Source organism: Curtobacterium sp. GD1, from assembly GCF_020882855.1.
Taxonomy (GTDB): Bacteria; Actinomycetota; Actinomycetes; order Actinomycetales; family Microbacteriaceae; genus Curtobacterium.
Genome location: NZ_JAFEVQ010000011.1, coordinates 1 through 57487, shown reverse-complemented (window position 1 = coordinate 57487; position 57487 = coordinate 1). Strand labels below are relative to the sequence as shown.

Annotated in this window: 51 protein-coding genes, 1 tRNA gene and 1 pseudogene (1 of these 53 cut by a window edge); 25 read left to right on the top strand and 28 right to left on the bottom strand. The window is 68.4% G+C overall.

Annotated features, from left to right (window positions below; genetic code table 11):
- Positions 1-1026 carry the 5' portion of an MDR family MFS transporter gene (locus tag JSX79_RS07940; protein WP_229085739.1) on the bottom strand. 1035 nt of this gene lie to the left of the window's left edge, so only the first 1026 of its 2061 coding nucleotides appear in the window; its start codon is at positions 1024-1026; its stop codon lies beyond the left edge, outside the window.
- Between the two features lie 184 nt (positions 1027-1210).
- On the opposite strand from JSX79_RS07940, the gene JSX79_RS07935 reads away from it, so the two are divergent.
- Together JSX79_RS07935 and JSX79_RS07930 are read left to right on the top strand one after the other, a co-directional pair.
- On the top strand, positions 1211-2191 hold the full coding sequence (locus JSX79_RS07935) for a phosphotransferase (protein ID WP_229085737.1): 981 nt from the start codon (positions 1211-1213) through the stop codon (positions 2189-2191).
- 25 nt (positions 2192-2216) lie between these two features.
- Positions 2217-2636, top strand: coding sequence for a hypothetical protein (locus JSX79_RS07930; RefSeq protein WP_092385095.1), 420 nt, complete (start codon positions 2217-2219; stop codon positions 2634-2636).
- 33 nt (positions 2637-2669) lie between these two features.
- Here the strand turns inward: JSX79_RS07930 and JSX79_RS07925 are convergent, their stop codons facing one another.
- Positions 2670-4118 carry a flotillin family protein gene (locus JSX79_RS07925; RefSeq protein WP_070417837.1) on the bottom strand — a complete coding sequence of 483 codons (1449 nt, stop codon included), beginning with the start codon at positions 4116-4118 and terminating at the stop codon, positions 2670-2672.
- A gap of 166 nt (positions 4119-4284) precedes the next feature.
- Between JSX79_RS07925 and JSX79_RS07920 the strand changes: the two genes are divergently transcribed.
- Positions 4285-4581 (top strand): helix-turn-helix domain-containing protein, encoded by a 297-nt coding sequence (locus tag JSX79_RS07920; protein WP_229085735.1) that lies wholly within the window; start codon positions 4285-4287, stop codon positions 4579-4581.
- A 50-nt stretch (positions 4582-4631) separates the two neighbouring features.
- Positions 4632-5837, top strand: a complete 1206-nt coding sequence (locus tag JSX79_RS07915; protein ID WP_229085734.1) for a type II toxin-antitoxin system HipA family toxin — start codon at positions 4632-4634, stop codon at positions 5835-5837.
- Between the two features lie 105 nt (positions 5838-5942).
- On the opposite strand, the gene nadE is transcribed toward JSX79_RS07915, so the two are convergent.
- The 3 genes from nadE to JSX79_RS07900 form a co-directional block, all read right to left on the bottom strand.
- On the bottom strand, positions 5943-6770 hold the full coding sequence (gene nadE, locus JSX79_RS07910) for an ammonia-dependent NAD(+) synthetase (RefSeq protein ID WP_308061364.1): 828 nt from the start codon (positions 6768-6770) through the stop codon (positions 5943-5945).
- Positions 6771-6809: 39 nt separating this feature from the next.
- Complete coding sequence (locus JSX79_RS07905) at positions 6810-6989, bottom strand: hypothetical protein (protein ID WP_070417835.1); 180 nt, start codon at positions 6987-6989, stop codon at positions 6810-6812.
- Positions 6990-7201: 212 nt separating this feature from the next.
- Positions 7202-9298 (bottom strand): choice-of-anchor G family protein, encoded by a 2097-nt coding sequence (locus JSX79_RS07900; RefSeq protein WP_229085729.1) that lies wholly within the window; start codon positions 9296-9298, stop codon positions 7202-7204.
- 417 nt (positions 9299-9715) lie between these two features.
- Between JSX79_RS07900 and JSX79_RS07895 the strand changes: the two genes are divergently transcribed.
- A complete protein-coding gene (locus tag JSX79_RS07895) occupies positions 9716-10159 on the top strand; it encodes a MarR family winged helix-turn-helix transcriptional regulator (protein ID WP_070417833.1) in 444 nt (147 codons plus the stop codon).
- A 141-nt stretch (positions 10160-10300) separates the two neighbouring features.
- Positions 10301-11734 (top strand): MATE family efflux transporter, encoded by a 1434-nt coding sequence (locus JSX79_RS07890; RefSeq protein WP_229085728.1) that lies wholly within the window; start codon positions 10301-10303, stop codon positions 11732-11734.
- Positions 11735-11843: 109 nt separating this feature from the next.
- Here JSX79_RS07890 and JSX79_RS07885 read toward each other — a convergent pair whose 3' ends face one another.
- Positions 11844-12011, bottom strand: a complete 168-nt coding sequence (locus JSX79_RS07885; protein ID WP_156794831.1) for a hypothetical protein — start codon at positions 12009-12011, stop codon at positions 11844-11846.
- A gap of 406 nt (positions 12012-12417) precedes the next feature.
- Between JSX79_RS07885 and JSX79_RS07880 the strand changes: the two genes are divergently transcribed.
- On the top strand, positions 12418-13557 hold the full coding sequence (locus JSX79_RS07880; RefSeq protein ID WP_092385101.1) for an AI-2E family transporter: 1140 nt from the start codon (positions 12418-12420) through the stop codon (positions 13555-13557).
- A gap of 198 nt (positions 13558-13755) precedes the next feature.
- On the opposite strand, the gene argG is transcribed toward JSX79_RS07880, so the two are convergent.
- Positions 13756-15198 carry an argininosuccinate synthase gene (argG, locus tag JSX79_RS07875; RefSeq protein ID WP_070417830.1) on the bottom strand — a complete coding sequence of 481 codons (1443 nt, stop codon included), beginning with the start codon at positions 15196-15198 and terminating at the stop codon, positions 13756-13758.
- 102 nt (positions 15199-15300) lie between these two features.
- Here argG and JSX79_RS07870 point away from each other — a divergent pair, with 102 nt between their 5' ends.
- Together JSX79_RS07870 and JSX79_RS07865 are read left to right on the top strand one after the other, a co-directional pair.
- A complete protein-coding gene (locus JSX79_RS07870) occupies positions 15301-15672 on the top strand; it encodes a helix-turn-helix domain-containing protein (RefSeq protein WP_229085726.1) in 372 nt (123 codons plus the stop codon).
- A gap of 578 nt (positions 15673-16250) precedes the next feature.
- Complete coding sequence (locus tag JSX79_RS07865) at positions 16251-17333, top strand: hypothetical protein (RefSeq protein ID WP_229085724.1); 1083 nt, start codon at positions 16251-16253, stop codon at positions 17331-17333.
- Positions 17334-17422: 89 nt separating this feature from the next.
- Here the strand turns inward: JSX79_RS07865 and JSX79_RS07860 are convergent, their stop codons facing one another.
- The 4 genes from JSX79_RS07860 to JSX79_RS07845 form a co-directional block, all read right to left on the bottom strand.
- Positions 17423-18877 carry a UvrD-helicase domain-containing protein gene (locus JSX79_RS07860; RefSeq protein WP_229085722.1) on the bottom strand — a complete coding sequence of 485 codons (1455 nt, stop codon included), beginning with the start codon at positions 18875-18877 and terminating at the stop codon, positions 17423-17425.
- Positions 18864-20633, bottom strand: a complete 1770-nt coding sequence (locus JSX79_RS07855; RefSeq protein WP_229085721.1) for an ATP-dependent endonuclease — start codon at positions 20631-20633, stop codon at positions 18864-18866. The genes JSX79_RS07860 and JSX79_RS07855 overlap by 14 nt, the downstream gene beginning before the upstream one ends.
- A gap of 64 nt (positions 20634-20697) precedes the next feature.
- The gene (locus tag JSX79_RS18645; protein WP_229085720.1) at positions 20698-23484 is read right to left on the bottom strand and encodes a DEAD/DEAH box helicase family protein; all 2787 of its coding nucleotides are present in this window, start codon (positions 23482-23484) and stop codon (positions 20698-20700) included.
- Positions 23468-25423, bottom strand: a complete 1956-nt coding sequence (locus tag JSX79_RS07845; protein WP_229085718.1) for a site-specific DNA-methyltransferase — start codon at positions 25421-25423, stop codon at positions 23468-23470. The genes JSX79_RS18645 and JSX79_RS07845 overlap by 17 nt, the downstream gene beginning before the upstream one ends.
- Positions 25424-26710: 1287 nt before the next feature.
- Between JSX79_RS07845 and JSX79_RS18640 the strand changes: the two genes are divergently transcribed.
- A complete protein-coding gene (locus JSX79_RS18640) occupies positions 26711-27511 on the top strand; it encodes a DUF3846 domain-containing protein (RefSeq protein ID WP_308061363.1) in 801 nt (266 codons plus the stop codon).
- 225 nt (positions 27512-27736) lie between these two features.
- Here JSX79_RS18640 and JSX79_RS07835 read toward each other — a convergent pair whose 3' ends face one another.
- Together JSX79_RS07835 and JSX79_RS07830 are read right to left on the bottom strand one after the other, a co-directional pair.
- Positions 27737-27976 (bottom strand): hypothetical protein, encoded by a 240-nt coding sequence (locus JSX79_RS07835; RefSeq protein ID WP_229085714.1) that lies wholly within the window; start codon positions 27974-27976, stop codon positions 27737-27739.
- 109 nt (positions 27977-28085) lie between these two features.
- Positions 28086-28397 (bottom strand): site-specific integrase, encoded by a 312-nt coding sequence (locus tag JSX79_RS07830; protein ID WP_229085712.1) that lies wholly within the window; start codon positions 28395-28397, stop codon positions 28086-28088.
- 146 nt (positions 28398-28543) lie between these two features.
- On the opposite strand from JSX79_RS07830, the gene JSX79_RS07825 reads away from it, so the two are divergent.
- The 8 genes and pseudogenes from JSX79_RS07825 to JSX79_RS18860 all read left to right on the top strand — a co-directional run.
- The gene (locus tag JSX79_RS07825) at positions 28544-28846 is read left to right on the top strand and encodes a hypothetical protein (RefSeq protein WP_229085710.1); all 303 of its coding nucleotides are present in this window, start codon (positions 28544-28546) and stop codon (positions 28844-28846) included.
- Positions 28846-29088: a hypothetical protein gene (locus JSX79_RS07820; protein WP_229085708.1), complete on the top strand. Its 243-nt coding sequence runs from the start codon at positions 28846-28848 to the stop codon at positions 29086-29088. Before JSX79_RS07825 ends, JSX79_RS07820 begins: the two co-directional genes overlap by 1 nt.
- Positions 29089-29278: 190 nt before the next feature.
- Entirely contained in the window at positions 29279-29830 is a 552-nt protein-coding gene (locus JSX79_RS07815; protein WP_229085706.1) for an MT-A70 family methyltransferase, read from the top strand.
- Between the two features lie 60 nt (positions 29831-29890).
- Positions 29891-30028, top strand: coding sequence for a hypothetical protein (locus tag JSX79_RS07810; protein WP_229085704.1), 138 nt, complete (start codon positions 29891-29893; stop codon positions 30026-30028).
- 163 nt (positions 30029-30191) lie between these two features.
- Positions 30192-30416 carry a hypothetical protein gene (locus JSX79_RS07805; RefSeq protein ID WP_229085703.1) on the top strand — a complete coding sequence of 75 codons (225 nt, stop codon included), beginning with the start codon at positions 30192-30194 and terminating at the stop codon, positions 30414-30416.
- On the top strand, positions 30406-32547 hold the full coding sequence (locus JSX79_RS07800) for a type IV secretory system conjugative DNA transfer family protein (protein ID WP_229085701.1): 2142 nt from the start codon (positions 30406-30408) through the stop codon (positions 32545-32547). Before JSX79_RS07805 ends, JSX79_RS07800 begins: the two co-directional genes overlap by 11 nt.
- A 157-nt stretch (positions 32548-32704) precedes the next feature.
- On the top strand, positions 32705-33556 hold the full coding sequence (locus tag JSX79_RS07795; protein ID WP_229085699.1) for a replication-relaxation family protein: 852 nt from the start codon (positions 32705-32707) through the stop codon (positions 33554-33556).
- A 119-nt stretch (positions 33557-33675) separates the two neighbouring features.
- Positions 33676-34704, top strand: a pseudogene (locus JSX79_RS18860) (recombinase family protein); the annotation flags it as partial.
- Positions 34705-35326: 622 nt separating this feature from the next.
- Here JSX79_RS18860 and JSX79_RS07785 read toward each other — a convergent pair.
- From JSX79_RS07785 to JSX79_RS07745, 9 genes are all read right to left on the bottom strand, one after another.
- Positions 35327-35401 (bottom strand) — tRNA-Arg (locus tag JSX79_RS07785).
- 13 nt (positions 35402-35414) lie between these two features.
- Complete coding sequence (locus JSX79_RS07780) at positions 35415-36518, bottom strand: epoxide hydrolase family protein (protein WP_229085696.1); 1104 nt, start codon at positions 36516-36518, stop codon at positions 35415-35417.
- 83 nt (positions 36519-36601) lie between these two features.
- The gene (locus tag JSX79_RS07775) at positions 36602-38092 is read right to left on the bottom strand and encodes an alkaline phosphatase family protein (RefSeq protein WP_229085695.1); all 1491 of its coding nucleotides are present in this window, start codon (positions 38090-38092) and stop codon (positions 36602-36604) included.
- Positions 38092-38814, bottom strand: coding sequence for a phosphonatase-like hydrolase (locus JSX79_RS07770; protein ID WP_229085693.1), 723 nt, complete (start codon positions 38812-38814; stop codon positions 38092-38094). Before JSX79_RS07770 ends, JSX79_RS07775 begins: the two co-directional genes overlap by 1 nt.
- Positions 38814-39893 carry a 2-aminoethylphosphonate ABC transporter substrate-binding protein gene (locus JSX79_RS07765; RefSeq protein ID WP_229085691.1) on the bottom strand — a complete coding sequence of 360 codons (1080 nt, stop codon included), beginning with the start codon at positions 39891-39893 and terminating at the stop codon, positions 38814-38816. Before JSX79_RS07765 ends, JSX79_RS07770 begins: the two co-directional genes overlap by 1 nt.
- 32 nt (positions 39894-39925) lie before the next feature.
- The gene (locus JSX79_RS07760; RefSeq protein ID WP_229085689.1) at positions 39926-40726 is read right to left on the bottom strand and encodes an ABC transporter permease; all 801 of its coding nucleotides are present in this window, start codon (positions 40724-40726) and stop codon (positions 39926-39928) included.
- Entirely contained in the window at positions 40716-41621 is a 906-nt protein-coding gene (locus JSX79_RS07755; protein ID WP_229085688.1) for a 2-aminoethylphosphonate ABC transporter permease subunit, read from the bottom strand. Before JSX79_RS07755 ends, JSX79_RS07760 begins: the two co-directional genes overlap by 11 nt.
- The gene (locus tag JSX79_RS07750) at positions 41618-42784 is read right to left on the bottom strand and encodes an ABC transporter ATP-binding protein (RefSeq protein WP_229085687.1); all 1167 of its coding nucleotides are present in this window, start codon (positions 42782-42784) and stop codon (positions 41618-41620) included. Before JSX79_RS07750 ends, JSX79_RS07755 begins: the two co-directional genes overlap by 4 nt.
- Positions 42785-42810: 26 nt before the next feature.
- Positions 42811-43983, bottom strand: a complete 1173-nt coding sequence (locus JSX79_RS07745) for a TIGR03364 family FAD-dependent oxidoreductase (protein ID WP_229085685.1) — start codon at positions 43981-43983, stop codon at positions 42811-42813.
- Positions 43984-44138: 155 nt separating this feature from the next.
- Here JSX79_RS07745 and JSX79_RS07740 point away from each other — a divergent pair, with 155 nt between their 5' ends.
- Entirely contained in the window at positions 44139-44906 is a 768-nt protein-coding gene (locus JSX79_RS07740) for a GntR family transcriptional regulator (protein WP_229085683.1), read from the top strand.
- A gap of 52 nt (positions 44907-44958) precedes the next feature.
- Here the strand turns inward: JSX79_RS07740 and JSX79_RS07735 are convergent, their stop codons facing one another.
- The 4 genes from JSX79_RS07735 to JSX79_RS07720 all read right to left on the bottom strand — a co-directional run bounded on the left by JSX79_RS07735 (position 44959) and on the right by JSX79_RS07720 (position 48588).
- Positions 44959-45744 carry a CPBP family intramembrane glutamic endopeptidase gene (locus JSX79_RS07735; RefSeq protein WP_229085681.1) on the bottom strand — a complete coding sequence of 262 codons (786 nt, stop codon included), beginning with the start codon at positions 45742-45744 and terminating at the stop codon, positions 44959-44961.
- A 90-nt stretch (positions 45745-45834) separates the two neighbouring features.
- Positions 45835-46329 carry an HNH endonuclease gene (locus JSX79_RS07730; RefSeq protein ID WP_070417828.1) on the bottom strand — a complete coding sequence of 165 codons (495 nt, stop codon included), beginning with the start codon at positions 46327-46329 and terminating at the stop codon, positions 45835-45837.
- Positions 46330-46684: 355 nt separating this feature from the next.
- The gene (locus JSX79_RS18495; protein ID WP_275951222.1) at positions 46685-47620 is read right to left on the bottom strand and encodes a C40 family peptidase; all 936 of its coding nucleotides are present in this window, start codon (positions 47618-47620) and stop codon (positions 46685-46687) included.
- Between the two features lie 272 nt (positions 47621-47892).
- Positions 47893-48588, bottom strand: a complete 696-nt coding sequence (locus tag JSX79_RS07720; RefSeq protein ID WP_229085680.1) for a metal-dependent transcriptional regulator — start codon at positions 48586-48588, stop codon at positions 47893-47895.
- 186 nt (positions 48589-48774) lie between these two features.
- Here JSX79_RS07720 and serC point away from each other — a divergent pair, with 186 nt between their 5' ends.
- The gene (serC, locus tag JSX79_RS07715; RefSeq protein ID WP_229085678.1) at positions 48775-49890 is read left to right on the top strand and encodes a phosphoserine transaminase; all 1116 of its coding nucleotides are present in this window, start codon (positions 48775-48777) and stop codon (positions 49888-49890) included.
- Between the two features lie 81 nt (positions 49891-49971).
- Here the strand turns inward: serC and JSX79_RS07710 are convergent, their stop codons facing one another.
- Both JSX79_RS07710 and JSX79_RS07705 read right to left on the bottom strand, forming a co-directional pair.
- On the bottom strand, positions 49972-50727 hold the full coding sequence (locus JSX79_RS07710) for a DUF3027 domain-containing protein (protein WP_083295182.1): 756 nt from the start codon (positions 50725-50727) through the stop codon (positions 49972-49974).
- Positions 50727-51104, bottom strand: a complete 378-nt coding sequence (locus JSX79_RS07705; protein ID WP_022906598.1) for a cold-shock protein — start codon at positions 51102-51104, stop codon at positions 50727-50729. The genes JSX79_RS07710 and JSX79_RS07705 overlap by 1 nt, the downstream gene beginning before the upstream one ends.
- A 56-nt stretch (positions 51105-51160) precedes the next feature.
- Between JSX79_RS07705 and JSX79_RS07700 the strand changes: the two genes are divergently transcribed.
- The 5 genes from JSX79_RS07700 to JSX79_RS07680 form a co-directional block, all read left to right on the top strand.
- Positions 51161-51460, top strand: a complete 300-nt coding sequence (locus JSX79_RS07700; RefSeq protein ID WP_070417823.1) for a hypothetical protein — start codon at positions 51161-51163, stop codon at positions 51458-51460.
- 28 nt (positions 51461-51488) lie between these two features.
- Positions 51489-53249 (top strand): helicase-associated domain-containing protein, encoded by a 1761-nt coding sequence (locus JSX79_RS07695; RefSeq protein ID WP_229085676.1) that lies wholly within the window; start codon positions 51489-51491, stop codon positions 53247-53249.
- Between the two features lie 57 nt (positions 53250-53306).
- On the top strand, positions 53307-55004 hold the full coding sequence (locus JSX79_RS07690; protein ID WP_092385117.1) for a DNA repair helicase XPB: 1698 nt from the start codon (positions 53307-53309) through the stop codon (positions 55002-55004).
- A 51-nt stretch (positions 55005-55055) separates the two neighbouring features.
- Positions 55056-55751 carry a response regulator transcription factor gene (locus JSX79_RS07685; RefSeq protein ID WP_017888045.1) on the top strand — a complete coding sequence of 232 codons (696 nt, stop codon included), beginning with the start codon at positions 55056-55058 and terminating at the stop codon, positions 55749-55751.
- Between the two features lie 80 nt (positions 55752-55831).
- On the top strand, positions 55832-57487 hold a 1656-nt coding region (locus JSX79_RS07680; RefSeq protein WP_229085675.1), incomplete at its 3' end, for a cell wall metabolism sensor histidine kinase WalK.

Below are 57487 nucleotides of genomic sequence, written 5' to 3'. Positions count from 1 at the left end.
ACCGATCATCGGCAGGGTCGCGAAGCCCGACTCGGTCGGGGTGAGACCCGTGACGATCTGCAGGTACAGCGGGATGGTCAGCATGGCGCCGAACATCGCGAAGCCCACGAGGAAGCCGAGGATCGTGGCCATCGAGAAGACGCCCGAGCGGAAGAGCTTCAGCGGGATGATCGCGTCGTCCTTCATGAGCGTCTCGATGACGAGGAAGGCGACCAGGCCGAGGGCACCGATGACGTAGCAGGCGATCGCGGCGGCCGAGCCCCAGCCCCAGGTGCGGCCCTGTTCGGCCACGAGCAGGAGCGGGACGAGGGTCACGATGACCGAGGTCGCGCCCCACCAGTCGATGCGCGGCTTCGCCTTGGCGTCGCCGAACTTCGGCAGGTGCAGGAACGCGATGACCATGAGGAGCGCCGCGATGCCGATCGGGACGTTGATCAGGAAGACCCAGCGCCAGCCGGTGACGCCGAGGATGGTCGACGCGCCGGAGAAGAGCCCGCCGATGAGCGGACCGATGACCGAGGAGATGCCGAAGACGGCCAGGAAGTACCCCTGGTACTTCGCGCGCTCGCGGGGAGCGAGGATGTCGCCCATGATCGCGAGCGGCAGGGACATCAGCGCACCGGCACCGATGCCCTGGAAGGCACGGAACGCAGCGAGCATGATCATCGAGGTCGACATGGTCGAGAGCAGCGAGCCGATGATGAAGACCGCGATGCCGAAGATGTAGAGGGGACGACGACCGAAGACGTCGGAGAGCTTGCCGTAGATCGGCGTGGTGATCGTCGACGCGATCAGGTAGGCCGTGGTGACCCAGGCCTGCTGGTCGAGACCGTGCAGGTCGTCGCCGATGGTGCGGATGGCCGTGCCGACGATCGTCTGGTCGAGCGACGAGAGGAACATGCCGGCCATGAGGCCGTAGATGACGAGGAGGATCTGGCGGTGCGACATGATCGGCTTCCCCGGCTGGCCGGCCGGGGAGCTCTGTCGTCCGCGCGACACCTCGACGGGTGCGGTGGCAGTAGACATGGGGGTCCTTCAGGGGTGCGTGTGGTGGTCGTGGTCGCGAGGGACGCCGGGGCGTCGTGGCGGGCCGATGACGGCGGGTCAACCTTGCAGACGCTGCAACTTTACACCATGAGCACCTTTGCTACATACGCAATCTTTCCCATTGTGCATGTTTGTGAACGCCTCCTCAGGTACCGTGGGCCGCATGGGGCGGACGACGTGGACCGATGTGCCGGCAGTCCTGCGGGAGCGCATCGAGACGGTGCTCGGGGGCGCGGTGGCGCGAGCCGAGTCACAGGCGGGTGGGTACTCCCCCGGTGGCGCCGACCGGGTGGTCACCGCGGACGGTCGACGAGCGTTCGTGAAGACGCTCTCGCGGTCGCGGAACCCGGACGGCTTCGGGATGCACGAGCGTGAGGCCGAGGTCATGGGCCACCTGCCCGGTTCCGTGCAGGCGCCTCGGCTGGTCGACACTGTGCGCGGGACCGTCGACGGGGACGACTGGATCGCCCTCGTCATCGAGGACGTGGACGGACACCACCCCGGCGCGGCGGGCGACGGGTCCGACGTCACCGCCGTGCTCGACGCACTCGACACGCTGCCGACCGCCACCGGGACGCTCGCACAGCTCCCGCGCGTCGCGGACGACCTCGTCGAGGACTTCGGCGCCTGGGACCGGATGGCCGCCGCAGGCTTCCCCGACGTCGTCCCGGCGCACGTGGTCGCCGCTGCCCCCGCGATGGCGCGGGCGGCACGCGACGCCGCGGCGGCCGTCGACGGAGGATCCCTGGCGCACGTCGACTGCCGCGCCGACAACCTGCTCGTCGACGCGGACGGTGTCGTCTGGGTCATCGATTGGCCGTGGGCGGCCGTCGGCGCGCACTGGCTCGACCCGCTCACCTACCTGCTCGACGTGCTGGTGCGCGGCGAGGACACCGACGTCGAGCACCACCTCGCCACCCACCGGGTGTTCGCCGGGGTGCCGGCGTCGAGCGTGGACGCGGTCCTCGCCGGGCTCGCCGGGACGTTCTTCGAGAAGGCGTCCCGCCCGGCGATCCCGCACATGCCGACGCTCCGGGACTTCCAACGACGCGAGGGGCTGGCGGCCGCCGAGTGGCTGCTGCGACGGTGGGGAGGACTGCCGCCGGGGGAAGCGCCCACGTACCCCGCTGTCCAGGAAGCGTGATCCGGTCGAGCGTACCGTCCCGCACATGACTGACGAGCACGAAGGCCAGCGTCCGGAAGACGATGCTGCGCGGCTCGGACTCGTCGTCGTCGGCGAGGCAGCAGCGCTGCACTCGGGCGACGAGGCGGCCCTGGACGCGAGCGAACAGAACATCCGCGACACCATCGACGAGATGATCGACGAACCGTTGACCGAGCGGCAGGAGCAGGTGGTCGAACGACTGGCGTCGGCCGGGGGCACGCTCACCGCGGGTCTCAGCGGTGCCCTCGCCGCGCAGACCGGCCGGAGCGTCGACGACATCCTCGAGGGAGCCGCCCGCAGCGTCGTCTGGCAGCAGCGCCTGGCGGACCAGCGCCGGGACGGACACGACGGTTCCGGTGAGCGCGAGGACGCCGGCGGCCAGCAGCGCGACCGCCGCGACGACGACGGGCGCGACGAGGACTGACCCCCGCCGCGCCCGCACCGGACGACGGATCGGCTACTCGGCCGCCGCGGACTCCTGCTCACGCACGACGGCGCGGGCTGCGGCCTGCCCCGTCGTGGTGCTCTTGACGATGTCGCTCAGCGTGAAGCCGGCCGTCGTCCCGAGCAAGGCGTCGACCTCGCTGAACTGACTGACCACGCTCTTCGAGAGTGCTCCGGCGCCGTCGGAGGACACCACGGTCAGCTTGTCGATGTTGCCCATCGGCGCCGCGAGCTCGCGGGCGATGCTCGGCAGCGTCTCGATCGCCTTCACCCGGAGGACGGCCTCGGAGTGCTGGGCGAGCGCGTCCGCCTGTGCCTTCGTGGCGTCGGCCTCGGCCTGGCCCTTGGCGCGGATCGCGTCGGCGGCGGCTTCACCCTCGGCGCGGGAGGCGTCGGCCGCGAGCTTGCGCGCCTCGGACTCGGCCTGGGCCTCGGCGGCGATCGCCTCGGCCGAGATGCGTCGGGCCTCTGCCTGGGCACGGGCGGTCTCGACCTGGGCAGCGGCGGCCGCCTCGGCCTCGACGCGGGTCTTGCGCGCCTGCGCCTCGGCCACCGCGGAGACCTCGGACTCGAGCTCGGCACGGCGGAGTTCGGCACGCTTCTGCGCGGTCAGCTGCTCCTGCTCGACGACGCCCTGCGCCGCGCGGGCCTGGGCGAGCGGGCCAGCGGCGGCGGCTTCGGCGGAGGCACGGTCGGCGTCGAGCTGCAGGGCGGCCCGACGGATCGCGAGGGTGTTCTCCGCCTCGGCGATGGCTTGGTCGGCCGTGGCACGGGCCTCACGCGCTTCGCGGTCGGCCTGGGCCTCGGCGTTCTCGGCCTCGAGCCGGACCCGCGCGCGCTCGGCACGTCCGAGGTCGCTGATGTAGTCGTTGCGGTCCGAGATGCCCTTGATCTCGAACGAGTCGACGTCGAGTCCCTGGCTGTGCAGGGCGTCCTTCGCGACGTCGAGCACGGCGACGGTGAGCTGGTCGCGGTTGCGGATGATGGTCGACACGTCGGTCGCACCGATCGACGCACGGAGCGAACCCGACAGGACCTCGCGCGCGAAGTCGTCGATCTTCTTCTCCTGGCCGAGGAACCGCTGCGCGGCGGCCCGGATCGACGCGTCGGCCTCGCCCACCTTGACGAGCGCCACGGCCTCGACGTCGATGGTCACGCCGCGGGAGTCCTGCGCGTTCACGTTGATGTCGATCGCGCGCGAGCTCAGCGAGATCTTGGCGACGCGCTCGAAGAACGGCCGGACCAGGACCCCCGCGCCGAGGACGACCTTGATCCCGGACTCGACCGTCTCGGTTCCGTCGGGGTTCTTCACCTTGCGGGAGCGCTTGCCGGTGATGATGAGCGCTTCGTCGGCGCCGGCGTTGCGGTAGACGAGCTTCGCGTAGATCAGCACGATGACCGCCAGGACGACGACCCCCACGACGATCAGCGGGACGGCTCCGAGCGCGAACAGGACTTCCATGACTCCCCCTCGTGGAACAGGCCGCAGCCTGGATTCCGCATCTGTTGTTCCGTTGGTCCCATCCTAGGAGTCCTGCCGCCCGGCGGGGAGCGGTTAGGCGTACAATTGGCATGATTCACTGCCAGAAACGGCGGTTGTGCAAGCTTTTCCTACCAGGAGGTCTGCGATGGTCCAACGGACGTCGCCCCGGCGGCGCCAGCAGCTCGCGGCCTTCGGTGAGAACATCCGCCGCTGGCGTTCGGTGAACGGGATGTCCGCCGCCGAACTGGCCGACCGTGCCGCGGTGACGCGGGAGACCCTGCGCGCGATCGAGAACGGCACGGGCGGTCGTGTCGACTCGTTGTTCGCGGTGCTCGGTGCACTCGGCATTGCCGACACCGCGGTCGAGGCGATCGACCCCTTCCGGAGCGACACCGCGCGCGCTCGGATCGACGACATCCTGCGGCGCGGGGGGACCCTGTGACACAGGACGTGGTCGAGGTCTGGTCCGGCGAAGCGGCAGAACCCCGACGCGTGGGGACCTTGCGTCCGTCGTTCCAGGGACTCCGGACCCTGGCCTCGTCGTCCTTCGAGTACGACCCGGCGTTCCTCCGGGACGGCTGGCAGGTCTCCCCGGACCTCCCCCTCCGGCCAGGTCGGACCTACACGGCCGAGAGCCAGACCCTGCCGGGGGCGTTCAGCGATGCGGCCCCGGACGACTGGGGCCAGAAGCTGATCCGCGCCGACCACGCACTCCGTCGACAGCAGGACACGACGCTGCCCGGTCGGCTCGGCGAGTTCGACTACCTGCTCGGCGTCTCCGACCACACCCGGACCGGCTCGCTGCGGTTCCGCTCCGGTGGTACCTGGCTGTCATCGGAGACCGGGGTCGCGAACGTGCACGACCTCGACCGGATCCTCGCCGCGGCCGCCCGGTACGAGGACGACGAGGCGACCGACGAGGACATCGCCTACCTCGGCGACGTCGCGACGTCTCCCGGGGGCGCGCGCCCGAAGGCCAACATCACCACCGACCGCGGCACGCTGGCCATCGCGAAGCTCCCGCACTCGAAGGACGGCCGGTTCGACGTCGAGCGATGGGAGGCCGTCGCGCTCGCACTGGCCGCCGACGCCGGGCTCCGTGTCCCGCGGTGGTCCCTCGTCCCGCCTGGTGCGGGGCGAGCGGTGCTGGTCTCCGAGCGCTTCGACCGCGACGCGACCGGGAGCCGCATCGGCTACATGTCGGCACGGACCGCCCTCGAGCTCGGCGCGCACGACGACGGGTCCCGGCTGACCTACGAAGACCTCTCGGATGCGATCGACCACTGGAGCGCGGCGCCGGCCGCGGACCTGCGGGAGATGTTCGGCCGGATCGCGCTCTCCGTGCTCGTGAACAACGTCGACGACCACTGGCGGAACCACGCGTTCCTGCACACGGTGGACGGGTGGCGACTGTCCCCGGTGTTCGACGTCAACCCCAGCCGCCAGCGCGGCGTGATCGACTCCCGTGCGATCTCCTCGTCGGACGACCCGCGGGCACGCGACCTCCGGAACCTGCTCACGATCGCCGGGGCGTTCCGACTCCGGAACCCCGACGCAGAACGTGTGCTCCAGCGCGTGGCAGGGGCGGTCGCCGGCTGGGACCGCGTCGCAGCCGCGCTCGGCGTCCCGTCGGACGAGCGCGACGCGATGCGCGTCGCCTTCGACTCCCCGCAACTCGACTGGGCGCTCGGCCTGTAGCCGTGGGGACAGAGGGGAGGTTCCCACGGGGCACGGCCGGACAGACAGGAGGCGCGGTGCGGGACGGACCCGCACCGCGCCTCCTGGACGGGGTCGCGTCAGCGCCTACGCGCCCGCACGCCACCAGTCGTCGAAGGGCGTCGCCGGGACCTGGCGCTTGTGCTCCGTCGCCCGGTAGCGCGACTCGATCGCCTCGGCGACCTCGATCGGGACGTCGCGGCCCTGCAGGTACGCGTCGATCTCGGCGTACGACAGCCCGAGGTTCGCCTCGTCCGTCTGGCCGGGCGTCTCGTCGAGCAGGTCGGCGGTGGGGGCCTTCTCGTACAGGCGGGCCGGGGCGCCGAGGTGCTCGAGCAGCTGCCGGCCCTGGCTCTTCGACAGCCCGGTGAGCGGGGTGAGGTCGACACCGCCGTCGCCGTACTTCGTGAAGAAGCCGGTCACGGCCTCGGCGGCGTGGTCGGTCCCGACGACGAGGAGCCCCCGCTGCCCGGCGACGGCGTACTGCGCGACCATCCGCATCCGGGCCTTGACGTTGCCCTTCACGAAGTCGCTCAGCTCCACGCCCGAGGCCGCGGTGTCCTGCACGACCCCGTCGACACCGTGCTCGATGTTGACGGTGATGCCCGGGTCGGCCGCGATGAACTGCAGCGCGAGCTGGGCGTCGTCCTCGTCGGCCTGCACGCGGTACGGCATGCGGACGGTGGTGAACTCGGCGGGGTGCCCCTCGGCGCGGAGCGACTCGACGGCGAGCTGGGTCAGGCGTCCGGCGAGCGTCGAGTCCTGGCCGCCGCTGATCGCGAGCAGGTAGCCCTTGGCACCGGTGGTGAGCAGGTAGTCTCGGAGGAACCCGACGCGACGGGCGATCTCCTGCTCCGGGTCGATGGTCGGCTGGACGTTGAGGTCCGCTGCGATGGCGGCTTGGAGTTCACGCACCACCCCAGTATCCCGCTGCATCCGCCGCGTGCACAGGGTTCAGTGGACGCGATCCGCGCCGACCGGACGGATGGTGTTGTCGTGGTCGGCCCCGATCGCGCAGGTGCAGACGACGCCGATGGTCTCCTGCGCCCGGGTGAGGACGAAGCGTTCGACGTGCGGGGGCCCGACGTGGCGGTCGAGCGGGTGGGTGTCGTGGTCGTGCACGGTGGTCCTCACGTCGCGGTCGGAAGCGGTCGGAAGCGGTCGGAAGCGGTCGGAATCGGTCGGAAGCGGTGGATCGAGTCGGCCGGCGGGAGGGGCCGGCCGGCGGACGAGGGGTGCCGGTGCGGTGGTGGCCCGAACCACCACCGCACCGGCGGGACCGCGGCGACCCGAACGCGCCGCGGTCCCGGAAGACGGGCGCCGGTACCCGCCGGCGCCCGTCCGGGTCAGGCTCGACGCATGCGCCGCGCGACGAGCGTGCCGCCGCCGGCCGCGAGGAGCAGCCCGGCTAGGAGCAGCAGCGGCAGGAGCTCGGCACCGGTGTAGGCGAGGCTCCCGGCACCCGTGCCGTTGCCGACCGCACCGGCACCGGCACCGCCCGCGCCGCCTGCGCCGCCGGGGCCGCCTGCGCCGCCGGGGGTCCCCGGCGTACCGGGCGTACCCGGCGTACCCGGCGTGCCCGGGTCGGTCGGGTCGACCGGTGCTGCTGCGACCGCGAAGGTCACCGCGGCGGGGTCGCTCACGAGCGTGCCGATCGTCTCGACCGCCTCGGCCTCGTGGTCACCGACGGCGACCCCGGGGAACGTGACCGTCCACGTGCCGTCCTCGCCCGCGACGGTCGACTGCGTGCCCTCGTCGTCACCGTCGAGCGTGACGTCGACGTCGGCGCCCGGCTCCGCGGTGCCCGTGACCAGCACCGAGGTGGTGTCGTCGTCCGCCGGGACCGTGTAGTCCGTCCCGTCCTCGGGCGAGGTGATGGCGATGCCCGCGAACGGGTCCGCCTGCACGGTCGCCGTCGCGAGGTCGACGGTCGCCAGGTCCGCCGCCGGCAGGAGCTGCACGCGGACGGCCCGGACCGTGGTGGCCCCGGTGTCGTCGGCGGTCGGCTCGGTGAACGCCGGGGCGGTCTGCGAGTTGATCGTGACGGAGACGAGCTGGTTCACGACGTCGAGCAGCGGGTCGAGCGCCGTGACGGTCGACGTGATGGTGGTGAGCAGGGTCTGCACGGTGTCCGCCACGAAGTCCCCGCCGAGCACGTCACCGAGGATGCCGGTCAGCGCCGGGACGATGGTCGAGCCGAGCAGCGGCTGCAGCAGCGGGTCGAGCGTGCCGAGCACCGGGCCGAGGATCCCGTCGCCGGTGACCGTGAGCGTGGCGCCGTCACCGGTGCCGAGCAGGTCCCCGACGGTGGTGTCGACCGTGAGGGTCAGCCCCGCCACGTCGGCTCCGAGCAGGTCGACGCCGGTGTCCACGACGAGCTGCACGTCGGCGACGTCCAGGGCGTTCGTGAGCGTCGTGGTGAGGAGTGCCGGCAGCTGCTCGGTCAGGATGTCCGAGATCGCGCCGGTGATCTGCGCGTTGATCGTCGCGTCGTCGAGCAGCGTGGTGTTCGCCGGCAGGTCGTTCAGCGTGTAGAGCTGCGCGAGGTCGATCGTGACCACACCCGTGGACAGGTCGATCGTGACCGGGCCGTCGGTGAGCGGCTGCTGCGTCACGGTGGCGAGCGCACCCTGCAGGTCCACGTCGGCGGTGAGCTGGGCGGTGGTGTCGTCGAGCGTCAGGACCCCGAGCCCGAGGGTGTTCACGGCGTCGGTCACCGGGTCGAGCAGCGCCGCGGTGAGGTCGGTGGTGAGACCGTCCTCGCCGATCGCCGCGTTCACGGTGTCGTCGGTGGTGCCGAGCGTCGTGTCCAGCGACGTCACGAGCTGCTGGACGGCGGGGCTGACGAGCCGGACCTGTGCGCCCGCGACCTGGTAGTCGGTGGTGACGTCCGGAGCGCCGAACGTGCGCGTCGCCTCGGCCCGGGCAGACAGGGCGCCGAGCCGGACCGAGAGCTCGCTCACGACGCCGTCGACGTCGAGGTCGCCGAGCAGCGGGGTGAGGTTCACGGTGGCGCCGGCGCCGGGGGTGCCCGGACCGACCTGGATCGCGCCGTCCGCGCCGACGGCTCCGGCGGCCGCGACCGCCGAGGTGGTGTCCGTGCTCGCGACCTGGCCGGCGACGCCGACGTTCACGAGACCGTTCTGGCCGAGCAGCTGGATGCCCCCGGGGACGTTGATCCCGATGCTGTTCAGCACCGAGAGGTCGAGCGGGTCGGACTGCCCGGCGGTCGCCCCGCCGGGAGCGGTCGCGCCGAAGGACCCGGCGAGCGCCGCGACGCTGTCGAGGTCGACGGAGCCGCTGCCGGAGAGCAGACGACCCTCGGCCTGGGTCGCGTCGGTCGCAGCGGCGTGTGCGGGGAGGGCTGCTCCCCCGATGATCACGGCCGCGACGGTGGCCGTGGCGCCCGCGCGGAGCGCGAAGCGTGTTGCAGTGCGTGGCATGGTGCCTCTTCCTCCAGGCGGAGGTCGTCCGCCTGCTGATCCATCCCCCGCTGGTGGGGCGGGAGATCCGACGGGCGCGCTGGTGGGGCGGCCCGGAGTCACGTGTGCGCGTCGTGCTGCGCGCGGGCGCGGCTATCCGGGGTGATCACCCCCGGTGAGGCGGGGAGCGGTGCAGGCAGCGTCCACGGACGGGCGCATCGATCGTGCGCGCATCGTTCGTCCTCGTGCCATGTCCTGATCCCCCCGGGTGGGCTCGGCTGCGTCGTCGAGCTGAGGATGAGCGGTTGGTGAGACCGCGTTTCCTGTGCAATCTACAAGGGGGGTCCCCCGTCGTGGCGATACCCCCGTTCGGGGCACGCCGTGAGCGGATCAGTTCGAGTGTTGACAGTTAGAGGTCGAACGGTTAGCGTTCTGATCATGACGCAGCAGGCACCCCGGTTCGACACGCCCCTCCAGCAGATGCGCTGGATCGGGTGGGCGCAGCGCAAGGCGGCCGAGGAATGGGTCCGCGAACGCGACCTCACCCAGGAGCAGAGCTTCGTGCTCGGGTACCTGCAGCACACGCCCGGCGCGATCCAGCGCGACATCGCCGACATCACCCGGACGAGTGCGGCCAGCGTCTCGAGTCTCCTGCAGGGACTCGAGCGCCGCGGGCTCGTCGAACGCCGGGCGGACGCCGAGAACGCCCGGACGAAACGGGTCTTCGCCACCGACGAGGGGATCGCCCTCATCGCCGGCTTCGAGGACGCCATGATCGCCCTCGACGACGTCCTGCTCGCGCCGCTCGACGCCCACGAGCGCGCCACCCTGCAGGAGCTCCTGCACAAGGTGACCGCGGAACTGCCGGAACCCACCCGGTGACCTGACCCGCGCCTCCAGGCCCGTCCAGGAGGCGCGACCCACCCCCCACGCGTCGGCACCCGCCGATCGCGTCATCAGTCATGCCCTGCGGCGCCGACCGACGGTCGGCGCGCGCTCCGCCCTGCCCAGAAGGAGGCAGCCATGAGCACCACAGCACCCGACACCGCCGCGGCGAAGAACCGCTGGTACCTGTCCGCCGCACCGATCGGCCGCGCGCTCGTCCACCTGTGCGTCCCGATGGCCGCCGCGATGGTCGTCAGCGCCGTCTACAACGTCATCAACGCCGGCTTCATCGGATCGCAGCACGACACCTCGCTGCTCGCCGCGATCACGTTCGGCACCCCGCTCCTCGGCATCATCATGGCCGTCGGCGGCGTGTTCGGCGTCGGTGGCAGTGCCCTCATGTCGCGCATGCTCGGGGCCTCGGAGCACGATCCCGCCAAGGCCGAGGACATCAAGCGCGTCGCCTCCTTCGCCCTGTGGGGAGCTGTCGTCACCGGTGTGGTCCTCGCCGTGCTCGGCCTGGTGTTCCTGCACCCGCTCGTCGCCGTGCTCGGCGCCGACGCCGCCGCGGTGCCTGCCACGAGCGCGTACGTCTCGGTCATGCTCGCGTTCGTGCCGGTGCTCGCCGCGTCGTTCGCCCTGGAGCAGATCGTCCGGTCCGAGGGGGCGGCACGGCAGGCCATGGTCGGGCTCGTCCTGTCGACCGTCGGCAACCTCGTGTTCGACGTGCTCTTCATCCTCGTGCTGCACTGGGGCGTCGCCGGTGCCGCACTCGCCGTCGGCCTCGGCAACGTCGTGGCGATCGGCTACTGGATCGTCTGGCTCCAGCGGAACAGCGCGAACGTGAGCTTCGCACCGAAGTGGTTCACGCTGCGGGCGGACATCCTCGGGCCGGTGTTCGGTATCGGCTCGAGCGAACTGCTGCAGTCCGGGTTCCTCATCGTGACGACCCTCGTGCTGAACAACCTCGCGGCCGCCTACGGGGACGACCCGCTCGCGGCGATGGGCGTCGCCGTCCGCATCGCCCAGGTCCCGGAGTTCCTCGTGATGGGCGTGACCATCGGCGTGCTGCCGCTGCTCGCCTACGCCTTCGGCAAGGGCGACGCGGTTCGGCTCCGAGCCGCACTCCGCGGTGCCGCGTTCACCGTCGGGACGATCGTCCTGCTGTTCTCCGGCACGGTGTTCGTCTTCCGCGAGCAGGTCTTCACGGTCTTCTCCGGCGACCACTCGGTGCTCGCGATCGGCCTGACCATCCTCACGGCGCAGCTCGTCGCCACGATCGTGAACGGGTTCACCGGGCTGCTGACCTCGCTGTTCCAGGCCACCGGGATGGTGCTGCCGGCCATGGTGCTGTCGATGGCGCAGGGCGTGCTGTTCATCCCGATCGTGATCGTCGGGAACCTGTGGTTCGGGCTCGCCGGGATCATCTGGGCACTGACCGTGACCGAGGTGCTCGTGTTCGGCGCGGCGCTGGTGCTCTGGCTCGCCTCGCGCGGGCGGATCGCCCGAGGCCTCGCCGACGGCTCGCCGGAGCGGGCGGACGCCGCGCTCGAGGAGGCGGCGGCGGTCTGACGGGACGCCACGACGGACGGGAGGCGCGGTGCCGGCTGGCACCGCGCCTCCCGTCCGTCAGGTGGCCGCGACAGCTCGTCGCTGGCCGGCCGGCTCGTCGGCGGTCGGTTCAGAGCTGCTCGCCGAGGAAGTCCGCGTAGGACGGCTCGTCCCACGTCGGCCCGACCGCGCGGAGCGTCTCGTCCGCGCCGCCGAGGCGCGCGGCGAGCAGGCCGGCGATGTCCTCGGGCGAGCGCATGCCGTGGCGGTGCCAGTCCTCCTGGCGGCGGGCGGTCACGCGAGCACCAGCTCGACGACGGACACGGCCAGCGGGCCGCGGGGGGTGCGAGGTGAACCGACGAACAGTTCGGCGGGGTGCGAGAACACGTGGACAGTGGCGGTCACGTCGACCAGCCCTTCGTCGGAGTGATGCGCACCCCGGATCCGATCGGACCGTCCCGTTGCGCCAGACCCCGCAGACCGCGAGGAGCATCAAAGGCGACGGAACCCTGAGTCGGTCCGATGTCCCCCAGCGTACTGTCGCGCGACCGTCGGCACGAGAACCGTCCGGAACGCGCACCGGGCGCCTGCCGCCACGTCCTCATCGGATCTCGGACGACGCCGAGCCGTGACCGACGCCGCCCCGGCCGGATCGCCGTCGCCCCGGTACGGTGGGCGGGCACACCCGTACCCCGAGGAGCCCCATGCCCCTGTTCGGCACCCCGCAGCCCCCGCACCCCGACGCACCGCCGAGCCAGGTGGCCAAGCAGTGGTCCGACTCGTTCGGCGCTCTGGCCACCCGCTGCCTGCAGATCATCGTCGTGCTCGTCGTCGTGATCGGCATCGTCTACGCCGCCGCCACGCTCAGCGTCGTCACGATCCCGGTGCTGCTCGCCCTCATCATCGCCTCGGCGATGCACCCCGTCGTGTCCTGGCTGCGGCGGCACCGGGTGCCGTCCGTCCTCGCGACCCTCGCCGTCCTGATCGGCGTGCTCGTCGTGCTCGGCCTCGTCGGCTGGCTCATCGTCGTGGCCGTCATCTCGCAGTGGCCCGACCTGCAGAAGTCGGCCCTGAGCGGGTTCGACCAGCTCCAGGACTTCGCGTCGACGCTGCCGATCTCGATCGACCAGTCGCAGATCGACGATGCCGTGAAGGGCATCCAGGACTTCGTCACCAGCTCGCAGTTCGGCTCCGGCGCGCTCGCGGGGGCATCGGCCACGGCGAACTTCCTCACCGGTCTCGTGCTGATGATCGTGGTGCTGTTCTTCTTCCTCAAGGACGGTCCGGCCATCTGGGAGTTCCTCCTCCGTCCCTTCACCGGTGCCCGCTACGACCGTGCTCGCCGCGTGGGTGACCGGGTCGTGCAGACGCTCGGCGGCTACGTCCGCGGGACCGCCACCGTCGCCGCGGTGGACGCCATCGGCATCGGTGTCGGCATCACGATCGTCGGGGTGCCGCTCGCACTGCCCCTCGCCGTCGTCGTGTTCATCACGGCGTTCATCCCGATCGTCGGTGCGACCGCGGCCGGCATCCTCGCCGCCCTCGTCGCCCTCGTCGCGCTCGGCCCCGTCCAGGCGCTGATCGTCGTCGGCATCGTCGTCCTCGTGAACCAGCTCGAGGGCAACCTGCTCCAGCCCGTCCTGATGGGCAAGACGCTCAAGCTGCACGGCCTCGTCATCCTGATCGGCCTGACCGCCGGCACGGTGCTCGCGGGCATCACCGGCGCGATCATCTCGGTGCCGCTGCTCGCCGCCGCGTGGGGCGTCGTGCAGGTGTGGGACGGGCCCGACAAGCCGGCGCGCCCGTGGCGGCAGAAGCGCGTGGAGTCCGCCGAGGCGCGCTGACGCGGGCGGGCGCTCGGCTTTCCGCCGCGTGTTCGACGTTTCGCCAGTCGATCGACAGGCGGAATGTCGAACGATGTACGCGCACCCGATGCACGCGCACACTCCGACGAACCACGTGTCGATCGACGCGTGTGACGTCGCAGAGAAGGGGGCCTCCGCACGTGGCGGAGGCCCCCTTCGTCGTGGTGCAGACCGGCGTCAGTCGGTGCCGGAGTCGAACGCCGCGCCCTCGGACGCGAGATCCGTCGCACGACCGAGCGCGTCGTCGGCATCGGAGGTGACAACCGCGCCGCCGAGGATCTCCTCCGACTCGCCCGACTCGAGCTCGCCGACGAGGTCGCCCGTCGCCCCGCCGATGAGCCCGGCGGCGGCGTACTGCTCGAGGCGTGCCCGCGAGTCGGCGATGTCGAGGTTGCGCATGGTCAGCTGGCCGATGCGGTCGTCCGGGCCGAACGCCGCGTCGCCGACACGCTCCATCGAGAGCTTGTCCGGGTGGTACGACAGCGCCGGGCCCGTGGTGTCGAGGATCGTGTAGTCGTCGCCGCGACGCAGGCGCAGGGTGACCTCGCCGGTGACGGCCGAGGCGACCCAGCGCTGCAGCGACTCACGAAGCATGAGGGACTGCGGGTCGAGCCAGCGCCCCTCGTACATGAGGCGACCGAGACGGCGGCCCTCGGTGTGGTACGACGCGACGGTGTCCTCGTTGTGGATCGCGTTGAGCAGGCGCTCGTAGGCGATGTGCAGCAGTGCCATGCCCGGCGCCTCGTAGATGCCGCGGCTCTTCGCCTCGATGATGCGGTTCTCGATCTGGTCGGACGCGCCGAGGCCGTGGCGGCCACCGATCGCGTTCGCCTCGTAGACGAGCGCTACGGCGTCGGCGTACTCGACACCGTTGATCGCGACGGGGCGACCGGCCTCGAAGCGGACGCTCACGACCTCGGTGGCGACCTCGACGTCGTCACGCCAGGCGGCGACGCCCATGATCGGCTCGACGATGTCCAGGCCGCTCGAGAGCTCCTCGAGGCTCTTCGCCTCGTGCGTGGCGCCCCAGATGTTCGCGTCGGTCGAGTAGGCCTTCTCGGTGGAGTCGCGGTACGGGAAGCCCCGGGCGACGAGCCACTCGCTCATCTCCTTGCGGCCGCCGAGCTCCTCGACGAACTCGGAGTCGAGCCACGGCTTGTAGACGCGCAGCCGCGGGTTCGCCATCAGGCCGTAGCGGTAGAACCGCTCGATGTCGTTGCCCTTGTACGTGGAGCCGTCGCCCCAGATGTCGACGCCGTCCTCCTTCATGGCGCGGACGAGCATCGTGCCCGTCACGGCGCGACCGAGGGGCGTCGTGTTGAAGTAGGTCTTGCCGCCGGAGCGGATGTGGAAGGCACCGGTCTGCAGGGCGACGAGGCCCTCTTCCACGAGGGCGCTCTTCGCGTCGACGAGTCGGGCGATCTCGGCGCCGTACTCGTGGGCACGACCGGGGACGGCGTCGATGTCCGGCTCGTCGTACTGGCCGATGTCGGCCGTGTACGTGCAGGGCACCGCTCCCTTCTCGCGCATCCAGGCGACCGCGCAGGAGGTGTCGAGACCTCCGGAGAACGCGATGCCGACTCGTTCGCCGACGGGGAGACTGCTCAGGACCTTGGACACGACGTCAATCGTACGGGGAGTCCAGCCGGTACATCGACGGGTCTGGTGCGCCGAAGCGAAGCGTTCGCAAACTTTCGGATCCCGCTAAGACGCATATCCGAAATGGTGCATGACGGCCAGTTGGCCGAGCTGCTGTCCGGGTCCGTGCGCCATGACCCGGAGCGGAAGGAGCTCGCACGGCAACGGCGCCTCTCCCCTGCCGAGATTGACTGCCTCGCAGCGGAGTACTCGGCCGGTAACGTGACGGTCAGGCAGCTGGCGTCGAGCTGGGGCGTGAGTAGGGGTATCGTCGCGAAGCATCTGCGGAGCCGCGGGTTGGAGCTCGGGCCGCAGCCGCTGACCCGGTCCGAGATTCTCCGGATTCGCAGGCTGGCCGGAACGGGCATGTCTCTGAACGCGATCGGCCGGGAGATTGGGAGGGACCCCAAGACGGTCAAGGCGGAGCTAGCGGGCGGAGAGTTCCTGCGGCCCTGAGCGAGCAGCCCACCAATCACCAATCAGGAACGCATCAGCCGCCGTTTGAAATCTCGGCTTCGAATCTACACGGAGGAGTGGCCGCCAGTTGCGGCAGCCTCCCTCCCTCCGAGCGGATGAAAAGCTCGGAAGTAATTCTCACGGCCTCACCACTTGGCAGCCCCAGATGGCGGCGAAATTGACACAACTGAGCCGGTTCGCGTACGTCCTTAGAAAGCATAGTCGCTCTCCCTCTCACTGCGCCAGCAACCGGTGGGCCGTCGCCGTCGCTCCGCTGTTCGGCGCCTACTAGGCATCCAGTTCGAAGACTCAGACCGAAAAAGCAGTGAAGGTCCCGCTCGTCTGCGGGAGGCAGCTGCGTGAAGAACTGCGGGATGAGTTTGCAGCAAAAGACGAGCGGATCGTGTAGGCGGAGCGGCTCAAGAACTTACTCATCAGGCGGGGTAAAGTCATTCTCTTGTACGAAGAACAGTCTTACGCAGACATCGGACGGGTGGGCATATCCGCTACCCACACTCTCTGTCGACGCGCACTTCAGAGGCTCTTCCCATTGACCCTTCTCAAGGTATGCTAGAAACATGACAATATCGATACATGCCATAAACGCTCGAGACAGTGGGCTATTGAATTTCCTGTACGAAGAATCCGGCGCAGACCCCTCACGGTTCCAGAAGCTAGTTACAGGCGAACTGACTCGACTGACGGAACTCTTAGCAACAAGAGGAATCAATTATTCAACCCTTAAGCCGGCCCTGGTTCCGTCGCGCAAGGGGCGCCAGATCGTACTCTTGTACGACTGGCTAGAACACAAGGGCAACTATGCGGTCGCGTTCATGAACCTTTGGATGCCACTCGTGACAACGACATCGAAATTCACCACGAAAAGCGGAGATCTACTTGGATTGCCCAGAATTGTTTCTGAGTTTGAGCACGTCGTTGTGAAAGCACGTAGGGAAACGTTCCGTTGGGACACCCTGTACGCTGTGTACTTCAACAACCTGTCTTCGAGCGAGGTCGAGACGATGCACGCCGCACTCTCGTCCGAAACCCGGTACAAAGGTTACATCGACGTTACGTTCGGGGGTGAGGCACGAGACTTCATGGCGGACACGCTAACCTTTGGGAAGATATTCTTCAACGGTAACGTTATCCTGAGTCACGGCGCCGACGACCCATTCGTCGGGGAGGAAGATCCGCTTGGATTCCCTTACGACGAATTCGGATTTAGACTTACGACAGTAATTGACTGGTATTTCTATCCATTCTTGGATTACAAGATCGAATCCTATTCGTCTGACGGTTCAGCTGAGGATTCCATTTTATCGTTAGCAGCTGCGACCGGAGAGCATGTGGACACGCAGCTAGTACCAGTTCACGTCAATCCCGACAAGCTGGACAAGTACCTACTCCGAGAGAAAGATAAGCTCGCGCTGATGACGAGTATTGGGCTGCAGGAAGTAAGCCCTGGTGAACTGGCTGAAATCATTACGGACCACCTACAATCAAACTACATATATGACATGAGGCTTGCATCCGACGGCACGCCACTGTTTGCAGTCTGCGCTGAATTCGAAAATCGGGACGGGAACCTGACAAAGAGATTACTCGCCCTAAAATTGGATAGGGACGCAGGGAGCATCTCTCTCGTCACCATGTACTGAGTTGGAAGGCGCCAGGACGTAAGCTGAACAGTTGGACGCACGGCTCTAAACGAATTTGGTAGCCAGGAAACAAGATCCTGACACGCCACTCAAGCGTCGTCAACCAGCTCCACGATGGGACTCGGGCCGAGGATGGTGACCGACTTGCGTGCTCGCGTCAGCGCGACGTAGAGATTCCGGGGGTCCACCAGCTTTGTGGCATCCGCGATAATGACGTGGTCGTACTCAAGACCCTTCACGAGGAGGGTTCTCGAAGCGATTCGGCTGTGAGCTCGGCGGCCCGCGCGCCGTAACCGATCCCGAATTCTTCCAAATTCTTCTAGTGGCCCCGAGTCCGAGACGAGGCTCCCTTCGATGGCTCCGAGCACATCGGTCCAGGCCTCCCACCGGTAGACCTTCAAGCCCGCCGTCATCGTCATGCGCCTAGCGACGCGGATCGCCGCCCCGTAGGACGGATCGATCCTGAGCTGCTCGAGGTCTTCGACCACGCCCTCGATGCCGTTACGACGTAGATGACCGATGGGCTCGTTTCGGCCAAGTTTTTGCAGGACCGAGCTGTCTATGCCGCTAAGTCCCACGATGCACTGCTTGGCGAAAGCCGCCAGCCAGAACGCGATCCGCGGACTTCCGTCTGATGGCAGCTTCGCCAGCTCGTCCAACATGAAGCGCCCTCGGATGTCTTCCATGACGGAATAGGAGCCTCCTAGCCTACTCGCATGACGAGCCACATCACCGGCCCACTTGTCGAGAATCAAGACTGTCTCCGAATAGTCCCGGAACGAGAATGCGACGTCTGCCAGGTCAGAATCTGTTGAACACACCCATCGGACTCCCGGGACGTTCACAGTCGAGAGATCGAGAGTCTGGCCATGCTTCAGGCTGCCTCGGAGGCCGAGAAGCCAGGCTCCCAGTCTGGGATTCACGTCTGCCCATCGGTGCGCCTTGTGTTCGACGGACAGCAACGGGAACCGGGGAAACACGTCCCCATCCCAGTCGACGAGAATTTCGCCTCCAAACCCAAATATTCCTTGCAGGCGATCGCCGAAGACGACTGAGTTGGGCACGGCATCGCTTATTGCACCGAGAAATTGATGCTGTTTTACGTTGCAATCCTGGTACTCATCGACGAATAGGAAGTCGAAACTAACCTGCAGCATGCGTCGCACCGCTTTGTACTGCAGCACCCGGGACGCGGCCTCGATGTAGCTGGCCGAGTCGGTCCAATCAGGCAATTCGGGTACCGAGAGTCGGGCCAAAGAAGGATAGGAACGAACGAGGGTGAAGGCCCAACTTGTGATCGTCTCAATCCGAAACGACGTCATATCGACGCCGAACGTCTTGAGCCGTTTTCGCAGCGCGTCTACTCCGGCGTTCGTATGCGTGAGTATGAGGCTTCGCTGTTTCCGCTTCGCCGCCACTAAGACAGCTGCCGCAAGCAGATGCGTTTTTCCTGTGCCGGCGGGCATCTCCAATGCGCATGGTGCCGCGTCTACGACCCTTGCAGCCAGTTCCTCAAGCTCTGTTCCGAGGTCAATTGCCGGCATCGTCCCGCTCCCCGTTCGACGCGGAGCTCTGCGGCGGATAAATGAAGTCATGCACGGCGTCGAAAATTTGAAAGATCTCGGCTCGTATGAAGAACGCCCGATTCGTAGCTACCCATTCGCCGAGCGCCCGTCCTCCATCGACGGATTTGAACCATTCCGCTGAGATCATAGCATCGGCGATGATCTCAGCCGCGCCCTCGGCATTCACGGAACCGTCGACCAGCCAGGACGACACGTCCAAAGACTCGAAGGTGTCGGGAAGCCCAGCCTGCTCAAGATCGTTCAGCACCGTTGCGGCATTCCGACGAATTTGCACTCCGAGATGAAGGAGGGATGAAAGACCTTCAACCGTGATCGAATTGGCGATCTGCTTCTCTGAGTTGAAACCCCGCGACCAGCGAAGGATGGTCATCCCAGACGCCTCAAGCTTGGCGACAGCCTTATCCACGGTCCTATCGTCGTTGTCCAGAAGACCAGTTACTTCGTAGCCGAGGTCCGCCAAGGCGCGCATCCGCGGCGGCACCTCGGATCCGCCCTGTCCGTCCTGAACGACCACGCCCTCTCCGGCGGCAACGGAGCGGCCGGCACTGGCCCTTTCGCTATCCCATCTCTCGATAAGGGCGAGAAGAAGCCCCTCCTCCGTCTTTCCCTCCGCCACAATGATTCGCTTGGCCAGGAACGACGAAGGTCGTGATCGACGGAGACGCAAGGCCGTCTGCGAAGTGCCTTCCGGCAGGAACTCGACACGGACTGCGCCATTGTTGTTTCGCACGATCGCCAGGTTCGGCGTTGCCGCTTGCTCAACGGCAATCGGCGAGTGAGTCGTGATGAATACCTGGGAGTAGCTCGCGTCGGCGACGAGGCGACGGAGAAGAGCCACGAGGCGGTGAGGTTCGAGGCCGTGTTCAATCTCGTCCACGAGCAGGATTGACCTGCTGCCCGCGGCCATCTGCTGGATCGCAAGGGCGGAAAGACGCTTGCTTCCGAGACCGAAATTGGCAAGAGGGACGGTGTCCTCGTACAACGCAAGGTTTCCCCCTGCCGACGAAAGAGATGTATCCAGTCCGGCCCGGATCGCGCCGAAGGACCCCGAACCGACTTCGTTGAGCTTGTCCTGAACCCGCGAAGTCAAGTCGTCGATTCCCTCGTCCTCGAGGTCTCCGATGGCGTCCCTTGCCGCCCTAGCCGCAACGGCCATCGCGCTCTTGGCACCGGGTCCGCCATCGGCAGCCGACATCCGTCCGAGCGCCGAGGTTCTGGTCCAGCGCAAGTGTGTGTCCGTGCGTTCGTCCACCTTGAAGACAGCGAATTCTCGCCGCTGGTATGAGGACAGGGCGTAGGAGTCGCCGATATCTACCCGCTCGATCGTCCAAACGGGCTCCAGAGTCGAGTCGATCTCCATCTGCACTATGAGGCACGGATCTAGGTCATCGGTAGGATCCTGATAGAGCTTGCCGTCCTCGTCTATTCCGCTGAGATGGAGGCCATGTGCCGAGTCCTTCATTATGGCGGCCGACAGGCCTGAGACCACGACCCGAATGACAATGGGTTTCTCGATCGCACCTTCGAAGAAATCAGTGTCGCTCGTCGTCGGGTTCCACCGGTCACCCATTGCAAGCAGGAGGGCCTCGATGATCGTCGACTTACCGCTGTCTCCGGGGCCGATGAGACAAATAAGGTCACGCCCCTTCGGGAGGTGCCAGTCTAGATCCCTGATTCCCCGGTAGTTAGCAATTTTGATTCGCCGAACGTACATCGTTCCCCCCTTCTGCCTCGTACGAGGCCGTCGTTGCAAGCACGAAGCCGAGCTTCCACTTCACCTAGGCCCCCGCCCCTGGGTCCGTGGAATAGATGTTGAATCCACTCTGGCCGGTGACCCTCCCGTAGTCGACAGGTCCGTTCGGTGCCGCAGAGAAATGTCTGGTGGCAAATCGGATCCGCATAGCCTCGTCCCAATCGAGATCGTCGAGGTTGAGGGTGTCTTTCGTCTCGCGCACGAGGTACAACCTCTCTTCCTCGTCGTTTTGAACGAGGAGGGCCCAGTCTGGCGAATATTCGCCGACAGGCGTTCCTACTTTAAATCGCCGTGGAAGCTTGGCGAAGAGCTTAACGCGGCTCGGATCGTTCTCCATCTGCTGAGAAAACGACCGTTCCACATGCGAGTCGTACACGGTGTGGTCATAGAGGTTGCTTCCTCCGGCTGGGGCCGGGATCACCCCGTAGCTCGGGTCATCGCCGCCCCTGCTCGCCGGAGGACTCACCGCCTCGTTCAGGAAGACCAGGTCCGCCTGCCACCAGTCGGCTTCAGGGAGCGCTTCGTACGACACGTGGTCGAGCATCGCCTCTACGGTAGTAACCCGGATGGCATCGGCAACTAGCCGAGCCCAGCGGAGCGGGTCGTCCATGGCACGCCGCTGGAACCGGCCAGGAAGCGCGAGGAGTATGGCCCGCAGCGTCAACCTGGAGAGCTGCATGGGGAACTTGCCTGCGAGAAGCTGGTCCTCGACGAGGCGAACGAGATTTGGGATGCGCCGGCCGATGATGCGGATAGCCTCTCCGGAGTCCCGCGCCAGGGCAGACTCAGAAGTGACAACCTGGCCGTCCTGGTCATACGTCAGCTCGCCCTCTTGAACGACGTTCGCGCGCCGCTCCATGTAGTTCATAGCGTCCAGGTGCGACGAGGCGGCCACGGCCGCCGGTAGCCCCTCCGGACTCAGCGCGACTCGATAGGTGGCCTTGTAGCGGATGCGTTTCCAGAGCTCGGCGAACTCAGGGCTCGCCAGCTTGTCCGCTCGAACCCGGACCCACACCTCGTTGTCGACGTTGATCGGATCGGGACCAGGGTTGGTCCTGCCGCCTCCATCCGCCTCGTATTCGAGGTTCAGCGCGTCGCGGAACTCGGCGAACGATTCGTCCACTACCAGCGTCAAACGGCACACGGCCGCGTCGGCGACGCGGACGCCCGAGCCGTTCACGGGGAGCCGCAGGCCCCGACCGATCTGCTGTCGCCGCTCAAGGTCCGATCGCGTGTGCCGCAGGAAGCCGACCTGGAACACGTTGGGGTTGTCCCAGCCCTCGCGGAGCGCCGAGTGGGAGAAGATGAATGCTCGCGGATTGTCCCGAGCGAGGAGCAGCTCCTTATTGGCGATAATCTCATCGTAAGCGCGCAACTCCAGCTCCGCGTCCGAAGCGTTCCCCTTCGTGTCTTTGAAGATGCCCGTTTTGGTGGACGGGAAGTAATGCACGCGCAGGGACTCCGGCGGAGGGCATTCCTCGGGCGCGCGGCCCGCTCTCTGCCATTCCACTCTGTAAATCTCGTCGAACATGGCGGGCAGCACGCCGGGCTCTTCGTCAGTGCCAATGTAGTCCGCAACGTGCTCGACAAAGAAGAGAGATAGGACCTTGACGTCATAGTCGCCCGCGTCCAGTCGGTCTTGCTGCTCGAGGTGCTGACGGATCGTGTACCTGATCTGGTCCCGCCACATGGCGAGAGGGTCGACCCCTATTTCCTGGCCAAGGCGCAGCTCGAGTCCACCGTCGAAGACGATCCGATCGGGTTTGCGCTCGAAACGGTCGATCCTCATGCCCTTGTAAGCGTCGAGCCCTTCCGACTCATCAAAGAGATCCGAACCGTTCTGAAGCACGGTTTCGACGCGCTGCGTCCCCGAGCGCGTGGCGCGATCTAGGACGACGTCCGCGACGATGCGCTTCCGTACGCTTCGCAGTTTCTTCAGGCGCAGATACGGACCGCCTCCGTCGCCCGCGACTATGCCCTTGACGAAGACGCGCTTGACGAGGCCCGCTTCGCTCGCTTCCTTCGGACCGAGACGGTGCACGAGGTTGAAATGTTCACGGTGCGTCGCGCTGTACCTCAAAGCCGTAAGCGGATTCAGGGTCGCGAGAGCCCGGCGGCGCAGCTCGGTGGCCATATTCTGCGGCTCGTCGATGATCACGACCGGGCGCTGCTCCGCGATGCCGTTGATCCCATTGCTCGCGGCCGACCATAGCTGCGGCTGTTCCGCGCTCTGGTAGACGGCGTTGGACTCCGGCTTGTCGATCGCCTGCACGCTCGCCACGAGGATCTGCACCGTGCTGGAGGGCTCGACGAAATCGCTCAGGGCGGGCCCCTCTCCGAGGACTCCCCAGTGGTACTTGACGCCCGGATACTTGGAGGCAAAGTGCTCGGCGGTGTCCTCGAGGGTCTTCACGACGCCCGCGCGGATGGCGACCGAGTGCACGAGGATGACGAACTTGCGCAGCCCGTACAGTTCGGCCATCCGGAGGGCCGTCGCGATGTACACGTAGGTCTTGCCTGTTCCGGTCTCCATCTCGACCGAGAAGTTGGGGACGGACCGGTCGTGGCCGAGAAGGTCCTCAACCTCGAGCAATTCGAGCGAAGCTTGTTCAGGAACTAGCTCCCGGGACGTGATCGCCTTCAAGTTGTCCGCGAGCGTTCCGAGTGCGAGGTTGAAGCCCGCATGGCCGTTCGACCCCGGTGCCTCGCCAATCCGAGTCGACGCGGAAACAGTCAGCGCCCCCTCGAACAGGTCGACGACGGCGGCGATGGCCGACGCTTGGTGCGGCTGATCGTCAAAGCGAAACTTCACGAGCGATCCGTTCCAGCAATACGAGGCGCGACTGAAGCCGAGGCGCCAGAGTGAGCGTCACCGAGTCCTCGACGATGTCGCCACGGAGGATGAGGGTGTCCGTGTCATTCAGGCCGATCTCGGCGGCGGCGTCGAGTGTGAACGCGCCCAGACAGACCATGAGACGGCCTTCCCCACTGCCGTCCGCCGACGAGAACTGATAGACGTCCACATCACCGACCCGAACGACCTCGACCTTCGCGTCGAGTCGAGTGGCGGTCGACTTCAATACGACCTCCCAAGCGACGGCGAGCGGGTCGGCGCCCTCGAGCACCGGGGCGTCCGCCGCCTGGAACATCGCGCGCTCGAAGAACGCGCCGTTGGTCGTGTCTTCAGTGACGAAAACGGGCGGGTCGATGCGAAGGTTCGACGGCCCGGCTCGGAAGATGCGAAAGCCCTTCGCTACCTCGCGCGTCCCCGGCAGCGCCGAAGATCGACGCAACCGTTCAGCCGTGACCTCGAAGATCGTTTCGTAGCCAGCCTTCACGGCGTTACGACCGGACTCTTCCGACGAGTCAGGGATTTCCGGAATTTGCACCAGGACCCAGCGGCGGCGCATCCCGTCGATTTGATTCTGCTCCCACACAGCCTGGCCGGTCGATCCGGATCCCGCGAAGAAGTCAACGATCAGGTCGTCTTCGGCCGTCATCGCGGAAAACAGTCGTGCGAGAACGTCCGTGTTCTTCGGGTTGTCGAACACCTTTGACCCCATGAGCTTCTTCAGGGCAGTCGAGGCCGCTCGGCGATCCTTGTAGAACACTGAAGCGGGCGCCCACTGTTCCCGCGTGTGCAGGTAGGACTTGATTTGCACGCGCCGCGTCATGTCCTCCGGGTAGATCAGCCGGCCTTCGGCGTCGAGCCGTTGCATCGTGGCTTCCTCGTACCGCCACCCATTCTCCGGCGGCTGGTAACCCTTCCACTCATACCGAAGGTTTTCGCGATAGTTGGGGCTCGATATGTTGTCGGAGAACCACACGCCGTTAGCATCGATTCGGTCGTAGTAGTCGTGGTCTCTCGAAGGATGGTCGTCCCTCAATGATTTGAACCATTCACGAAGGCCCTTCGTGGCTTCTTCGTAATTAGTGCCAAATTCGGCCCTCAGCTCATCGACCTTGGCGTATATTTCGGCGAGCCCGGTCTTCTCCTCCCTCCAACGCACGTCGTTCGCCTTCAGAAAAGCGAGATCGCGGGCGTAGACCAGAATGTAATCCTGCCCTCCGGCCGTGAGCTTGCCGTCCCCCTTTCGCGCACCTCTCCACGTCATCATGTCTACAAAATTATCCGCTCCGAAAACGGCGTCCAGCAGCAGACGTAGATGATGAACCTCGTTGTTGTCGATCGAGACGAGTATGACGCCGTCCCGACGAAGCAGACCGCGAGCGACCGTCAAGCGGGGGAACATGAACGACAGCCACGGGGCATGTTTCCGGCCCCCGCTCTCGATCCTGCTCGTCGTCGCGTTGCCCTGCGCGTCGAGCTGGCCCGTCGCCGCGAGGTACTCGCTCTCGGGCACCGCGAACGAGTCGTTGTACGTGAACGTCTCGCCGGTGTTGTAGGGAGGGTCGATGTAGATCAGCTTGGCCTGCCGGTCATAGCCGGCCTTCAACAGCTTAAGTACCTGCAGGTTGTCGCCCTCGACCAGTACGTCCCGCGATTCTTCCCAGCGAAGGGACGCGTCGACGTCGGGGAGTAGCGTCGCGGTCGTCGCGGCGCGTGCCGCGTCCCTCGCTTCTTCCAGGCCGGGCCATGAGAACGCGAAGCCGGAGCCGCTCGGTTCCGCCGCACCGACGCTTTCAAGTAGGAGCCGCGCGTCGAGGACGCCGTCAGGGAAGGCGCCAGGCACCAGGTCCCGGAGTTCCGCCAGCAGTTTCTCGAGGTCGTCGCCGGTCGAGGCTGGCACCTGGGCACTACTCACTGAAAACTCGCTTTCCCGCCGCCGGAGTTCCGAGGACGTCCAGGACGGCAGAAGCGCGCGTCCGCGGCTTCGACCCTATCGAGAGCGGGCGGCTCCCAGCATCCGGTCGATCGCGCGTCACGCTTCGAACGGCCAAGTTCGGTGCGCGCAGTTTCTCAAGTATGTCGGGCCTCATCATTATCGAATATTATGAGCATTATTCGGCTTGAAGTCAACGGGCCATGCATCACCCGCTCGAGCGGACCGGGGTCCGGGCTGAACGGAACCGAAGCGCTTGACCGAGGCCGTGTCGCTCGCGCGCGTATATAAAGGCCCCACTCTCTTCCAAGTGCGATTGATAACCATTCCCAACAGGTGATGCTTGTTTTCCTCGGCCGGACAACCTATTGTCAGGCGCCAAGAGTCCAACCCGATGGGAGAAACCATTGAGCAGGTCAATATGCCCCACGTGCGACGGCAAAGGCTGGATCGTCCCGGACGACGGACATCTGCCCGGCCGTCCCGACAGTGTCACATGCACCGCCTGCGGCGGGGACGGCTTCATTGACGATTAGGCAGGATGGGCTCGCGTAGCGCGGCGAGCCGGTCAAGCTCGCGAGTGAGGCGGTCCAGCTCGGACCTCCTCACTCGTATCGTTTCCGCCTGCTGACGTGGGGCTGACAGGCGGTCCATGTCGCAATTGACGAAACAAAGACGTATGTGACCGTGCCCGACCGGCCGTAACTCCAGCTGCGGTGCCCCCTTGGGGCTACAAGCGTTGTGATTGTCGACGATGACAAGGAGATCAGACGCATGCCTGAGCGTGATTTCGAGGCATTCCCGCTCGCGGCTCTGATTACGCGCATCCGTACTGAGGTAGTGCCAACGCGCGGCAGGAGACCTGATTATCACATACGGTCCGCCGGTCGGTCTCGTCGGATGCCCACCGCATGATGCCGTCGTGTCCCACCCAAGGTTTCGCAACAGCGCGACAAGACGAACCACCTCTTTATCCACGGGCATGCCGAGTGCGTCAGTAATCCGCGCGACACGCGTTTCTTCTGACGCTAATACCCTTCGATTCGATGCGGCCTGATCCTTCGCTCTCATTAATTCCATTATTTTGCGCGGGGCCCGAAAAATCAAGCGTAAGGCCCTTGCGCTGAGCCCACATGTATCGACGCCCCATCACCGGAAGCTCCACCCACTTGCTGTCCATCCGCCAGTTTTCCCCCTGAGGCGCGCTTGCAACAGCTCGGTCGTTGAACCGGGACGGATTTGTCCGTCCCGGCGGTGCGGCCACCGGCCGACGCACGAAAAAGCGATCGGACGGTGCAGCGCAGTCGTACCCGGAAGCACTATGGAAGCGGCAGGGCGCTCGTTGCTGCTGCGCGGTTTCCAGAGAACCTCGAAGGTTCTCGGCCGCGATCAGCAAGGAGGGAGGGCCAAAATGACCCTTCTATTCATCGGAGCCTCGGCAAAGAAAATCGGGCAGTTGCGATTCCGCGGAAGCCGCGCGTCGCGCCTAGCCCTAAGTCGCCGGCCAGGAAACGTCGCGAATCGAGCTCGGGCGGCCGGCATCCATTGCCGGTACGCGGCCGCCGAATCGGTGCGACCGTGGTGAGGGCGATTTTCGTACCCGCTGACGACCGGCAGCGCGTGTCTCCATTCGACGCCGGGCGTCCGGAAGATCTTTTGGCGCTCGTCGGGGACATGATGGAAGGTGTCGACCTCGTGAAGCTCGGCATCACCGTGTACGTCGACGAAAGCGGACTTGTGAAACGTCTGCCTTTCAACTCCCGGGCGACGTTTCTTTGGTGGAACGACCGCCAGACCGTCGGGGACGCGATCCTCGTCGGAAACGCCGTGATCGTCGGTCTCCCGGATGAGGACGGGGACGACACGGACGTCCCGGCCGAGACGATGAGGCTGCTCACCGAGAGCCGCCGGCTGATGGCCGAGGTCCGGTCGGGCACGGGGTCTTGGCAGCGCCCCTCCGACGAGCAAGGCTCTTACTGGGACGCGCTCGTTTGGAGCATCGTGTTGCGGCAGGCCTGGCCTGCCGCAACACAGACACGGGTAGTCGAGACCTGAGCGGGCGCCGCTGAAGCTCCTCCACCGGGCGGTGGTCTGGGATGTACGTCAAACGTGCGTTCCGGCCACCGCCCTTTTCACATGGAACCATTACGACCGGTCGGTGCCCGATCGCGATTGACGATACGCGCCGCAATGAAGCGGGCGGACCGCGGAATATGCGAGCGGGCTGACGCCGGCCGAGCAGTCGCATCCGCGAAGAACGGCTGCGGCCCTTTGCCGCGGCTAAAGAGGCACGATCTCGTCGACGGGCGGAACGACGGGCCTGTCGGGCTCGCGAAGCTTGAGGCGGAAAGCTTCCATGTATTCGGTCCGCAGGTCGCAGACGAACAGGTACTGCTCCCAGATCTCTCGGCCCGTGAACTGCTTTCGCCCGTTCTTCGTTTGGCGATAGTTCAGGTCGACGACCTGGCGGTAATATTCCGTCTGAGCTTCGACCTTGGCGGCCGAATCGAACAGTCCCATGGAGCCCTCCGTCGTTCCCTTGAGTATAGTTCGGGAACGCGAGAGGCCAGATAGTCCTTCGGCCGAATCGCCCTCGGGCCGGCCCCGCGCCTTTCAGCTTGACCGCGTCTCAAGAGGCCGACTTCAACGCCATCAGGAGCCTCAGTGTCGATAGGCGGCGGCGGACTGTGTTCTCGCTGTACTTTCGTCGCCGCAAGAGCGCCACGTACTGCTTGCGGTCGCGCTCCGTAAGCGAGAGCACGTCCTTCCCCTTGGCAACCGCCCACTCGAACCAGTCCTGAAGGTCAGCCCAATAGGCGCGCTCCGTGTTGTAGCCGTACGACGACAAGAGGGTCTGGCGGAGGTCCTCGAACTCGGCCCAAGCCTCAGGCACCGGCGGAGCGAACGGCCTGTGACCGCCGGGGAGCTCGAGATCGTCCACGACGACAAACCTACTTCCTGCTATCACGCTCATGCTTTACCCCAGGTCAGGGGCGTGTTTGGGTTCTGTTCGCGAGCAAACGCTCGTCCGGGAAGCCCCTACGGGAATCTTCCGGCCGAACACCGAGACGAAACCAGGACCGAGCCATGACCAACGAACTCACTCCGCTTCCCTCCCCGCTCCCTGCCTCCGGCAGTCCCTTCGGCGCGTCCGCTGTCCAGCGACAGATCAGGAGAGAGGTGGAGCTGGCACACGGTCGCGCCAACCTCGCCTACGCGATGGAAGAAGCCCGGGGCCTTCTTGCGACCCATGCGCTCGAGATTGCCGGCTCCCTCAGCGCCATGGAGGCGCAGCTGCTCGCCGTTGCCCCGCTCGGAGAAGCCCGGTACAAGCTCATCGTGGACAGCTTCGCGATGGGCGCCGCCAACGCGATCAGCCGGCTCCGCTGATGATGCTGGTGCTACTGCTGCTCGCGGGCACGGGCGCCGCTATCGCCGCGGCTCGTTGGAGGAACGTCCGCGAGAAGCGCGCCGCTGAGAACCGGCGCCGCGCCAGGAATCTCAATCTGGCACGCGCACGGCAGATCGCGGAGACCCGGCGACGCCTCACCGAGGGCGGGCTGGAGGCGCGCCGCGCGCTCATCCGCGCGGCAATCGAATCCCTTCCGCCTTCGGACCGGCCCTTTTCCTGACGCTCATTTCACAACGGCGGACAGCGGCAAAATCCAGCCCCGACGCCGAGCATCCGGCCGGGCGTCCGGTCGCTCCCGGGCGGCTGCGACCGGACGTTTGCCCGACTCGCCGGATGTTTTTCACTCGTAGCAGTCACTCGCGCTTCCGGCGCTCAAGCCGAGGCCACCCGTGACGGAAGGAGGTCTCACCATGCCGAGAAAGAAGTACAACACGGTCATCGCCGACCCGCCATGGCCGGGCCAGGGCGGCGAAAAGCACTACTTGACGCTGCGCGTCTCGACGCTCGTCGAAATGGGCGAGGACATCAATGATCTCCTCGAGGACGACGCGCACTGCTGGATCTGGTGCACCAACGGAACCATCCTCGCGGCCCACCGGCTCCTGGAGGCATGGGGGTTCGAATACCGTTCCATGCTCACGTGGATCAAGCCGCGCCTGGGCGTGGGCTCGTACCTGCGCAACATGTCGGAGCACGTCCTGCTCGGTACGCGCGGCAACGCGCCCGTGCGCTTCCGAGCCCAAGGCACGTGGCTGTTCGCTCCCGTCCAGGAGCACTCTCACAAGCCCGAAGAGTTCCACGACATCGTGCGGCGGGTCTCTCCCGGTCCGCATTATCTCGAGCTGTTCGCCCGTCGGCCGTTTCCCGGCTTCGACGTCTGGGGCAACGAGGTCGCCTCCGACGTGACGCTCCCCCATTGGCCAGTTCCCAGCGACGCTCCCGACGCGGAGGCAAAGAAATGAGTACCGATGTCGAATCACCGCTCTCCGGTCAGCACCGCCTGGTCGATCGTGTGGCTTCTCATGGCAGGCGGCTTCGCTCTCTGGTTCGTCGCTCGCGCGGTGTCGGAGGCGTGGCCCTGGCTCATCGGCGCGGGCATCCTCACGGCGTGCTGCTGGGCGCTGTTCCGGCTCCGCCGCCGTCGACGCGACGGCCTTTGAACCCCGCCCCGGCGGCTTCCGTCTCCGCCGCACTCGGGGTCGGCATCGTCCGGTCGGCCGTCCTTTCGGTGCGGACCCTCTTGACAATTGCACTTGGTTCCGGCATACAAATATCTAATAACATAAGCCGGACGGCGCCCGCGCTCCTCCGGAGGAGTGTCCGATGAGTCGAACCAACAGGCGAAACCACCGTGCCACCGCCGACCGTGAGCGGCGGGTGTCCGTGCGCGGCATCCGACGGGATACTCCCGACTTCAGGAAGCTCGGCCGGACCCTGCTGGAACTCGCGCGCGCCGACGCCGAGGCGAGGGCACAGGCGCAGGCGCAGGCACAACGCGAACCTGACGCCGCCCGCGACCGCGGGGAGGAGGCGGACGATGCAGCTTGATCCTCTCGACCTCACTTGGCGTCAAGTCCACTGGCCGCTTCCCCTCGACGCGGGTGCCGCCCTGGGCCTGTTGGAGCGTCTCGCAGCGGACGTCCTGCGCGACCCGGTCATCTGGGAGGCGCGCTCGCACGAGGGCTGCGTCGTCTACATGGTCGGCACGGCGGCGCATCAGGTCCGAGTGCTCATGGACCTGCTCGACGGCATGGTCCCCGGCGTTGCGCACGCCAAGCCGTCGTTCGACCGCGTGTCGCCCAGCGCGGCGGCGCGGATGCGCATGAGACAGAACTTCCTTCCGCTCGAGCGCACCTCGGCGGAACAATCCGCGCGCACGGTTCTGGCCGCGCTCGCGGCCGCGCACTTCCGCGCCGAGCAAGCGGTCATTCAGATCGTGCTCGGCAGGGGATCTCCGGGCGGCGTCCTTCCGCCCCGACCCTACGATCCGACACAGAGCTGGTTCGACGCGCTCGTGACCGGCACCCGCGCGGCACCGCCCGATCTCGCGGCCCGCATGCGCCGAAAGCGCGAGGCGCCCGGCTTCTCGGCCACAGTTCGGATCGGGGCGTCCGCGACTTCCGACGGCCGGAAACTCGCGATCCTGCGCGGCATGGCCGCGGCGCTGCGTACTTTCCAGAGCCCGGGCATGCGCATCGAATTCCTACGCGACTCCCCCGACGAGCTCGGCAGCGCCCGGATCCCGCGCCGCCTTCCGCTCCGTCTCGCGTGCGAGGACGTGCTCAGGCTGCTTGCCTGGCCGCTGGACGCGCACGGCCTGCCCGGCCTTCCGGCGCCGCATCCGCTTCTGCTCGCGGGGCCGGCATCCTTGGAAGGCTCGCGGGCTTTCGCGTCGACGTCCGCTCCGGGCGAGCGCCGTCCGGTCGGCATTTCGGGCAGCGACGCGCTCTTCCACACGCTGTTCCTCGGCCCCAGCGGCGTCGGCAAGAGCACCGCGATGCTCAACCTGATCTCGGCGGACATGAAAGCCGGCCGAAGCGTGGTCGTGATCGATCCCAAGGCCGACCTGGTCCGCGACGTGCTGGCCAGGGTGCCGGATGAGCGCCGAGGCGACGTGGTCGTGCTGGATCCGACGAGCGACCGCGCCGTCGGGCTCAACCCCGTCCGCGCCGTCGGCACCCCTCCCGAGCTCGTCGCGGACAACATCCTCGGCATATTCCGGGACCTGTTCCCAGCCCAGTTCGGACCGAACGTGGCCGACGCGCTGCACGCCTCCCTTCTGACGCTGACGCATTCGCCCGGCGCCACGCTCGCTTGGCTGCCGCGTCTGTTCTCCGACGCCGCTTTCCGCTCGCGGCTTGTAGGCGCGCTCAACCCGGCGCTCGGGCTTGACGCGTTCTGGGCGCATTACGGAGCGATGTCGGAGCGGCAGCAGTCGCAGTTCGTCGGGCCGGTCCTCTCCCGCCTCCGCCAGCTCCTGCTCCGTCCGGGCCTCCGCAGGGTGCTGGACCAGCCCGAACCGAGATTCGAGCTCCGGGATCTCATGACCGGGCCGCGCATCCTGCTCGTGCCGCTCAACAGCGGCCTGATCGGAGCGGACGCGTCGCGCCTGCTGGGATCGCTCCTCGTCACCCAGCTGTGGCAACTGACCCTGGCGCGGGCCGCCGACGAGCAGACCAAGCGCACTCCGGTCTCGTTCTACGTCGACGAGGTGCAGGAATACCTTCGGCTGGGCGGTTCGGAGCTCGCCGACGCTCTCTCCCGGTCGCGGTCGCTCGGCGTCGGCTGGCACCTCGCCCATCAGTTCCGGACGCAGCTTCGGAAAGAGTTGCTGGGCGCGGTCGACAGCAACGTGCGGAACGTCGTGGCGTTCTCTCTCGATTCCGGAGACGCCGCCGCCTTCGCCAAGAAGGCGCCGGCCCTCACGGCGGAAGACTTCATGAGCCTGCCGCCGCACGCCGTGTACGCCAACCTGATGAGCGACGGCGCGCAGACCGGCTGGTTCTCGGCGGTCACGCTCGCCGCCCCGCCGGAGATCTCAGACCCCGTGGAACTCCTCTCTCTCAGCCGGGAGCGATACGGCGTCGACCCCGCCGAACCCGCCCCGAGCTCCGTATCCGAGCGCGAGGTCCCGCCGCCAGATTCGCCGATCCGACGTCGCAGGAGGAGGACAGAATGACTGCCGCCGCATCTGTTGCCCACCGTCCGGTCGGCCGTCCGTCCGGATCAGAGGAATCTCCTCGGCGGGCCCGGAACAGTGCCGGAGCGGCGCCTTCTGCGGAGACGACTGACACCCAGTTCCAGGTGTCAGTCCGGGCCCGAATCGAGGCCCGGAGGTGAGCGGCTCGAGCAGGAGATCGACGGCCGATGCCGTCCGGCTATTGAGCCGCCTCAGCGAGCGGGACATCGCCGTGCTCCGCCGGATCTCTGAACATCGTTTCCTCACGACCAACCACGTCCGGCGCCTAGAGTTCCACGACCATGCTTCGGTCGACGCCGGGACCCGCGCCTGCACCCGCGTCCTGACGCGGTTGGTTCGGCTGCGCCTGATCTACCGCCTCGACCGGCAGATCGGAGGCGTCCGCGGCGGCTCCGGCGCCTTCGTTTGGAGCGTCGACGACGCGGGCGACCGGGTGCTCCGCGCGGCGCTCAACGTGGAACAGGGGAAGCGACGCCGCGCCTACGAGCCTTCCTGGCTTTTCCTCGCGCACACGTTGGCAATCGCCGAGACGCGCGTCTCGCTGCACGAGGCAGCGCTCGCCGGCCGCTACGACCTGCTGGAGGTCAGGACCGAACCTCGGAACTGGCGCCCTTTCCTCGGTCCGCTCGGCACGGCGCAGACGCTCAAGCCCGATCTCGAGGCGGTCACCGCGTCGGGCGAGTACGAGGACCACTTCTTCCTCGAGATAGACCGGGGCACTGAGTCGCTGCCGGTCGTCACGGCCAAGTGTCTCGTTTACGAACAGTACCGGGCCACCGGCAAGGAGCAAGCCGCGAGCGGCGTCTTCCCCGTCGTCGTCTGGCTCATCGCCGATGCCGCCAGACGAGAGGCCCTCAAGGAAGCTCTCGCCAGGCACGCCCGCATCGACGAACGACTCTTCGAAGTGCTCGACCCGGGCGAGCTGATCGGCTTCGTCTCAGGCGACGGGCCGCCGTTGATCACCAACGGAGAACCGGCCTCGGGGTGAACGGCGATCGCCGATTCCTGATGTCGATTTGACGACGCGTGACGTCTGGACTTGAAGCTTTCGGCGGGTTAATTTCAGTGCAGGGGGACCGCAAACGTAGGCCCTCATCAGGCATTTCCATGAAAGGAGGCAACATGCAGGACGCCACAACGCGTCGCGCCGACCCGGCGCTGGCCGTCAGCTATCTGCGGGTCTCGACGAAAGAACAGGCCGAACGCGACGGCGATCCGGAAGGGTATTCGATCCCGGCCCAGCGCGAAGCCAATAAGAAGAAGGCCGACGGCATCGGCGCGCGGATCGTGGCCGAGTTCATCGACCGCGGAGAGTCCGCGCGCTCCGCAGACCGGCCGCAACTACGGGCGATGCTCGACTACGTGCGGCGCGAACCCGTCGAATACTGCGTCGTGCACAAGGTCGACCGGCTCGCCCGCAACCGCGCCGACGACGTCGAGATCAACTTGGCGCTGCAAGCCTCCGGCGTGCGGCTCGTCTCTGCCACCGAGAACATCGACGCCACCCCGTCGGGCATGCTGCTCCACGGCATCATGAGCTCGATCGCGGAGTTTTATTCGCGCAACCTCGCGAACGAAGTGCTCAAGGGCATGAGCCAGAAGGCCAAGACCGGCGGAACCCCCGGCAAAGCGCCGATCGGCTACCGCAACGTCGGCGTCTTGAACGCCGAGGGCCGCGAGGTGCGGACCGTCGTCGTCGACAAAGCGCGCGCCGACCTGATCCGCTGGGCCTTCGAGGCCTACGCCACCGGCGAATGGACCGTCCGGCTCCTGGCCGCCGAACTGGCGGAACGCGGCCTTGCTGCCGCTCCGACGCCGTCACGCCCCGCCAAGGCGATCAACGCGAACCAACTCCACAAGATCTTGACGAACCCCTACTACACGGGAGTCGTTCGCTTTCAGGGCGCGGTCTTCGAAGGCCGGCATGAGCCGCTCGTCTCGGCCGTGACGTGGCAGAAGGTCCAGCTCGTCCTCTCGACGCACGTCGTGGGCGAGAAGGTTCGGGAGTACCCGCACTATCTCAAGAGCTCCGTTTACTGCGGCACGTGCGGCAGCCGCCTGCTCGTACAACGGACCGTCAACCGACACGGCACCCTCTACGAGTACTTCATCTGTGCCGGTCGAGCCGCCAAGAGGAACGACTGCGACGCGCCCGCCGTTCCCATCGCGCACGTCGAGAAGCTCGTCGTCGCGCTCTACGCGAACGTGGCGCTCGCGCCTGAACTGCGTGACAAGCTCGGCTCTGCCATGCGTGCGGAGATCGAAGCCGAACTTCGGGAGTCCGTCCGTCAGGCAGCCGACCTGGAGCTGGAACGGGCCCGCCTCAGCGACCGGGCGAAAAAGCTGCTCGACGGCCACCTCGGCGGGATCATCCCGGCCGATCTCTACGCCGAAGAGCAAAAGGCGATCACGTCCAAACTCGCAGCGATCAGCGAACGGCTCGACGGCCTCGCGAAGGACAAGGCGCTCGTCATGGGCAACCTGGACGCCGCTCTGACGCTTGCGGGCGACTGCTATGAGGCCTACCTGCGCGCGCCCGACCATCTCCGGCGCAGCTTCAACCAAGCGTTCTTCTCCCACATATACGTCGATCGCGACGGGCCCCTGCGAGGCGACATGGCGCAGCCGTTCGAGATCATCATCGAACGGTCGCGTCAGCTCACCACCCCTGTGGGAGATGCGCCCTCGGCTACAGACGGCGAACCAGAAGAACCCTCGACCACCATGGATTGGGTCGAGGGTTCGGGACAGGTCGTATTGGTGCCCCTGGAGGGACTCGAACCCCCAACCGTTTCCTTAGGACGGAACTGCTCTTCCATTGAGCTACAGAGGCTGGCCCACCCACTCTAGCGGCGGAACGGCTCCAGGAAGGCCCGGAGCTCGTCGACGAACAGCCCCGGCTGCTCGAACGCCGCGAAGTGCCCGCCCCGGTCGAGTTCGTGGTGGTACACGAGGTTCGTCGTCCGCTCGAGCCACTCCTTCGGCGCCCGCACGAGGTCCCCCGGGAAGATCGAGAACCCGGACGGCACCTCGACCCGACGCCCGAGCTGCGCCGCCGGCACCGCCGCGTTCGCGTGGTACATCCGCATCGCCGAGCCGATCGTCGCCGTGGCCCAGTACTCGGTGAGCAACGCCAGGACCTCGTCCCGCGTGTACACCGACCAGAGGTCCCCGCCGCAGTCGCTCCACGAGCGGAGCTTCTCGACGATCCACGCCGCGAGCCCGGCCGGGGAGTCGTTCAGGCCGACCGCCGCGGTCTGCGGCTTGGTCCGGTGCATCATCGCGTAGGCGCCTTCGTCAGTGCGCCACCGCTCGGTCTCGGCGACGAAAGTACGCTCCGCCTCGGACAGCGTCGACGGGTCGAGCCCGGGCCAGGCGAGCCCGCCGTCGATCCGGTGCACGGCGACGACCCGCTCCGGGTGGTCGAGCGCGAGGTACCGCACGACGTGCGTGCCGATGTCCCCGCCGGACACCGCGAACCGCTCGTACCCGAGGTCGGTCATCAGCGTCGCCCACATCCCGGCGACGGCCCGTGCGTCGATCGGCTGCGGCGGGGCGTCGGAGAACCCGTAGCCGGGCATGTCCGGCACGATCACGTCGAACCCGGCGTCGACGAGCATCGGCAGCACCTTGCGGTACCGCCACCCGGAGTCCGGCCAGCCGTGCGCGAGCAGCACGGGGAGCGCACCCGGCGTCGCCGCGCGGGCGTGCAGCACGTGGATGCCGACGCCGTCCACCTCGACCCGGCGGGACGGCAGTGCGGCGAGCGCCGCCCGGTGCGCGTCGAAGTCGAACCCGTCCGCCCAGTACTCGACGAGCGGGCGCAGCTCGTCGACGTCGATGCCGAGCGACCACCCGGTCCCGGCGGGCGCATCCGGCCAGCGGGTCGCGCGCAGGCGCGCACGCAGGTCGTCGATCGTCGCGTCGTCGATCTCGGGGGTCTCCGTCATGGCGGCACGCTACGCCCGCCCACCGACAGCCGGTCGCCACAGCCGACACGGTCCCGGTGCCGGCCGCGTTCTCCGGGTGCTGATCAGCCGACGCGCGGTGCGTCGACGGCCCAGTACCAGTTGTTGTCGCCGTTCGTGAGGGCCCAGGCGACGCGCATGCTCGTCTTCCCCGCCGGGACGGCCACGCGTACGGTCTGGATCGCCGCGGTCGAGTCGCCGGCCAGGGTCGATGCCGTGGTCCAGGTCGCGCCGTCGTCGAAGCTGACCAGGACCGACGCCGTCTCGTTGCCCTCCTTCCGGTAGTGGGACCCGAAGGTGATCGTCGCGGTGGACCCGGCGGTGACCGTGTAGGGCGCCGAGACGAGTCGGCTGTTGAAGAGGCCGGTGTGGGTCTTGTCCGACCACTCGTCGGAGTCGGCCACGGCGAAGACCCCGCGGGCGCGCACGTTGGTCTCGCGTCCCTGGCCCGGATCCGTCCTGGTCCAGAAGTCGTCGTCCGTCAGGGACCAGCCGCGCCACTCGGTGACGCCCCCGGTCCCCATGCCGGTGTTGTCGATGCTCCAGCCGGACGGGACGGCGTGCGTCCAGCCCTTCGTGGCGGCCGGGATCGCGGTCTCGTCGACAGCGGAGCCGAGGGATCCCACCATGCTGTCGAACGGGTCGGTCGAGGCGGTCGCGAGCGGACGGCCGTCGAGTGCCGCGGGGATCGGGATGCCGAACGTGCTGAGGACGTCCGCTGCGATGTCGACGTTCTTCGGCTTGATCGTCGGCGTCGTCTTCGTGATCCCGGGCCCGGTCTTGATGATGAAGGACGATCGCTCGGGCGGTGTGTTGCCACCGTGCCCACCCGCATCGGTGTGGCCGTGGTCCGCGGTGACGATGATCGACCACTGCTCCGACGTCGGGCGCCTCGCGACGGCCTGCCGGATCTTCCCGACGTACCCGTCGATCTCCGCCACGGCGGCGAGGTACTCGCTCGATGCCGCGCCGTCCGCGTGGCCGGCCTCGTCGACGTCGTCGAAGTGGACGAACGAGGCGTTCGGCGCGGCGGTCTTCCCGAGCTGCCCGAGGACGTTGGCAGCGGTGTCGCTGTCGCCCGTCGAGACGTACCGGGTGTCGACGGCGCTCGTGATCAGCGGGGACCCGGCCGACCCGTCGATGATCGGTGCCCAGGTCGCTGCCGCGTAGGTCGAGAGCGTGGGGTTCGCCGCCTCGACGCGGCTGAGGAAGTCGGGGTACTGGGTGATGTTGCTCGACGTCCCCCACGAGTTGCTCAGGACCCGGTGCTTGTCCGGCCAGACGCCGGTCAGGTTCGTCGCCCATCCCGGGCCGGAGAGCGTCTGCGACATCGGTGCGGCGTACAGCCAGGTGGTGCTCGAGTACCCGGAGGCGATGAGCGCTTCGAGGTTCGTGGCGTTCGCCGGAGCGATCTTGTCGAAGCGGAGTCCGTCGATGCCGACCACGATGACGTGCTGGTCCGCGGCAGCGGCAGCGGCGGGCATCGCGCCGACACCGAGACCGGCCGCGGCGAGCGCGAGCGTCGACGCCACCGCGACGACCTGCTTCCCGCGCATCACCGGGTCACCAGCTCGGCGCCGAGGAGGAGCTCGGGGAGTGCGCTGACCGAGGCCAGGACGTGGTCGTGCGGTTCCGCCTCGAGCGCCTCGCGCGGTGTCTGGCCGGTGAGGACCCCGACGCTGACCACACCGGCGTTCTCCGCGGCGCGCAGGTCCACGACGGTGTCCCCGGCAGCGAGGACCCGTCGGACGTCGGTGACGCCGGTCCACTCCATCGCACGGTGGATCATGTACGGCGCCGGTCGCCCCGCGGGCACGTCGTCGGTCGTGACGACCGCGTCGAGGTGCGTGTCGACCTGCCAGCCCACACTGTCCAGCAGCAGGTCGACGATGTCCCGGGAGAAGCCGGTCGTCAGGGCGACCTTGACCCCTGCCGCCCGGAGTGTCCGGACGGCGTCGGCGACACCCGGCAGGACGACCGCGGGCTGTTCGGCGTACCGGGACCGGAGGATCGCGCGGAACCGGTCGAACGACTCGGCGACCTGGTGCGTCGTCGGCGTCACCCCGCCGAGACGCAGCAGCGCGTCGATGGCGGTGACCTTGTCGGTCCCCATCCAGGTCTGCAGGTCGTCCGGCGCGACGGTGGCGCCGCGTTCCTCGACGGCGGCACGGAGCGCGTCGTAGACGGTCCCGCCGTCGTCGAGGGTCGTGCCCGCGATGTCGAGGGCGACGAGGTCGATCATGGTGGTCCTTCCGGAGTGCAGGTCGGTGGTGGTCATCAGAGCGTGCCGGTGGCGGTGTTCCAGTCACCGACGTAGGAGTCGAGGTGCTCCGCGATGTCGTCCCAGTCCGGGTGGACGATCTCCACGCCGTGCATGAGTGCGTCGAGCTTCTCCGCTTCGTCGCCGGTGGGGTGGACGTCGGAGCGTGCCGGGAAGCCGCCGGCGACCGTCGTGGCCTGCTCCTGCGCGTCCTCGGTGTAGAGGAAGTCGAGGAGCTTCTTCGCGTTGGCGGTGTGCGGGGCGTCCTTGACGAGCCCGACCGAGTACGGCACCGACATGGTCGTCGGGGTGCCGTCCGCGCCCTCGAGGAAGAAGATGCCGAGGTTCGGCATCGACTTCTGCTGGGCGATGTTCATCTGCACGTCGCCGTTCGCGATCGTCAGCTCGCCCTTGTCGACCTTCGCGGCGAGGGCACCCGTGGAGTCCGACGGCCCGACGTTGTTGTCCTGCAGCTTCGTGAAGTACTCGGTCGACTGCTCCGCGCCGAGGACCTCCCGGGCGAGCATCAGCATCGCGGTACCGTCACCGGCGACACCGGGCGTGGAGTACTGCAGCTTGCCCTGGTACTCGTCGCCGAGCAGGTCGTCCCAGGTCTTCGGCGCATCGGGGACGTCCTCCGTGTTGCGGATGAAGCCGATGTAGTTGTTCACCAGGGCCTCGTAGGTGCCGTCGGCCGCCTTGTCCGCCGCGGGGACGGCGTCGATGCCCTCGGGGGCGTACTTCGCGAGCAGCCCGTCCTCGGATGCCGTCTGGATGAACGGCGGCAGGGTGACGAGGAGGTCGGCCTGGGTGTTCGACGACTCCTGCTTGACGCGCTGGAGGACCTCTCCGGAGCCGGCCTCGACGACCTGGACGTCGATGCCGGTCTCCTTCTCGAAGGCGGCGAACACGGTCTGGTAGTAGGAGTCGTCGCCGTCGTTGAGGCCGTCAGCGGTGTAGACGGTGACGGTCTTGGCGGCGGGGTCGGCCTTCGCGGCGGAGCTGCCGGCGGAGCACCCCGACAGGGCGGCGACGGTGGCGCCGGTGAGCGCCAGGGCGGTGACGGTGCGGAACAGGGTCCAGCGGGGCGTGGTCATGGTGTCCGATCGGGTCGATGAGCGGGGTGGGGTCAGGCGCGGACGCGGCCGGCGAGGACGCGTTGCAGGACGAGCAGGACGAGCAGCGTGATGCCCATGAGGACCACCGCGAGGGCGGCTCCCTCGTAGAGGCGGATGCCGCGTGAGGTGAACGAGAAGATCTGCAGGGGCAGGGTCCGCCAGGTCGGCGGGGCGACCATCATCGACGCGGTCAGCTCCCCCATCGACATCGCGACGCAGAGCGCGGCGGCTCCGGCGAGCGCCGGTCGGAGTTCGGGCAGGGTCACGGTGCGCAGGATGCGCAGCGGTGATGCCCCCAGCGCGGCGGCGGCCTCCTCGACGGCGGGGGTGAGTCGCGCGACCCCGGCGGTGATCGGCTGGTAGGCGAGCGAGACCACGAGCACGGTGTGCGCGATGAGGACGATCCAGACGGTGCCGTTGAGCGGGAGTGGGCCCGAGGAGAACGCGATGAGGACCGCGAGCCCGACCGCGACGGAGGGGATCGCCACCGGGAGCAGGAACAGGGTGTCGAGCACGCGGCCGAGGCGCGGGGCGTTCCGTGCGGCGAGCGCCGCGGTGGTCGCGACGACGAGTGCGACTGCCGTCGACACCACCGCCGAGACGATCGACGCGGTGATGGTCGCGACCGTGGCCGACTCCGTGAACACCGTCGCGAAGCTGCCCGTCGTAGCACCGGACGGCAGGGCTCCCGACCACGAGGTCGAGAAGGCTCCGACGAGCAGGACGCCGAAGGGCAGGACGAAGAGCGCGACGATCACCAGCGCGGTGACCAGGTGGACGACGAAGCGTCCGGAACGGGACCTAACGAGCACGGTTTCCTCCCAGCGCTCTGGCGGTGATCTGTCGGTACAGCAGGTACAGGCCGAGCGAGAGCACGATGTTGACCAGTGCGGCGATGGCGGCGACCTGGTAGTTGCCCCGACTGATCGCCTGGCTGTAGACGAGGGTCGGCAGGGTCGTCACGTCCTTGGCTCCGGCGAAGAGGACGATCCCGAACTCGTTCATGGTGCGCATCAGCACGAGTGCGCCGCCGGCGAGCAGTGCCGGCGCGATCTCCGGCAGGATCAGCGTCCGGACGATGCGCGCGGGTCCGGCGCCGAGCGACTCGGCGACCTCGACCTGGCTGCGGTCCATCACCTCGAGCGCGGAGAGGACCGGGCGGACGACGAACGGGGTGAAGTAGGTGACCTCGGCGAGGATCACACCCCACTGCGTGTCGAGCAGGTGGATCGGTGGCGCAGTCGCTCCGGACGCCGTGCTCAACGCACCGTTGACGATGCCGACGTTCCCCCAGATGAAGACCAGCGCGAGGGTGATCAGGAACGACGGGAACGAGAGGTAGACGTTCAGCGCCGCGGTCACGACGCGGGCTCCCCGGAACGGCACGTACGCGATCACGATCGCCAGGAACGTCCCGACGACGATGCAGCCCACCGTCGCGATGGCGGCGACCCGGACGGTGGTGGCGATCGTGTCGACGAACACCGGGTTGCCGAACAGGACGCGCCACTCGGCGACGGAGAACCGGCCGCTCCCGTCCTCGACGGCGTTGCTGATCAGGAGCACCACCGGGTACACGACGAGGATCGCCATGACCGCGACCGGCAGCGCACCGACGAGCCACGCGGTGGGCACCCGGCGCGGGCCGCCACCGGTCGGTCCGGTCGTCGGCCCGACCGTCCCTCGGGGCTCGGTGGTGAGCGTCACGAGATCATCCCGGCGGGCTGGGCGGCAACGTCCACGCGGAGCGCCGGACGTGCCGTGCTGCCTCCCGCGATGGACGGGGCACCGGCTGCCGCGCCCCCGAGGATCGTGACGTCGATCGGCTCGAAGCCGACGCCGATCGTCTGCCCGATCGTCGGGAGATCCCGGAGCTCGAGCGTCTCGACCGAGAACGGCTCACCGTGGACGGTGCCGGAGATGAGGTGCGTGGCACCACGCCACTGGATGTCGTCCACCTCGAGCGGCAGCACGTTCGTGGCGCCCTCCGTCGCCGTCAGGACGCGGACACGGTGTGGACGGACCGACACGGACACGGCCGTTCCCCGCTCGGCACCGGCCGGGACGGTCAGCACCTGCCCGGGCGCGGCCGTCATGGCCGCTTCCCCCGAGCGCAGTGCGGTGCACGGCAGGACGTTCGAGGCGCCGAGGAACCGCGCGGTGAACTCGGCCTCCGGTCGCCGGTACAGCTCCGCTGCCGTCCCGAACTCGACGAGACGCGAGTCCGCCATCACGGCGATCCGGTCCGCGAGCGTGAGCGCCTCGTTCTGCCCGTGCGTCACGTAGAGCATCGTGACGTCGGGGAGCTCCCGGTGCAGCCGCGCGAGCTCGGCCATCATCCCCTGTCGCAGCTGCTGGTCGAGGGCGGAGAGGGGTTCGTCGAAGAGCAGGACCTCAGGCCGCGGTGCGAGGGCACGGGCGATCGCGACCCGCTGCTGCTGCCCGCCGGAGAGGGTGCGCGGTAGCCGATCGGCGAACGCGGCCATCCCGACCATCTCGAGCGCCTCCGCGACCCGCGGCCGGACGTCCCGACGCGGGATGCCCTTCGCCCGGAGCCCGTACCCGACGTTGTCGGCGATGCTCATGTGCGGGAACAGCGCGTAGCTCTGCACGACCATCCCGAGTCCGCGCCGACGCGGTGGGAGCCCGGTGACGTCCTTCCCGCCGAGGTGGATGCTGCCGCGGGTCGGTGCGACGAACCCGGCGACGGCACGGAGCGCCGTCGTCTTCCCCGCACCGGAGGGGCCGAGCAGGGCGACGACCTCGCCGCGGCCCGCGGTCAGGGTGAAGTCGTCGAGGATGACCGCGCCGCCGTTGCCGGCGACCGTGACGTTCCGGAACTCGATCCCGGGGGTGGTGCTGGTGTCCATGGGAACTCCTGGGAGGTGGATGTCGCTCAGACGGCGACGGCGGTCGAGGACTCGGGGACGGACGTGGCGGTGCCGCGCGGTGCGAGGACGCTCGGTGCGATCCCGAGGCCGGTGGTCATGCCGATGCCGGTGGTGACCGTGACGACGTGGACCCCGGGGAGCGGCTCCTCGATGAGGAACTCCCGACCGGGCGCCGAGGCGTAGACGCCCTGCCACCGCTCACGCACCCGGATCCGCTCGACCCCGAAGAGCCGCTCGGTCTCGGCGATGACGAGCTCGAAGCCCGCCTCGTCCTGGAACGGCGGAGCGTCGACGTCACGCACGTGCGTGTCACCGATGATGAGCGAACCGTCGAACGGCGACGTGTACATCTGGTTCAGGTCCCAGGCGACGCCGGCGGGCAGGGACGCGCGCAGTGATTCGCGGAGCGCACCGGCACTCGGCATCGCCGCGAACCCGCTGTAGCGCAGCAGCGACCACCCGGTGAACAGCGGGACGGTCAACGGGAAGCGCAGATCGACGTCGGCGCGGAGCATGTGCAGGCGGCAGCGCACCACGTCGGCCTGTTCGGCCAGGCGCGGGAACAGCCGGTCGACGTCGTGGTTCGTGCACACGACGATGCGATCGGCCTCGAACGTGGCACGGGAGGTCGTCACCCGACCGGACTCCACCGTGAGTGCGGTCGTGCGCCACGAGAACCGGACCCCCTGCGACGCGAGCCAGGTGGCGATCGCCGGTGCCGCCTCCCGTGGGTCCACCTGCAGGTCGAGCGGCAGGAACGCTCCCCCGACCACGGGATCCGGGTCGACCGGGACACGGTCGACGACCGCCCGGGCGTCCAGCCGCTCCGTGTCCGGATCGCTCGCCGCGTACTCCTCGACGACGGCGAGCTCCGCCGCCGTCCGAGCGACCACGACCGTGCCCGACTCCCGTGCCGTGAAGCCTGCCGCGCCGGCGAGGTCCAACCACCGCCGCCGGGCCTCGGTGGCGTAGCCGCGGGCCTCCCCGGTCTGCGGCGTGATGCACGCGTGCCCGAAGTTCCGGACGCTCGCGCCGTGCACCGCACCCCCGGCGCGGTCGACGACCGCGACGCTCAGGCCCTGCAGCAGGGCTTCGTAGGCGTGGGCGAGGCCGACGATGCCGGCACCGATCACGACGACGTCGAACGCGGGTGCGGTGGTGGAGGAGGTCGGGGTCATGTGGACACCGTGACACGGATGGCGACCACGTAGGTAGACAAGCACCGAGTTTTCACGCGCACGTAACGTTGTGTCGTCCGATGTTCACACGATTCCCGCAGATGGACAGGTCGAGCCCCTCGTTTCGCGCATGACATGGGTAGTAAGGTGCCTATGTGGCCGATGTCCTGTACAAGCTGATCGCAGATGCACTCCGTGACGAGATCATCAACGGGTCACTCGCGCCCGGTGACGACGTCCCGACCGAAGCCGAGCTGGGCGCGCGCTGGAACGCCTCGCGGGGGCCGATCCGCAACGCCCTCGCCGTGCTGCGCAGCGAAGGGCTCATCGAGACGACCAGGGGTCGCCCGAGCCGGGTCGTGTCGCGGAAGACCAGCCAGCCCGTCGACGTGTACGTCCCGTTCACGAGATGGGCGAAGGGGTTCGGCAGGACCCCGGGAGCACACACCGAGCAGGTCTCCCTCAAGCGCGCGGACGAGGCAGCCGCCCGCGCGCTGCGCATCGAGCCGGGCTCCCTGGTGGTGCAGCTCATCCGCCTGCGCCTGCTCGACCGCGTCCCGACGATGCTCGAACGGACCACGTTCACCGAGACCGTCGGCCGGCTGCTGTTCCAGGCCGACCTCGACGGCGGCTCCATCACGGAGTACCTCGCCACGCACGGCCACGTGTTCAGTGGCGTGCACCACGAGATCGACGCGGTCGCGGCCGACGAGCTCGACACCCGGCTGCTGGGTGTGCAGCCCGGGTCACCCCTGCTCCGGCTCCAGCGCACCTCGGAGGACGAGCACGGCGTGCCGTTCGAGTTCTCCGACGACCGGTACCGGCCGGACGTGGTCCGGTTCACGATCGACGCGACGGGCCGTCAGCGCAACGGTGAGCACCTGATCCAACCGAAGGCGACGGACGCCGGCGTCGGCGCCTGACGGACAGGAGGCGCGGTGCGGGCCCGACCCGCGCCTCCCGTCCGTCACGGTGTCAGGCCGCGATCCGCCGGCTGCGGTCGCTCCCCCGGAACGTCGCCCACACCACGGCCAGCGCCGCGACGCCGATCACCCACTCCAGGACGCCGACGAGGCTCGTCACCGGCGACACCTCGCCGTGCTGCGCCGAGAAGGCGGAGAAGTCCCACAGCGCGTGCAGCACCATCGGCCAGACCAGGCTGCCGGTCGTCCGCCGGAGGACGTAGAACGCGGTGCCGACCAGGAACGTGTTGACGACCTGGGCGAGCGTCGGGCCGAGGGCCTGCCCAGCGAAGAAGTTGAGCGAGTGCATCGCCGCGAACGCCGCCGTGCTGAGGAACCACACCATCGGCTCGGCGAACCGGCTGCGCAGGGCGGTGAGCAGGAGGCCTCGGGTCGTGAGCTCCTCGGTGAACCCGACCAGCAGCAGCACGATCGACGCCGCGAGGAACGGCCCGTCGAAGGCAGCCCAGTCGGTGATGGTCAGCCCGAGCACGGCCAGGAGCGCCAACGCGATCGGCACGACGATCGGCCACCGGTGTCGACTCGGGTGCTCGTCGGACAGGGCCGGCCGCCACCAGCCGAGCAGCGTGGTCGTGACGGCCAGCAGGACGGACGCGACGATGAGCGAGAGCCCCGCGCCGAAGAAGAGGTCGTGTCCGTTCCGGCTCAGGTCGGTGTACGGCACCCCACCGAGTCGTTGGACGGTGAAGACGACGACCATGTAGCCGAGCCAGACCGCGAAGCCGATCCAGACCCGGGGGCGGACGCGGAGGTGTGACGGAGTTCCCTGGTGCTCCATGTCTCGAGCATGGCACGGAGACGGACTGGAGGCGCGGGTCGGGCCCGACCCGCGCCTCCCGTCCGTCACGGCGTCAGCCGCGCGGTACCGCTACGCGGCCACCAGGTACTCGTCCCACTCGGACTGCGGACGCTCGATGCCCCGCACCACCCACGAGGAGCCGTGCGGCGCCTTCGGGCGGAAGCGGAGCCGCCACCCCATCTCCTGCGGGGTGCGGTCGCCCTTGGTGTTGTTGCACGCCAGGCAGCAGGCGACGAGGTTCTCCCACGAGTCCTCACCCCCGCGCGAGCGAGGCTGCACGTGGTCGATCGTGGTGGCGTGCCGATCGCAGTACGCGCACCGGTTGGCGTCCCGGCGGAGGACGCCCCGGCGCGACACCGGCACGAGTCTCGAGTGCGGGATGCGGACGTACCGGGTGAGGATGATGACGGACGGACGGTCGTAGGTCGACGTCGACCCCGTGACCGGGTGGTCGAGGTCGGCGGCGACGATGGCGGCCTTCTGGTTCATGACCAGCACGAGGGCCCGACGGAACGAGATCACCGCGAGGGGCTCGTAACCGGCGTTGAGGACGAGAGTGCGCATGGGTTCCCTTCCGACGTGCCTGGACGGCTTCCAGGCTGTGCGGGTGCGTCGGACCGGGGTACCGCGCAGGTGACCTCCGCTCGCGCGAACGGCCCCTGAACCACGAAGAGCACCACCCGGATGGGCAGTGCTCAGGTCATGCAGGGGCGTGCTCGTGCACGCAGGCGGTGGTCGACCATATGTCGACGTGCGCGCGCCGACCCATGGTGCGGGTCGTGCGGAACGCTGACATGGGGTCTCCCTGCTCGGACCGTTCGGGCCGGTGCACGGTCAGGGTACGTCAGAAACCGGCCCGGCACGAGAGTGCACGGGCCGGTTTCGGCGATGTTCACGGGATCGATGCCCGCGGTACGGGTCAGATGCCGAAGCGGACGATGTGGTAGTCGCTGGTCCAGATCGGGCGGATCGACACGGAGCCACCGGGCTTCGGCGCGTCCATGATCATGCCGTTGCCCATGTAGAAGCCGTCGTGCGCCTCGTTGTTGAAGATGACGACGTCACCCGGCTGCGCCTCGGACTCGGGGATCGTGGTGCCGGCCTGGTCCTGCAGCGGCACGGAGTGCGCGAGGTTGATGCCGTACTGCGCGTACACGAACATGACGTAGCCCGAGCAGTCGAAGCCCGACGGGTCCGCGCCGCCGAAGACGTACGGGGTGCCGATGTACTGCTTGGCGGTGGCGACCACGGCCGGCAGCGAGAACGGGGTGTTCGCGGCGGTCGACGAGGCGACGTAGTCGGAGGCGCTCGGCCCCGTGTACGACGCGTACTGCGAGGCGGTCTGCGCGCGGGCGGCCTGGGTGGCCGCGGCCTGCTCCGACGCCTGCTTCGCCGCGGCGTCGGCGGCCTTCTGCGCTGCCTCGGCGTCGAGCGTGGACTGCGCCGTCGCACCGTAGCCGTCGCGGCTCGTGCCGGCGAGGGCGACCGCGTCGGAGACGGAGAAGTTCTGGGCCTCGGTCGTGCGGACCTGGCGCTGCGCGGTCGCGGCGTCCGTCCCGGTCGACTGCTGCGTCGCGGCGAACGCCGGGGCGACCGCGACGGTGCCGAACATGCCCGCGGCCACGGTCAGGACGACCGGCGCGAGGAAGCGGCGCTTGCGGGCCGACGAGCTCGCCTTGGTGGAGGCGGCGGTACGCGCGGCCTGGGCGGCACGACGGCCGGCGGGGAGCGGAGCGTCGCGCACCGGGGTGACGGCGCGGGCTGCTCGGCGCGAGAGGGGGGCGTCGGTGGCGTTCGCGGTGTTCGTCGGGTTCGCGGGCGTCTGGTCGTCCGCGGCGGAACCGGTCTGCGTCAAGGGTGTCTCCGGCGTCTCGTCACCACTGCCAGCGGGGGTGATCGCCGACCGTGCAACCCCATCCGTTCGTCATCGTTTCCGATCGAGACAGGAGACGGGTTCGAGACGTCCTGTCACGGGTCCTGGGCCTCGTGGGTGGCCGGCGGACTCGTCGAGTGTACGTGCCGACCGTTACCTTGTCGAGATGAAACCGCCGCTTTGTAACGAATCGGTAAAGAAGCCCTGATCAGGCCGCAGAAACACGCCTCGCCCCAGTTTCGGGGGCAGACGGGTCAGGAGCGCCCGATGTAGACGTGCTGCGCGACCTCGGTCGGGAGCTCGATGCCCGCGTCCTCGCCGTCGACACGCACGGCGACGTAGGCCCCTGCGCGCTGCACGCTCGCGACCCGGCCGGGCATGACACCGGCGGACCGCAGCTGGTGGAGGAGCTCCGGTTCGAACTGCACGGGCTCGCCCAGGCGGCGGATGACCCCGGTCGCAACGGCGTCGGTGCCCTCGGTCGCGGCGACGATGTTCTGCACGCCGTCGAGGAAGCCGGGGGCGGCCGGGCCGCCGATCTCGGCGAGGCCCGGGATCGGGTTGCCGTACGGCGACTCGGTCGGGTTGCCGAGCATCTCGAGCAGACGGACCTCGACCTGCTCGCTCATCACGTGCTCCCAGCGGCATGCCTCGTCGTGGACGAACGCCCAGTCGAGACCGATGACGTCGGAGAGCAGACGCTCGGCGAGCCGGTGCTTGCGCATCACGTGCGTCGCGCGCGAGCGTCCTTCGTCGGTGAGTTCGAGGTGCCGGTCGCCCGAGACGACAACCAGGCCGTCGCGCTCCATGCGGGCGATGGTCTGCGAGACGGTGGGACCCGAGTGACCGAGGCGCTCCGAGATGCGGGCGCGCAGCGGCACGATCGCCTCTTCCTCGAGGTCGAGGATAGTGCGAAGGTACATCTCCGTGGTGTCGACGAGATCGGTCACGGTCCGCCTCTCATGTCTGGGCCCAGCGCGCCCCACCCTACTTGTTCGAGGCGACATGGAATGACCAACACTTGCAAGGTGCAAGAAAGTCCGTGCGCGATGCGGCCAGGAGGCGCGGCGTCGGCCCGCCCCGTCCGGCCGGTACACGGTCACTCGCGCTGGGATACCGCTCGTTAGGATCGGTGCATGGCAGACATCGTCATCCCCGCCGAACTCCTCCCGACCGATGGCCGATTCGGCTGCGGACCGTCCAAGATCCGTGGCGCGCAGCTCGAGTCCCTCGTGACCCGCGGCGCGACGATCCTCGGCACGTCCCACCGCCAGAAGCCCGTCAAGGACCTCGTGGGCAGCGTCCGCGCCGGCCTCGGCGACCTGTTCGACATCCCAGAGGGCTACGAGGTCGTCCTCGGCAACGGCGGCTCGACCGCGTTCTGGGACGCCGCCGCGTTCGGGCTCATCGAGCGCCGGGCCGAGAACCTGTCCTTCGGCGAGTTCGGCTCGAAGTTCGCCAAGGCCGCCGGCGCCCCCTGGCTCGAGGCGCCGCACGTGGTGGAAGCACCCGGCGGATCCCTCGCCCCGCTCGAGATCGTCGAGGGCGTGGACGTCTACGCCTACCCGCACAACGAGACCTCGACGGGTGTCATGGCGCCGGTCGTCCGCGCCGCCGGGGACGCCGGCGCCCTCACCGTCGTCGACGCCACGAGCGCCGCCGGTGGTGCCGCGTTCGACGTCAGCGCCACGGACGTCTACTACTTCGCCCCGCAGAAGAACTTCGCCTCGGACGGTGGCCTCTGGCTCGCTCTGTTCTCCCCCGCGGCGATCGAGCGTGTCGAGCGCATCGCCGCGAGCGGCCGGTACATCCCCGAGTTCCTCTCGCTCAAGAACGCCGTCGACAACTCGCGGCTGAACCAGACGCTGAACACCCCGGCGCTCGCGACCCTGATCCTCCTCGACGATCAGGTCCGCTGGATCAACGAGTCCGGCGGGCTCGCCTGGGCCGACACCCGCACGAAGACCTCGTCGTCGACGCTCTACGACTGGGCGGAGTCGGTCGACTACGCGACGCCGTTCGTGACCGACCCCGCAGCCCGGTCGCAGGTCGTCGCCACGATCGACCTCGACGACTCGATCGACGCCAAGGCCGTCGCCGCGACGCTGCGCCAGAACGGGATCGTCGACACGGAGCCGTACCGGAAGCTCGGCCGCAACCAGCTCCGCATCGCGACCTTCACGGCGATCGACCCGGACGACGTCGCGAAGCTCGTGCAGGCGATCGACTTCACGGTGAACGCCCTGCGCTGACGCGGTCGGTCCGCACGACAGGAGGCGCGGTGCCAGCTGGCACCGCGCCTCCTGTCCGTCCGGGGACCGGTCGGTCGCCCGTCAGGCGCGGTGGTGCTCCGGGTCGACCTCGCCGGCGTCCAGCCGGTCGACCTCGAGGTCGGCGTCCGGGTCGACCGGGCGCACCCGCTGGGTGCGACGGCGGCCGCGGGCCGGCTCGGCCGGTGCGACCTGCTGGTCGGTGTCGTCGGTGTCCGCGTCGTCGGTGTCGTCGTCGTCCGAGTCGTCGGTGTGGTCCTCGGACCCGTCCAGCTCGTCGACGTCCACACCGTCGATGTCGTCGTCGTCCGGCTCGTCGAGGTCGTCCTCGTCGGCGTCGAAGTCGTCTTCGTCGTCCGCTTCGTCGTCGTCGGACTCGTCGTCGTCCGAGTCGTCGTAGTCGGCGTCCTCGTCCGCGTCGTCCTCGTCGCCGTCGAAGTCCTCGTCGTCGTCCTCGTCGGACTCGTCGTCGTGCTCGCCCTCGGCACCGTCGGTGTCCTGGCCGGCCCGGTACTCGGCGAGCCGCTCGGACCACGGCACCCAGTCGGGCGCCAGCAGCGAGCCGTCACCCGGCATGAGCTCGACCTCGAGCACGGTCGGCTCGTCACCGGACACCTGGGCGATCGAGACGGTCCAGCGCCAGCCGGGGTACCCGGCCATGCGGTTGGCGAACAGCACCGAGACGACGCCGTCGCCCTCGTCGACGGTCCCGGCGAACGCGCCGACGGTCGACTCGGGGGTCACCTCGAGCAGCGCCGTGCGGGCGAGCGCGGTGAGGTCCTCGGAAGGGGCAGGAGCAACAGGGGAGGTATCGGTCATCACGCGTCCAACTGGTCAGCGACGTGCCGCAGGATCGCAGCGATTCGGGTGCCGTTCTTCGGGTACCGACCGTGCCGGAAGTCCCCGCTGATCCGGTCGAGCTCCTTCACGAGGTCCTCGACGATCACGGCCATGTCGTCCGCCGATCGTCGCGACATCTTCGCGAGGGACGGCTGCGGGTCGAGGAGCCGCACGGACAGCGCCTGCGACCCCTTCTTCCCCTGGACGACGCCGTACTCGAGCCGCGAACCGGCCTTCACCGACGTGACGCCGTCGGGGAGCGAGGACGCGTGCAGGAAGACGGGTTCGCCGTCGTCGCCGGTGATGAACCCGAACCCCTTCTGGTCGTCGTAGAACTTGACCTTGCCGGTGGGCATTCGTCGGTCTCCTCGTGATCGTGGAACGGCCGTGGTGCGTCGGATATCCTGGGTCGATGGCCAACCCGACCCGGTCCACCGGGAACACGCAGGACTCCGCGGAACCCCCGGTGACGTTCAATCGTACCGAACGCGCCCTCGCGTTCATGGTCGGCGGGATCTTCATCGCCGCCTTCCTCTGCATGGCCGCCATGATCGTGATGTGGCTGACCGTCCCCAGCGCCCAGGGATCGATGCCCTGGCCCGTGATCATGGCGATCCCGCTGGTCGGCTTCCCGATCGGCATGGTGCTCGTGTTCACCCTCCTCGGCATCACCTGGACCCGTCGGGCCCGAGCGAACCGGACGGCGCGCTGAGGACCGCGTCGGACGAGCGCGGCGGACGATGACGACCACCGCAGACCTCGCCGCCCGGCTCCGGGCGATGCCGGACGACGCCCTCGAACGGCTCGTCGTGGCGCGCCGGCTCCCCGCGGCGGTCCTCGCCGAGACCGGCCCGCTGCGCATCTCGGACTTCTTCGACCTCGCCGAGGCGCTCCGCACCGACGACGCGGTCGACGCCGCGATCGAGCACCTGCCCCGTCGGACGCTGCTCGCACTGCGTGACGGCGCGGGCTCCGCCGACGACCTCGCCCCGGCGGTCGCGCTCGGTCTGGCGGACGAGGACGGCGGCGTCGACGACGCGGTGTCGGCCCGGCTGGCCGCCCACGACGAGATCGCCGGTCTCCCAGGAGGCGCGGATCACCCCCGCCCCGGCACTCCGGTGGACGAGACGGGCGACGACGAGCGCGCCCGGACGACCGGCGCGGAGCACGCCTTCGCGACGATGACCGTGCTCGCCGAACTCCTCCGGGCGGTGTCCGAGGGCGCGGTGCGCGAGCTCGTGAAGGGCGGCATCGGCACCCCGCTCGCGAAGACGCTCGGCGAGCGTGCCGGCGCGGACCCCGTCGTGGTCCCCGGCCGCCTGGCGCTGCTCGAACGGATCGGGTTCGCGGACACGGGCAACGGGACGTGGGCGACCACGGCGGCGGGCGACGCCTGGCTCGTCGCGAGCTGGCCGGACCGCTGGTCGACGCTGGTGTCGGCATGGCGGGACGCACTCGACCCCGCCGTCCGGAGCGTGCTCGACGTGGCCGGCGACGACCTGCGCGACCTCGTGTCGGCCGGCCGGTGGGCGTACCCGGCGGGCTCGCGCTGGCTCGACGCGGTGCTGCTCGACGTCGCGGGCACCGCGGCCGCACTCGGGCTCACGGTCGACGGCCGCGTGACGAGCACCGGCCGTGCACTGCTGGACGGGGACCCGGCCCCCGCTGCGGAGGACCTCCCCCGCACGGTCGACGCCGTGTACCTGCAGCACGACCTCACGGTCATCGCACCGGGACCGCTCGCGCCGGTCGACGACGCCGCGCTCCGGACCGTCGCCGTGCTCGAGGCACCGGGTCTCGCCGCCCGGTACCGCATCTCCGAGGACTCGCTCCGCCGCGCGTTCCGGGCCGGCCACACCCGGCAGGACGTCGTCGCGCTGCTGGAACGGCTGTCCGCGACGGGCCTGCCGCAGCCGCTCTCCTACCTCGTCGACCAGGTGTCCTCGCGGGACGGCAGCATCGTGGTCGACGTCGGCGCCGACGGGGTCGGGGCCCGCGTGCACGGTACGCCCGACCAGCTCGACCTCATCGGGGTGGACGCCGAGCTCCGGCAGCTGGCGTGGGAGCGCAGCGACCTGACCACCCTGCTGACCCGCTACCCGCCGCACGTCGTCCACACGGCGCTCGAGGACCAGCGCTACCCGGCCGTCCTGACGGCCGCAGCCCGCCCCGCGACGGGATCCGTTCCTCCAGGCCGTCGACGCACCACCGGACGCAACCCGGAGCAGGCGGCGCACGCACTCGTGGAACGGCTCCGCGTCACCACCGAGCGCGGCGAGGCCGAGCCCGAGCAGGAGTGGCTGGGGCGGCAGATCGACCTCGCCGTCCGGGGTCGCACGCCGATCCGCCTGACGGTGCGCATGCCGGACGGCTCCGAGCGGCCGTTCTCGATCGTGCCGACCTCGGTCGCCGCCGGACGCGTGCGGGGACGCGACACGGCCGTCGACGTCGAGCGGACGCTCCCGCTCTCCCTCGTGGTGGCTGTGGAGAGCGACGCCTGATCCACAGGTGAGCCGATCCGCGCTGGTTCGCAGCCGAGCGGCCTAGGCTGATCCGTCATGAACGGACCGCTGATCGTGCAGAGCGACCGCACCGTGCTCCTCGAGGTGGCGCACCCCGACGCTGAGGACGCACGGCACGACCTCGCGGTGTTCGCCGAGCTCGAACGCGCGCCGGAACACGTGCACACGTACCGCATCACCCGACTCGGCCTGTGGAACGCGCGGGCGGCCGGGCACGACGCCGAGAGCATGATCCACACGCTCGAGCACTTCGCGAAGTTCCCCGTCCCGCAGAGCGTCACGGTGGACATCCGCGACACCGTGGCACGGTACGGCCGACTCGTCATCCGGCGCGAAGAGCGTCCGGACGCGCCGGCGATCGCGAACTCCCCGGCCGAAGAGCTCGAGCGCCAGCCGGTCCTGCTCCTCACCGCGTCCGAGCCCACGGTCCTCGCCGAGGTCATCCGCTCGAAGCGGATCAAGCCGCTGCTGGGCGACATGCGCTCCCCGGAAGAGGTCGAGCTGCTCCCGTGGGCACGCGGGCAGATCAAGCAGGAGCTCGTGAAGCTCGGCTGGCCGGCCGAAGACCTCGCCGGGTACACGCCCGGGCAGCCGCACCCGATCGACCTCGACACCGACGACTGGCACCTGCGTCCCTACCAGGAACAGGCGGTCGACACGTTCTTCGCGCAGGGCTCCGGCGTCGTCGTGCTGCCCTGTGGTGCCGGCAAGACGCTCGTGGGCGCCGGGGCGATGGCGACGGTCAAGGCGACGACGCTCATCCTCGTGACGAACACCGTCTCGGCCCGGCAGTGGCGATCCGAGCTGCTGCGCCGGACCACCCTCACCGAGGACGAGATCGGCGAGTACTCGGGCAGCGTGAAGGAGATCCGTCCGGTCACGATCGCGACGTACCAGATCCTCACCGCCCGTCGGAAGGGCGAGTACACGCACCTGTCGCTCCTCGACGCCCTCGACTGGGGACTCATCGTCTACGACGAGGTGCACCTGCTGCCGGCGCCGGTGTTCAAGCTCACCGCCGACCTCCAGGCCCGGCGGCGACTCGGGCTCACGGCGACCCTCGTGCGCGAGGACGGGCGCGAGGGCGACGTCTTCTCGCTCATCGGGCCGAAGCGCTACGACGCCCCGTGGAAGGAGATCGAGGCGCAGGGGTACATCTCCCCCGCCGCCTGCTACGAGGTGCGCATCGACCTGCCGCACCAGGACCGCCTCGAGTACGCGGCGTCCAGCGACGACGAGCGGTACCGGCTCGCGGCGACCTCGCCGGCGAAGACCCCGGTGGTGCGCGAGCTCATCGAGAAGCACCGCGGCGAGCAGATCCTCGTGATCGGGCAGTACATCGACCAGCTCGACTCGCTCGCCGAGTCCCTGGACGCCGCCGAGATCACCGGCTCGACCCCCGTCGACGAGCGGGAGCGGCTCTACCAGGCCTTCCGCGAGGGGTCGATCGACGTGCTCGTCGTCTCGAAGGTCGCGAACTTCTCGGTCGACCTGCCCGACGCGACGGTGGCGATCCAGGTGTCCGGCTCGTTCGGATCCCGCCAGGAAGAGGCCCAGCGACTCGGCCGACTCCTCCGCCCGAACAAGGACGGGCTGCCCGCGTCGTTCTACACGCTCGTCACGCGGGACACCGTCGACCAGGACTTCGCGCAGAACCGGCAGCGGTTCCTCGCGGAGCAGGGGTACTCCTACACGATCCTCGACGCCGACCAGGTCCAGGCGGTCGTGGGCTGACGCACCAACCGCTCTCAGGAAACCACTAGGGAACGGTCAGAAGATAGGACCATGAGCGATGGCCCCAAGATCCTGATCGTCGACGACGAGCCGAACATCCGCGACCTCCTGACGACCTCGCTGCGTTTCGCCGGCTTCGCCGTGCGCGCGGTGGGGAACGGAGCACAGGCGATCTCCGCCGTGCTCGAGGAAGAGCCGGACCTGATCATCCTCGACGTCATGCTGCCCGACATGAACGGCTTCGGCGTCACCAAGCGCCTGCGGTCGTCGGGCTACACCTCCCCGATCCTGTTCCTCACCGCCAAGGACGACACCGAGGACAAGATCACCGGCCTCACCGTCGGCGGCGACGACTACGTCACGAAGCCGTTCTCACTCGACGAGATCGTCGCCCGCATCAAGGCGATCCTCCGTCGCACGATGAACGACGAGGAAGACGCGATCATCCGCGCCGGCGAGCTCACGATGGACCAGGACACGCACGAGGTCACGATCGGCGACGCGCAGATCGAGCTCTCCCCGACCGAGTTCAAGCTGCTCCGCTACCTCATGCTCAACCCGAACCGCGTGCTGTCGAAGGCGCAGATCCTCGACCACGTGTGGGAGTACGACTTCAACGGCGACGCCGGCATCGTCGAGTCCTACATCTCCTACCTGCGCCGCAAGCTCGACCAGTACTCGGCCGAGCCGATCATCCAGACCAAGCGCGGGTTCGGCTACATGCTCAAGGCGTCCAAGGCCTCGTAGGTCTCCCCGATCCCTCGGGGTTCGTCTTCACGGCGGTCGTCCGGTTTCACCGGGCGACCGCTGTCTATCGTTGGGGCAGCATGCACACGCGAATGAGCCGCTGGTGGGACGGGATCTCCCTGCGCACCAAGATCACCGGGATCACGGTGCTCCTGGTGGCGCTCGGACTGCTCGTCGCGGGGCTCGGCACGATGACGGTGCTGTCGACGTACCTCATGGCCCAGCTGGACAACAACGTCCGTCAGACGACGGAACAGCTCGAGGGTCAGAACATCAGCGACGGTGAGCAGTACTGCAAGCTCTCCGTCGTCCTCTCGCAGAGCGCATACGTCGCCGCCTACGACTCCGCCGGCAAGCAGATCTGCCAGACCCCGGCGTCGAGCCGCCCCGACATCCACGAGCTCGACTTCTCCTCCGCGGCGCAGACCAGTTCTCGCTTCTCGCTGTACGACAGCCAGCACAACCACGAGTGGCGTGCGCAGGTCATCCCGGCGTCCCTGCAAGACCAGTCGACCGGCACCACGCAGGCCGGGTACGTCCTGGTCGCGGTGTCGAGCGCCGACACCGACCAGACCGTCCTGCGATTCACCGCCATCTTCCTGAGCTTCGGTGCCTCGGTGATCCTGCTCGGCGCCATGCTCACGCGGCTCCTCGTGACGGCGACGTTCGACCCCCTGCGCGACGTCGAGGACACCGCCGCCCGGTTCGCCGCCGGTGACTTCAACCAGCGCCTCGAAGCCGACACCCCCAACACCGAGGTCGGTCGACTGAACCGGTCCCTCAACTCCATGCTCGAGCGCATCGACTCCGCGTTCGAGGACCGGCAGCGCACCATCGACCAGATGCGTCGGTTCGTCGGGGACGCCTCCCACGAGCTCCGCACGCCCCTCGTGTCGCTCCGCGGGTACGCCGAGCTCTACCGGATGGGCGCGCTCCGCAAGGAAGAGGACGTCGCCCAGGCGATGGAGCGCATCGAGAAGGAAGCCCAGCGCATGGGCCTCCTCGTGCAGGACCTGCTGCAGCTCGCCCGCATCGACGAGTCGAAGCCGCTCGAGCTCGGCCCGGTCGACCTCGTCGCCATCGCCCGTGACTCCGCGCTCGACACGATGGCGTCGAACCCCGACCGCGAGATCCAGGTGCTCGTCGAGGACTCGGTGACCGGCGAGAGCGTGCCGCACGCGGTCCGTCCGGCGTCAGCTCCTGCCTCGGCCCCCGGTTCCGGCGACGGCCCCCCGGCATCGCCGACGTCCGCGAACACAACCGGCCCCATCGCGTTCTCGCGCCAGACGATCGCGCGACTCCGCGCCCGCCGCACCCGCGCGATGGGTGTCGACGGCACGGCTGCCCCCACCGACGAGACCACGCCGCTGCCCACCGTCGTGCTGCCGAAGCGGCCGCCGATCGTCCTGGCGGAGGAGAACAAGATCCGCCAGATCGTGACGAACCTCATGGGCAACGCCATGCGTTTCACGGAGCACGACGACCCGATCGAGATCGGCATCGGCGTGGACGACGAGCGTGGGATGGCGCACATCGACGTGATCGACCACGGCGAGGGCATCCCGCCGCAGCTGCGCGACAAGATCTTCCAGCGCTTCTGGCGTGCCGACACCTCGCGCGCACGGGACACCGGCGGCTCGGGCCTCGGGCTCGCGATCGTCTCGGGCATCGTCGCGGCGCACCACGGTTCGGTCGAGGTGTTCGACACCGAGGGCGGCGTAGTCGCGGGGGAGCGG

Excerpts from the sequence above, each read along its gene's own strand:
- JSX79_RS07935 (WP_229085737.1), top strand. The coding sequence starts at position 1,211 with ATGGGGCGGACGACGTGGACCGATGTGCCGGCAGTCCTGCGGGAGCGC.
- JSX79_RS07930 (WP_092385095.1), top strand. The coding sequence starts at position 2,217 with ATGACTGACGAGCACGAAGGCCAGCGTCCGGAAGACGATGCTGCGCGG.
- JSX79_RS07925 (WP_070417837.1), bottom strand. The coding sequence starts at position 4,118 with ATGGAAGTCCTGTTCGCGCTCGGAGCCGTCCCGCTGATCGTCGTGGGG.
- JSX79_RS07920 (WP_229085735.1), top strand. The coding sequence starts at position 4,285 with ATGGTCCAACGGACGTCGCCCCGGCGGCGCCAGCAGCTCGCGGCCTTC.
- JSX79_RS07900 (WP_229085729.1), bottom strand. The coding sequence starts at position 9,298 with ATGCCACGCACTGCAACACGCTTCGCGCTCCGCGCGGGCGCCACGGCC.
- JSX79_RS07895 (WP_070417833.1), top strand. The coding sequence starts at position 9,716 with ATGACGCAGCAGGCACCCCGGTTCGACACGCCCCTCCAGCAGATGCGC.
- JSX79_RS07890 (WP_229085728.1), top strand. The coding sequence starts at position 10,301 with ATGAGCACCACAGCACCCGACACCGCCGCGGCGAAGAACCGCTGGTAC.
- JSX79_RS07880 (WP_092385101.1), top strand. The coding sequence starts at position 12,418 with ATGCCCCTGTTCGGCACCCCGCAGCCCCCGCACCCCGACGCACCGCCG.
- JSX79_RS07870 (WP_229085726.1), top strand. The coding sequence starts at position 15,301 with ATGGTGCATGACGGCCAGTTGGCCGAGCTGCTGTCCGGGTCCGTGCGC.
- JSX79_RS07865 (WP_229085724.1), top strand. The coding sequence starts at position 16,251 with ATGACAATATCGATACATGCCATAAACGCTCGAGACAGTGGGCTATTG.
- JSX79_RS07860 (WP_229085722.1), bottom strand. The coding sequence starts at position 18,877 with ATGCCGGCAATTGACCTCGGAACAGAGCTTGAGGAACTGGCTGCAAGG.
- JSX79_RS07855 (WP_229085721.1), bottom strand. The coding sequence starts at position 20,633 with ATGTACGTTCGGCGAATCAAAATTGCTAACTACCGGGGAATCAGGGAT.
- JSX79_RS07835 (WP_229085714.1), bottom strand. The coding sequence starts at position 27,976 with ATGGGACTGTTCGATTCGGCCGCCAAGGTCGAAGCTCAGACGGAATAT.
- JSX79_RS07825 (WP_229085710.1), top strand. The coding sequence starts at position 28,544 with ATGACCAACGAACTCACTCCGCTTCCCTCCCCGCTCCCTGCCTCCGGC.
- JSX79_RS07820 (WP_229085708.1), top strand. The coding sequence starts at position 28,846 with ATGATGCTGGTGCTACTGCTGCTCGCGGGCACGGGCGCCGCTATCGCC.
- JSX79_RS07815 (WP_229085706.1), top strand. The coding sequence starts at position 29,279 with ATGCCGAGAAAGAAGTACAACACGGTCATCGCCGACCCGCCATGGCCG.
- JSX79_RS07810 (WP_229085704.1), top strand. The coding sequence starts at position 29,891 with ATGGCAGGCGGCTTCGCTCTCTGGTTCGTCGCTCGCGCGGTGTCGGAG.
- JSX79_RS07805 (WP_229085703.1), top strand. The coding sequence starts at position 30,192 with ATGAGTCGAACCAACAGGCGAAACCACCGTGCCACCGCCGACCGTGAG.
- JSX79_RS07800 (WP_229085701.1), top strand. The coding sequence starts at position 30,406 with ATGCAGCTTGATCCTCTCGACCTCACTTGGCGTCAAGTCCACTGGCCG.
- JSX79_RS07780 (WP_229085696.1), bottom strand. The coding sequence starts at position 36,518 with ATGACGGAGACCCCCGAGATCGACGACGCGACGATCGACGACCTGCGT.
- JSX79_RS07775 (WP_229085695.1), bottom strand. The coding sequence starts at position 38,092 with ATGCGCGGGAAGCAGGTCGTCGCGGTGGCGTCGACGCTCGCGCTCGCC.
- JSX79_RS07770 (WP_229085693.1), bottom strand. The coding sequence starts at position 38,814 with ATGACCACCACCGACCTGCACTCCGGAAGGACCACCATGATCGACCTC.
- JSX79_RS07765 (WP_229085691.1), bottom strand. The coding sequence starts at position 39,893 with ATGACCACGCCCCGCTGGACCCTGTTCCGCACCGTCACCGCCCTGGCG.
- JSX79_RS07750 (WP_229085687.1), bottom strand. The coding sequence starts at position 42,784 with ATGGACACCAGCACCACCCCCGGGATCGAGTTCCGGAACGTCACGGTC.
- JSX79_RS07745 (WP_229085685.1), bottom strand. The coding sequence starts at position 43,983 with ATGACCCCGACCTCCTCCACCACCGCACCCGCGTTCGACGTCGTCGTG.
- JSX79_RS07735 (WP_229085681.1), bottom strand. The coding sequence starts at position 45,744 with ATGGAGCACCAGGGAACTCCGTCACACCTCCGCGTCCGCCCCCGGGTC.
- JSX79_RS07730 (WP_070417828.1), bottom strand. The coding sequence starts at position 46,329 with ATGCGCACTCTCGTCCTCAACGCCGGTTACGAGCCCCTCGCGGTGATC.
- serC (WP_229085678.1), top strand. The coding sequence starts at position 48,775 with ATGGCAGACATCGTCATCCCCGCCGAACTCCTCCCGACCGATGGCCGA.
- JSX79_RS07710 (WP_083295182.1), bottom strand. The coding sequence starts at position 50,727 with ATGACCGATACCTCCCCTGTTGCTCCTGCCCCTTCCGAGGACCTCACC.
- JSX79_RS07705 (WP_022906598.1), bottom strand. The coding sequence starts at position 51,104 with ATGCCCACCGGCAAGGTCAAGTTCTACGACGACCAGAAGGGGTTCGGG.
- JSX79_RS07700 (WP_070417823.1), top strand. The coding sequence starts at position 51,161 with ATGGCCAACCCGACCCGGTCCACCGGGAACACGCAGGACTCCGCGGAA.
- JSX79_RS07695 (WP_229085676.1), top strand. The coding sequence starts at position 51,489 with ATGACGACCACCGCAGACCTCGCCGCCCGGCTCCGGGCGATGCCGGAC.
- JSX79_RS07690 (WP_092385117.1), top strand. The coding sequence starts at position 53,307 with ATGAACGGACCGCTGATCGTGCAGAGCGACCGCACCGTGCTCCTCGAG.
- JSX79_RS07685 (WP_017888045.1), top strand. The coding sequence starts at position 55,056 with ATGAGCGATGGCCCCAAGATCCTGATCGTCGACGACGAGCCGAACATC.